Below are 57,671 nucleotides of genomic sequence, written 5' to 3'. Positions count from 1 at the left end.
TTGTCATTTATATTGTCCAAAAATGACTTTTCTATCAACGAAAATGCTAGATTTACGCATCATTTGCCTAAAGTAAAAAAATATGAGGTTGAAAAAAGTTATGCTTGGATAATGAGGGTTCTATAATAAAAATGGTTTAGTACATGCTTTACGGAAGTCATTTGCTCGTTGTACAGCTAGTTTGAACAAGGAGTAAGGCTCTGTGGGGAGTAACAGAGTGATCGAATGAGAAAGGATGACGTGGAAAAAGGAGTTTCTTCAAGCAAACGGAAGCTTTCTGAGAAAAATGGTCGAGTTCGAAAATAGAACTAGCAGCTTCTAAAAAAATAAAAGGCTGTGAAATATTTCAACCAAAAATAAGCGACTGAATGAATTGTCGTTTCATTGAAGAAAACATCGAAATCAGGAGAAGAAGAAAGTCGCAGAATAAGAAATATACATTAATTATCAGAATGTTCGTTCTATTTATTGTTAAGTAATACACAATATGTGGAATTTGTTTGAAAACATATTGTCATTTAATTATTTTACGAAAGAAGATATATAAATTCATAAAAAACAGAATATGAAGAAAAAACTTTCGTTAAATAAAAAATAAAATAATTGGAAAGCCATAAATAAAATGTTTTTATGTTTTTTGGCTGATGGAAACGACTTTGTAATGACTTAAAAAAACAAGCATTATAAAGTTGGGTATTATTTTATTTTAGTTGTAAAAGGGGGGGGAAAGAATAAAGTTGGGTATTATTTTATTTTAGTTGTAAAAGGGGGGGAAAAGAATAAAGTTGGGTATTATTTTATTTTAGTTGTAAAAGGGGGGGAAAAGAATGATGAAGGTACGGAAAAAGCTGTTCACCCTTTCCGGTCTATTCATGGTACTGGCTCAGGTATTCGTCACAGCCTTTTGTGGTATCACTGCAATTGCAATCACGAAAGACGAGACTACCAAAAACTTATTTGATGTGAATGGTAGTTCAGCAACCATGGCCTATGAATTAGTCGATAACGATACGATTAAGTGGACAGTCAGTCTCAAAAAGGGAGCGTATGATTCACCAACTCGTTTTATGGTGGATCTAGTGGCAGGCGAATCGTCAGTAGTACCGGAACAAATTCAATCAACTAATCAGGAAATGGTCTTTGAAAGTAACTATGGGGATGATTACATTCAAGGCGGGTTTAGTGAACAAGTGACGGGTTCGATGAGTGGAGAAACTACTATTTCTTTTGTAACGACCCGTCAAATCAGCAATCTGGTGGTAACACCCAAACTTGTGACCGTTCCAGCTACTAATGAAGCTATGACAATGGCGGCAACAGTAACGACTGATGCAACCGCTGATGCTGAAACTGAGGCACAGCCCACAGTAGTAAGCGAGCCGGTTAACTTATTGGAAAATGTACCTGGTGTTAATTTTGAGATTCCAGCGATAGTGGAGGAAGTAGTCGAAGAAAGTTCGACGATTAATTCCGAAACAGTTGCAATTGAGGGTGAGACGCTCACATCAGAAAGTGAGGTTGCAAAAGAAGTTGTAACAGAAACGCCCGAAATGAAAGAAACGACTGAAGAAGAAAATACGATTACTAAAAGTTCGGATACCCATGATGATACTGTCGATGAGGTTACTAGCGTTGAAGAGCCTGTGGAACGTGCACAATATCAAGGAATCGTTTCCTTGATGGGTCCGCAGTTACTAGCGACCCCTGTCGATCCATTTGACTATACTACCGATACAGCAGGAACTTATCCGACGCATCAGTCCAATAGCTACTCACACTCAGGAGCAGCTATCGCAACTTCGACCAATATCCGTAACTATAATTATGGTACGACGACAGGCAAGAATGACAGCATAGACCTCTACAATACAAGTACTGGGGCATTAAATTTAAGAACTGGTTACCATGAGTATGGAAGTGCCACAGCAGGCCGGCTTAATACGAAGAAAACTGTCAGTCCAACAGCAGATCCCAATATTTTCCAAGTGCAATTAGACACTATTGGGGATGCGATTAGACCGTTTTCAGATGTAGATATTGTTTTGGTATTGGATAAGTCTAGCAGTATGAACTCTGATAATCCTACTCGTTGGAATCAATTAAAGTCTGCGGTGAGTACTTTTACAACTGATATTTTAAAAGAAAATAATGCTAACCCGGGCCGGATTCAGATTGGTATGGTGGGGTTTAGTTCTAATGGAGCTTTAGATATTTGTGCAGATATAGCTTCCTTTTCAAATTTAACGAATACTACGCTTAGGAACGGTTTTACAACTAAAGCAACAGATATTACCGGCCATCCGCTTTATACTACTAACCCGACTCCTCTTGATCATATTTATAGTAGTGGGACACCAACCTTTATCGGGATTGATGCAGGCTTATCACTACTCTATGATACAACAGCTGGAGCTAGAGCATCTGCTAAGAAGGTCATGGTTACTATCACTGATGGGATACCTACTTTTTATCCAAGTTCTAACTACAGTTTAAGTAGTGCAACTAAGTGGCGCGTGAGTAGTAATCGGATTTTGAGGTACAGCACCATTTGGAAAGAAGGGACTGGCGAAACTAGCGGACAAAATGCCATTGCTTCAAAACAACCTAATATTGATTTTGCTGAGGAGCACTACGAGTTATATCCAGGTTCCTACTTTTATTCTGTCGGGTTCCACACCGGAGCAGAAGCAAATGAAGTAGTGCAAGCTTTAGGACCGAACGGGGCTTTTGCCGCAAGTTCTACTGATGCATTAGTAGCAGCTTTAAAGAATTCGGTGTCGAATTTAATTTATACGATTGCAAATGCTACGATTATTGATCCAATGAGTCAGTATGTAACTTTAGATGAAGCTTCACTCACAACTGCTACTCTCTCGTTATCAAGTACAGGAATCTTAACTGCTAGTCCACCGAGTGGTTCGAGTGAAATTGTTGCCACGGCCAAAAATGATCAGGTTACTGTTAATAATGTCAACTTAGGTTTGGATTCATCTGGTAGGCAAGGGTATCGTATTACCTACAAAGTGACACTAAAAGAGGCTTATCAAGATGGTAAATTCTATCCGACAAATAAAACAACTTACCTTGTAAATGGGGATGGTACGAATAAATATTATGCAGTACCGTCAGTGAAGCTAGCACCGAAAGATGTTTCATTCACAAAAATTAATACGTTAGAAGAGACGTTAGAAGGCGCTCAGTTCACATTAACGGGTAATGGAAGGACGTATACCTCAAATATTACTGGAGATGATGGAAAAGTTACTTTTACAGCAGTCGTGCCGGGGGATTATACTTTAACTGAAATTAAAACTCCAGTAGGGCATGAGACAATGTCTCCGATTACAGTTAGAGTTGATGAAGAAGGCGTTATAAAAAAACTTGAAGGTGATAAAGAGAGCACTTTACCAAGTGTAACTAACACTCTCAAACCAATTGAAATTACGCTAAACAAAAAAGGCTCAGGTGAAGCACTAGATGGAGCAACTTTTGTCTTGAAAAAAGGTGACAACATAGTTGAGACATTTAAGAAAAATGGAAATACAACAGGCTTATACCAGTTGACTGAAGTTACTCCAGATGTCTATGACTTATACGAAACAGTTGCACCAGAAGGATATAAAGCGCTTCAGCGTATCGGAAAGCTAACGATTGATAGGTATGGTGTTCCAAAATTTGAGAAAAATAGTGAAATCGATCAGGATGTGACTGTCAGTGTGGATAGTAGGGGCGACACTATCAAAATTGCTTTTTCGGATATCAATAACGTTCTTAAACCAATCGAAGTTAGCTTAAACAAAAAAGGAGCAGATGGAGCATTAGTGGGAGCAACCTTTACCTTACAACAAGGTGAAACGATTATTGAGACATTCTCTGAAAGTACAATTACGGAAGGATTACATCAATTAAAAAACCTTGCTCAAGACACCTATGATTTATACGAAACAAAAGCGCCAGCAGGCTATAAAGCTCTTGGGTATATTGGCAAACTGACGATTGGTAAACACGGTGTCCCAACTTTTGAAAAAAATACCAATCTTGATCAAGATATAAAAATTATCGTAGATAGTAAGGGAGATACTATCAAGATTTCTTTCACAGACATCATGAATACTATCAAAGACTTTGACTTAACCGTGAATAAGGAAGACGATCTTGAAGGTAAACTAAAAGGTGCGGTATTTACACTAACCGGAAATGGTGTCAATCAACAAGTACCGAAAACTGATGATCCAGAAACAGACACGTTCACTTTTAATAATTTGAAACCTGGAACTTACCAATTAACAGAAACCAAATCACCGGATGGTTTTGTTGGGCTAAGCGAATCAATTACTATTATCATCTCAACTCAAGGTGATGTAACAGTAAGTGGCTATGAGGTTACAAATGATCCAACGCAGACAGAAAGTGAATCTGGGTTACCACTTGCTGTAGCAATTAAAACAACAGGTTCTGATAATAACACTATCTCTTTCAGCGTTATCAACAAGAAAAAAACTCCTCTGCCATCAACCGGAGGATCCGGTACGATGTTCTTTGTCACAGTAGGGGTCTTGGGACTCTTGTCAACTGGTTTATACTTCCTTCAACGCAAAGATCAGGAGGTGGCGTAAGATGAAAAAGATGTTTAAATACCTTAGCCTTCTGCTTCTCTTGCTACCAATTTTCTCGATGAATGGAAATCGTGTAAATGGAGCTGAGCTAGAAAGTAATGACGTAAATATCATCTTGCATAAAATTGCTTTTCCAAATGGAGAACTGCCAGAAGAGATTGCTAATACGGGGAATCTAGCAGGGGAACATCAAGACTTATTACAAGAATATCGTGGCTTAAATGGTGTGACATTTGAAGTCTATGATATGACGGAAAAATTTTATGAAATGCGCAGTGGTGGTTCTACTATTGAAGCAGCGCAATTGGCTCTAAGCCAGTTAGCAGACGATGATTTGGGAGTTGCTCTAGCTACTCAAATTACTGCAACAGATGTGAATGGTGACAAGGGTGTTGCGAGCTTTACTCTTCCGGCTACAGATGATTTGGGACGAGATAAAGTGTATCTATTCCACGAATCACAAGCACCAGAAGTTATTGAGACAAAGGCAAAAAATATGATGGTTGTCTTGCCGGTATACACAGAAGGAGAAGAGCTACTTTCCACGATTCATTTGTTCCCTAAGAATGAAGAGAAAGTACATGAAGAGCCACCTTTTGAAAAAATTGTCGTTGATCAAGCAGGAAGTTATCAATTTGGAGATATTTTAACTTATGAAATCTCTACTAAAGTTCCTGTTGATATTGAAAAGTACCAAAAATTTGAGGTAAGTGATGAGGCTGATTCAGGGCTTGCCTACCAAATGGGTACTTTACAAGTGACAATCGCAGGCGAGTCAGCAGCCCCCCTTTATGAGCTAGTAGAAACTGAATCAGGTTTCACTGTGAAGTTCATGGATTTTGAAGCTTTGAACGAGCATATTGGTGAAGATATTGTCTTCCAATACCAAACTCAGTTAGTAGAAACGAAAACAGAAACCAATGCGTTCAAAAATCACGCTTGGTTGGTAACTGATTTTGAGGAAAAAACTCGAGAAGTCGAAGTGAAAACCGGGGGCAAACGCTTTGTCAAAGTGGATTTGACAGACGACGCTATCCTTTTATCCGGAGCAAAATTCCAGATTCGCAATGGAAACAAACAATATTTGAGTAAAACTGCGGTAGGCTATGCTTGGGTTGATGATGCTAAAGCAGAAAACTTGGTTGTTGTGGAATCAGGAGACAAAGGTCAATTTGAAATCAATGGCTTGACCTTTGGTGAGTACACCTTGGAAGAAACGGTAGCACCGACTGGATACGAGTTGAGCACTACACCAGTCAGCTTCACTGTTTCCGATGGTAGTTACACAGCTGGCGACACAGGTGTCTTGAAGGTAGTCAATCTGAAAACACCGGGAAAACCAGTCTTGCCAGATACTTCTGGTCCAGAAACGACGACACCATCAACTACAGAAACACCACGCAAAGCATTACCGAAAACCGGGGAAACAAAAAATAGCAGCTTTATCTGGTTGGGGGCCATTTTGATTGCAGGAGTTGCAATCGCATTATGGCAAAAAAATAAAAAGAATGGGAGTGAACGAGAATGAGGAGAAGAAAATTAGTTACAATCATATTGGGGATTATTATGGTGTTACCTCTATTTTTAGGACTTGGAGGAATGAAGGATGTAATGGGGACCGAAAAACCCAACCAAACAGTAACCCTGCACAAACGGAAATTTGCAACAATGCCAGCAGATAAAAAAAATACTGGGGACTTAATGGATGACTTTGGCGGAGATCCATTAGCTGGGGCAATCTTTACAGCTTATGATGTGACAACCGCATATTGGGAAGCTTATGATGAAGCAACAGGAACTGATGCGGAGAAGTCAAGTGCAGCAACTACTGCTGTCTTAGCTTTGAAGAATACTGTGACTGGTGGAACTGCATTTGCTGCGACAGATACTGATGGTATAGCGACTAAAGCTTTACCTAAGAAGAGTGGCGGACGGAATGCAATCTATCTCTTCATCGAAACCACTTCTCCAGCAGGGGTTGTGCAAGGGGCATCAATGCCGTTTGTTTTGGGCTTGCCAGTTTATAATGAAGGTACTGATATTGAAAAAGAAACTGTACATGTTTATCCAAAAAATGAATATAGTGAGTTAACTCTAGGATTTACTAAATATGGTGTCGATGCAGAAGGTGACCTTGAAGAGGGAGGTTTAGCCGGAGCCAAGTTCATTTTGAAAGGACAGAATGGCAGCTACTATAATACCACTACAAGAGCTTTTGATCTGACGGAAGAACAAGCTCTTGCACAAACTACACAAATCGCTTCGGCAGCCGGCGGGGTCGTTTCAGTGCCTAACTTAGTATTGGATCCAGGAGATTACCAGTTTTATGAAATTGATTCGGCAGTTTCCAAAGCGGGTGCGCAAGCGGAAAATTCAACGCTATACCACTATGCAGCTGCTAAAAATCCACTAGTTACTGCCCATGTAAGTGCTGATATGACGATCACATACGATTACTATGATATCACTACTACAAAGCAAGAAAACAAAAATACGGCTAGTGCTTATAACTATCAAGTGCCAGCACCTACCAAAGATGCAGACGACAAAGATGTAGATACAGATCAAGTAATTAACTTTACGATTACTCAAAAAATCCCTACAGATATTAAAAACTATACGACTTTTAGTTTGATTGATGAATTTGATGAAGAATTAGGGCTTGTGAATGCCACCGATGCAGCTTTGCTTGCTGAAATTAAAGGCAGCATGACTAGTTTGGCTGATCTGGTTACTGGAGTTACTATTTCTGGTAATACCTTTACAGTGAATTTTGATCTAGATAGTCTTAAGGCCCATGCTGGAGAAACCATTTCGTTTAAAGTGAAGATGGCAGTTAAACCAGGCGCTAATTTAGATACTGAGATAGAGAATAAAATCACGTTTGACAATGACTTTGCTCCTAAAACCGATACAGATCAAGTGAAAACATTTGGTAAGAGTTTCTTGAAAATCGATGGAGATACCCAAGCGCCACTAGCTGGTGCGAGATTCTACGTGAAAAAAGGTGATTTGTATCTAGGAACAAAAGACGGCAAACAAGCTTGGAGCGCAGCCACTGGCGTAACTAATGGCGTACCTACATTCCCTGTAGGTTTTGTGGTAACAGTCTTAGAATCCGCTGCAAATGGCCAATTCTCTGTAGCGGGATTAGCGCAAAAAGAAGCAGGTGTGAATATTGATTACTCACTAAAAGAATTCGTTGCACCTGATGGATACGCTTTGTTGGCTAGTGAAGTACACTTTACTGCTGATAATGGCACAATTAGATTAAACGTTGCCAACAAACACAAAGGCTCCCTTCCATCAACCGGTGGTTCTGGGATCGTGGCCTTCGTCTTGATCGGTGTTGTGGCAGTAGGTGGCGCAGTTCTTTACTTCACGAAAGGCCGTCGTCAAATCGAAGGTTAAGTAGTAAAAAAGCACTAGGGTTTCTGAGTAGAATGTGCTAAAGTTATCCTAGGACGAAGACGTATGATGTCGACAGGGCATGGGCTTGAAAGAAGCGCAAAAGTCCTGTCGGCATTTTTGTGTAAAGAGAAGGGATGACCGTAAGATGAAGGAATCAAGGAGGAAGCAGGGCAAGGGAAATGCCAAAGGCGGTTTACATAAGCGCTTAATCGCGGATATTGTGATGATTGCGGTGCTGATCGTGGGGGTAAGCGCGCTTTTGTATCCTTTGGTCAGTGACAAGCTCAATGAAATCGTCGACCAACAGATTATTTCCTACTATCAAAAGAAGGCCAATCATGAAAATGAAGCGGCCATGGCGAAAATCAAGGCGGAGCAAGAGGCTCGGAACAAGCAGATTGCCGAAGAGGGGACTAATCCAGGGACGGATCCTTTTGCGGATGAACGCAAGGAAGAAAATGAGCCAGCGCCTTCAAAGGATTACTATGAGAGTCATACAATCGGAGTGATTCGGATTCCGAAAATCGATGTAAAGTTACCGATTTTCGACCGGACGACGGAAGTCTTTTTGAACAAAGGGGCGACTTTGCTAGAAGGGACTTCTTATCCTACTGGGGGTGAAAATACCCATAGTGTGATTTCGGCCCACCGGGGTTTGCCAGAAGCAAAGTTGTTTACGGACTTGCCGGAGCTTACCAAGGGGGATCATTTTTACATTGAGATCAACAATGAGACTTTGGCTTATGAGGTAGATCAGATTAAGGAAATCGAGCCCACGGTGACCGAGGATTTGCAGATTGAGCAAGGACAAGATTTGGTTACGTTGCTCACTTGTACGCCTTACATGATCAATACCCACCGCTTGCTCGTGCGGGGACATCGAATTCCTTACGTGCCGGAAATGAAGAAGGAAATCGACAAATCCGATAACAAGCGGACATGGGAGCAAGTGTTGATTTTGGCCGGTGCGATTTTGTCGGCGATTCTTCTATTAACCTTGATTGGTCTTTGGATTCGGAGTGTCTTGATTCACCGTAGACGGTATCAGTTGAAATTCCAACTGGTGGATCAAGCAGGACAGGGCATACCTCAGGCGGAATTTGGAATTTTCACGGCGAATGGCAAACGGCCGATTTACCGTGAAGGGCAGCCAATCGTGACGACCACAAATGAAGAGGGGATTTTTGAAATTCCTGATTTATTAGGTGGCAAGTATCGCTTGAAAGGAACCCAGCTGTCGACACTGCAACTGAAGGCAAGGGTCAAGAAAATCAAGGCACCGAACTTCACCTTGACGCCGATGAAGGACAGTCCTTTGGCTAGCGAGCAATCCCAGCAAGCCTATCAAATTTTCAAATCTAAGTAGTAACCCGTCGCTCTCTGGGGCGGTCAATGAGAATCAGCTAAAAGAAGCAAGAGGTTTCTGATGAGTTTATCAGGAAGGTTCCTCTTGTTTTCTTTTTTGCCCTAAAAATATGATAGAATAAACGGGAAAGTAGACGGCTGAGGGATTGGCCATGTTTCTGTAAGAAAGGAGCTCTTCCATGAAAGGACAGATTCGCAAGGCTTTAAGCGGGTTTTATTACATAGAGTCGGAGGGAACGACGTATCAAACGCGGGCCCGAGGGAATTTCCGCAATCGCAAAATCACGCCCTTGGTAGGAGATCAGGTGGTCTTTGAGAGTAGCAATTTGACGGATGGCTACTTGCTGGAAGTCCTCCCTCGAAAAAATGAGTTGGTCCGGCCACCGGTGGCCAATGTAGATACCGGGGTGATCGTGATTAGCCTCGTGGAACCGGCTTTTTCATTTAATTTATTGGATCGTTTCTTGGTGACATTGGAGTATAAGGACATCGAGCCGGTGATTTACTTGAGTAAGCTGGATCTGATGCCGGATGATACTCTGGCGAAGCTGATAACTAAGCGCTATGAAGCAATCGGCTATCAGGTGATTGCCTCTCCTGATGAAGAGACCAATCAGCGAGCGCTGTTTCGAATTTTTGCCAGTGGGCTGACGGTCTTTATGGGGCAGTCTGGGGCAGGAAAGTCCACCCTTTTAAATAAATTGGTGCCGGAATTAGAACTGGCTACCGGGGAAATCTCGGAATCACTTGGCCGAGGAAAGCACACCACCCGTCATGTGGAACTGTTACCGATTGCCGGTGGGCTAGTGGCGGATACCCCAGGGTTTAGTTCCATTGACTTTTTGGATATCGAAAGTCGGGAGCTGCCACGGTTGTTTCCAGAGTTTGTCCAAGCGGCGCCTTTGTGTAAGTTTCGCGAGTGCATGCACATAAAAGAGCCGGGCTGTGAGGTCAAAAGACGAGTGGAAGAGGGTAGTATCGCGGTGAGTCGCTACGAAGACTACCAGCAGTTTTTAGAAGAAATCGAAAAACGCCGCCCGGTATATCGAAAGAAAAAATAAGCCATACACATAAAAGAAGAGCAAGGAGAGAAAATCATGAAGATTGCACCATCAATTTTAAGCGCAGATTTTGCCAATTTACAACGGGATATTGAATTAGTCGAAGAAAACCAAGTGGACGTGCTCCATGTGGATATTATGGACGGTCATTTTGTGCCCAATATTACCTTTGGCCCCAATGTAGTGGCCGCGATTCGGCCTTTTACGAAGTTGCCTTTGGATTGTCATTTGATGATTGAGCAACCAGAGCGCTACGTGGAAGCTTTTGCGAATGCCGGAGCAGATCTGATTAATGTTCACGTGGAAGCGACCCCGCACATTCACCGAGTTTTGCAATTGATTAAATCCTTTGGGGTGAAGGCTGCGGTAACCATTAATCCCGGCACACCGGTGAGCGCCATTGAACCGGTCTTGTCTTTAGTGGATATGGTTTTGGTTATGACCGTGAATCCCGGCTTTGGGGGGCAGAAATTTTTACCGGAGTGCTTGGAAAAAGTGACTGCTTTGGCTGAAATTCGTCGTAGCAAAGGTTATACCTATGAAATCGAAGTAGATGGTGGTGTAACGGATCAAACGATTGGCGCTTGCCGGGATGCCGGAGCGGATGTATTTGTGGCAGGTTCGTATATTTATGATGCGGAAAATCCTGCTGAGCGAATTCAAGCCTTGAAAGATGTGCTAGAGCAATGAAGACCCTAGTGGTAGCCGGGGGCAATCCAGCTGATTGGCCATTGTTGGCTGATTTCGAGTATTATGTGGGCATTGACCGGGGAGCTTGGTATTTGTTGGAGCAAGGACTGCCTTTGGATTTAGCGGTGGGGGATTTTGATTCCTTAAACGAGGCAGAACGAAAGCGAGTCTTTGATACAGCCGGTGAAGTTCAGCGCTCCCACCCGGAAAAAGACGATACGGATACGCAATTGGGCCTTTCTGCGGTTTTTACCGGGGAACCTTTGGCCCAAGTAACGTTAATTGGTGCCACGGGGGGCCGCTTAGATCATTTCTTAGCCAATCTCTGGTTGGGCTTAGAACCCCGCTTTCAGCCGTTTTTACGGCAGATTCGCCTAGCAGACCGACAAAATTCTTTGACTTACTATGGTCCAGGAAGTTATGAAATTCAGCAAGAGCCGGGGATGAAGTATCTGGCCTATTGCTGTTTGACCCCGGTGCGTGATTTGACCTTGACCAAGAGCAAGTATCTGCTGGAGCGTCAGCAAGTGCTTGTACCCACTTCTTATGCTAGTAATGAGTTTGTCACGGATACGGCCGGCTTTTCTTTTAGTGAGGGTGTCATTGCCGTGGTGCAAAGTCGCGACTAGGAATGGAAAAAAAAACTTAAGAGTGCCATGCTCCCTTGGGTTTACCTAGGTTTTCCCCGAGAAGAGTGGTAAAATTGAAGCTACAGTCTAAATGCAGTCGAGGTGTCCTTGTGAAAAAGTTTAATCCCAATAAAAATATTATCATCGCATTGATCTTGGGGATCATCGTGGTGACCATGCTGAGCGTGACCTTGGCCAAGCGGTCCTCTGGAGGCAAGCCAAATGTGGTTCAATCCGTGGTTAATGACAGTGTCGCCATTATGGATCGGGTGGTGTCAGCGCCGGTTAAGTTTGTCGAAAATCGAGTGGCGGATGTTCAAGGCCTCTTGGATACCTACCATGAAAATGAGCGCTTGAAAGAACAGCTGGATACCTACGATAATGCGGTTCAACAAAATAAAAATAAAGATCGTGAAATCAAGGCTCTGAAAGAAGAGCTTGCCTTGAACGAAACCTTATCCGACTATGAAAAAGTCACCGCCAATGTGATCAGTCGCTCGCCGGATTCTTGGCAAGATATCTTGGTTATCGACAAGGGATCAAAAGACGGCTTGGAAGACAATATGGCCGTGATGTCACAAAAAGGTCTGATTGGGCGAGTGATTGAAGTAAGTCTGACCTCGGCAAAAGTCGAATTATTGACGTCTTCCAATCAAACATCGAATCATTTTCCAGTTCGGATTTCCTCAGAAGGTGGCGAATCCTTTGGTCTCTTGAATAACTACGATGAAAAATCCGGCACCTTAATCGTGGATCAGTTAACCGGAAACACGGAGTTTAAAGAAGGAGACGTAGTTCAAACTTCTGGCCTTGGGGGCAATTCCCCGGCAGACTTGCCGATTGGCACCGTGGTGGAAGCAAAAGTCGATTCCTTTGGCCTGGATCGCAATGTTTACGTAAAACCTTACGCACAAATGTACGATATTTCCGTGGTAACCGTGGTGACCCGGATGGCGGGAGGCGAGTAGCGTGAAAAAGCAGTACCTGGCTTATTATGCGGCGCCTACGTTATTTATCTTGATGCTTGTAGATTCCCAACTGACACGGATTTTTACCAACGTCACGGAAAACGTCTATCTCGCAAATGCTCACCTGTTTTTAATTGCCTTGATGGTTTGCTGTCACGTGTTGCCAAAACGCTACATGTTGATTACGGGTTTGGTGTTAGGATTATTGTTTGATACCTATTACATCAGTGTGATTGGCATTTATGCGGTGACAATTCCAGCAATTATTTGGTTGATGTATTTATTGCATAGCATTTTGTATCGCAGTATCTTTACTATGTTTTTTGGCACGGTCATCTTGGTGACGGTCTATGAAGTCTTACCACTTTTGATTCAAGTGTTATTCAATTTGACCACAGTCAAAGTCAGCTTCTTTATCAGTCATTCATTAGGACCAACCCTTTTGATCAACCTATTGTTATTCGTACTATTTATCTTTCCCTTCAAACGATTATTTGGTGCCAAATAATCGTTTGAAGGCTTTTTTTTTGCTTGTAAACCCCCGGTGGGAAAGGGTTTTACGAATTGAAACATAGCTGTAACATTCCCCTTACAAGGCTGTCATATCACTATGGTACAATTTCCTTTGTTAAGAAAGAGATAAGAACCTTAAAATTCTCTCTAGATGAATGAACTCAATTCATACACTAAAGCCAGTCGGAGGAAGATAAAGTGAAGAAACGTGGATTATCAGCATTGTTGGTATGTTCATTGTTACTAACTGCAGTTGCAGCGCCAGTAGCAGCAGCAGCGGACGAAATCGACACGAAGATTGAACAACAAGATCAAAAAATTTCCAGCTTGAAGGGTCAACAAGCGGATGCTCAAGCAAAAATTGATGCGTTACAAAGTGATGTAGATTCCATCGCCAAAAAGGCTGACAAGCTTGTCACTGAGTCGCTTAAATTATCTGAACAACAAGACAAGCTGCAAAGTGAAATCGAAAGCTTGCAAAAACGAATTGAAAAACGGGAAGAAAAGATTCAAAATCAAGCCCGAGATATGCAAGTAAACGGCAAAAACGCTTCTGTTTTGACCGCTGTTTTAGATGCGGACTCCGTATCTGATGCAATCGGCAAAGTCCAAGCTATGACGACCATCGTCAATGCGAACAACGACCTTGTCATTCAACAAAAAGAAGACAAGCAAGCGGTGGAAGACAAAAAAGCCGAAATCGAAGCAAAACAAGAAAAATTACAAGAAAACCAAGTGGAATTGGAAAGCCAAAAAGGCGATCTAATTGCAAAACAAGCTGACTTAAACGTCATGAAAGCAGACTTGGCCTTGGAACAAAATGAAGCGGAAGGCGAAAAAGCTAATTTGGAACAAAAGAAAGCTGAAGCCGAAGCTGAAAAAGCACGAGTGGCAGAAGAACAACGCTTAGCAGCAGTAGCCCAAGAACAAGCAACAGCAGCTACGACAGAAACTGCAACAAGCAGTACAACAGCTGAGTCTTCCACACCGGAATCATCCAGCACACCGGATTCTAGCTCCACAACCGAATCCACTACGCCGGAAGCAACGACTCCAAGTGAGGATAATAACAGCAACAACGGTACTGGCGGTTCTAATACCAATAATGGTGGGACTTCAAATACTGGTAACAGCTCAAACAATGGTGGCTCTACTGGTGGTTCCAACAGTAACAATTCGAATAGTAACTCGAATAATTCAAACAATAGCAATTCGAACGCTGAAACACCAAGTAAGCCATCTACTCCTTCAACTAGCGGGGATTTGATTGGTACTGCTTATAAATATCTAGGCACTCCTTATGTATGGGGCGGTTCTACTCCAAGTGGATTTGATTGCTCAGGCTTTACTTCTTACGTTTATCGGGAAGCATACGGCCGGGAAATCGGTCGGGTAACAACTGCTCAAGAAGGAAATGGTCAAATCATTTCTGCCGATGCCGCTAAAGTTGGCGACTTGGTATTCTGGGGCGCACCTGGTTCTTCTCACCACGTGGGGATTTACCTTGGTGGTGGCCAATACATCCACGCACCAAAACCAGGGGATGTTGTAAAAGTTTCTTCTTACTCTTACTACAAACCAAACTTTGCAGTATCTATGTAAATCAAAAAGACTTTCGAGACCAGCGACTTTGTTCGCTGGTCTTCTTTTGTTGGAAAAAACGCTAGAAAAGTTCTTGTTTAGAAAAGAAACGTGATAAGATGAAACAGAGGTGAAAACTGTGAAAAAAATCTGGAAACAACCAAATTTTTACTTTGCCATTGGCATCGCTGTGATGGTGGTGTTGTTTATTAGCTCGTCACAAACCTATGCGCAGCAGTCCCAAGTGGGCTTAATCGATCGCTTACTTCAAGGAGAGCCTCTTAAGGACACTTTGGGCAAGATTCACTTTGAGTATGCGGGCAGTCCGGTGAGTATGGAGTCTTTAGGTTACAGCAAGTTTGTAGAGTTTTTCATTCGCAAAGGGGCTCACTTTATGACCTACTTTGTCATGGGAGGAAGCTTTTGTCTGGGCTTGTATTTTAAGATGAAAAATTTTTGGTGGAGTGGCTTTTTCGGCTGGTTGGCGGCTACGGGCTATGCCGGAATGGACGAATTTCATCAACAATTGACCGGGGGACGGACGCCTTTGTTTGAAGATGTCATGTTGGACTCTGCTGGGGCGCTGACAGCGGTTTTGATTATTTTGTTGGTCTTATTGGTAAAAAAACAGCGGACTCATTGAAGTTATAGGGCAAAAAGGTTTTTCTTTGGGCTTTTCTCAAAGCTTGTTCTAGAATAAAGGGGAACCTGTGAAAAGAGTAGAGGAGGATGTCGAATGTCAGGACATAGTAAGTGGAACAATATTCAAGGACGGAAAAATGCACAAGATGCAAAACGAGGCAAGATTTTTCAGAAGCTTTCCCGGGAAATCTATATGGCGGCGAAAGCCAGTGGCCCAGATCCCGATACGAATCCGGCGCTGCGCTTAGTTATGGATAAGGCCAAAGCAGCCAATATGCCCAATGATAATGTGGACCGGGCCATTAAAAAGGCCACCAGTGCTACAGAAGGGGAAAACTACGATGAAGTCAGCTACGAAGGGTACGGTCCCGGTGGCGTGGCGATTTTAGTCCATGCGTTGACGGACAACCGTAATCGGACGGCGACCAATGTGCGAGTGGCATTTACCCGCAACGGTGGCAACCTTGGAGAAACTGGCTCGGTTAGTTACATGTTTGACCGCCGGGGCTACATGGCAATCGAGCGTCCAGGACTAGATTTAGATGAAGATGCCATGCTAGAAGCTGTGATAGAAGCCGGTGGAGAGGATTTGTTAACCTCACCAGAAGTTTTTGAAATCTATACGGCACCAGAAGATTTCCCGGCGGTGCGAGATGCGTTGACCGAAGCGGGCTTTACTTTGGCCCAAGCAGAGTTGACCATGGTGCCCAGCACGACTACGGAAGTGACCCCAGAACAAAAGGAACAATTACAACGTTTGGTGGACAAGCTGGAAGACGATGACGATGTCTCGGAAGTCTACACGAGTTTAGAGGAGTAGCCCAGTGAGAATGCCAAAGTTTGTCGATTCACGGGTAGTGGTCCATGAGAGCCTACCGATTGGGATTTTGTTGGCCATGGCGGGGGGCTTTCTAGACGTCTACACCTATTTGTTTCATGGTGAGGTTTTTGCCAGCATGCAGTCCGGTAATGTGATTTTAATGGGGGTCAGTGTGGCTCAAGGGCGCTATCATGAGCTCATCCGTTACTTACTGCCCATTGGGATGTTTATGATTGGGATCTTTATGACCAATTTATTGAAGCATCGTTTTCCGAAAAAAAGTCCGTTTACTTGGCAAAATGCGGCGGTGGCCATTGAGTTATTGGGGATTTTTTTGGTAGGGTTGTTTTCTGATATTACCAGCAATCTGCTGATTAATTCCGCCTTGGCCTTTTTCGCGGCGATTCAATACGCTACTTATCGTCGCTTGGCCGGGCTGCCCTATGCCACTACTATGACTTCAGGAAATCTGCGGTCGATTGCGGACTATGCCTATGGTTTTTTCTTTACGAAGGACCCCACGGCTTCTTTTAAAATCAAGTACACTTCGGCGATTGTGGTGGGCTTTTTCGCCGGGGCTGTCTTGAGTGCTTGCTTGGCACCGGTCATGCGGGGAAAGGCAATTTGGACGGTTTCTTTGCTTTTGTTGGTGGTTTTGACGATTACGCTGAAAAATCAGGAATGAAAAGAAAAGGAGTAAGCAAATGAAAGCAACGGCATTATCCGTGGCAACCTTGCTGCGGGCTCAAGAACGGTTGGAAGACACGTTAGCTCAAATGACGGTAGCGGAAGCCAATACCATGCCTCATCCTTTGATCAAGTCCGTTACGTGGTTAATGTGGCACACCGGCCGGGAGTTGGATTTGCAAGTATCCGATTTAAAAGGGGTACCTTCCTTGTGGCAAAACGCCGGGTGGAGTGAGCGGTTTGCGCTGCCTCTACCAGACGATACAGAGGAGTGGCACCATACACCACAAGAAGCGGCCCAAGTGACGGTGGCTGACAAAGATCTCTTATCGGCGTATTTAGCAGCTAGCATTCAACTAACGGTGGACTACTTGGAATCTTTGGATGAAGCCACTTTACAAGATGTGGTGGATGATTCCTGGGCAGAGCCGGTGACGCGGGAAGTTCGTCTCGTATCAGTGATTGATGATGCCGTGATGCACTCTGGCCAAGCGGTTTACACCAGACGATTGGTAATCAATAAATAAGCAAAACAGGTCTCTCGCCAAACTAAAGCGAAAGACCTGTTTTATTTTAAGCTAGAAAAAAACGGAGCAGCCGGGGCTGTTCCGTTTTTTGTGTTTAAAAGACTAAGACCGGGGTGCCTTCTTCTACGGTTTCATAAAGTGTCTTCATGACATCCGGTGGTGTATTGACACAGCCGTGGGAGCCATAAGTCAAGTAACGGTCGCCACCATAAGCAGCTTGCCAGCTGGAGTCGTGGATGCCCACGCCGGACCAGTCGATTGGCAACCAGTAATCTACTGGTGTGGCATAGTCGCTACCATCTTCATTTTTCCCTTTTAAAGTTTCGTTGGTTTTCTTTTCCCAAATGTAGTTTACACCAGCGGGAGTCGCGGTGGTTGGTTTCCCAGTTACTACGTCGGTTTCCAGTGCAACGGCGCCGTCTTTGTAGTACCACATGTGTTGGTTTTCCATATCGACTTCGATATACGTGTTGCCAATCATCGGTTCAGCAGCGGTGGAGCTCCCTTTGGTTACTGGTGTGCGGGTAAAGGCTTCTCCTGCTAGGATGGCTTCCACCAAAGCATCGGTTTCTGTGTCCACTTGGATCGTCCAGCTTAAGGTTCCGGCTGGTACGCTGACTTCGCCTCGTTTGGTACTTTTGAATTTCGTAGGGTTTGTACTGGTGTTGTATTTATCTCCCAAGGAAGCCACATAAGCCTTAACTTGATCTCGGTCCAAGGTGATTTCGCCATCGGTGTATTGCAACCAACTGGAAATGGACTCCGTTGGGATTTGGAACGTTTCCCCGTTAATGGTGTAGTTGGCTTGGATTTGGGCGATTTGATTGAGTTTGTTCATTTCCGTTTGGAGACTTTCATCCGTGGAAAGGACGGTTGGTTTTTCTGTGTAATCCATTAATTCTAAGCCGGACTTGTCTTTTGACACAAAGTCTTTTAAGTCTTTGATGACATTGTCCACGTTAACGGAATTCCCGTTGACTTCAGGGGTAATCGTGAAGCCAGAGTCACCTTTGGTCAAGGTAGCGTTGGTGGTTTTCGTACGACTTTCATTCAAGGTATTAAGCTCTCCTTGAATCGTTGCCGCTGCCGCATTGAGTTCGTCTTTATCCAAGGTCAAGCCGTTCACATCACTGCTATCATTTGTAAAGACATAGGCCATTCCCCAACCCCATTGGTTTTGGTCTTCTAAGAGATTTTTCAGTTCCCCGGAAAAGTCGGTTTTCATCCCCAAATCGGACAAAGAGATGCTTTTCCATTCCTGACCGTTGTCCGTAATAGTGAACTTCGTATCATCTGTTGCGGCTTTGAGCTTTTTATTGGCTTCGGCCACGGTGAGATCACTAATATCGGTATGATTAATCTTGGTGTTGGGCAAGAAACGCTCAGAGTAGTTGCTGGCGTTGACGCCGTAGCCTGTGGTCAAAGCGGCTAGCACCACGAGGATGGCAATGAGGACGTACTTCTTTTTCCCGGATTTTTTGTGACGAGATGTACGAGACATATTGTTAACTCCTTATGTATAAAATATAAGTTCATAGATATTCTACCAGTTTAGCACAATGATAGCACGATTTACTTAAAATACTAGCGACAGGGTTTAAGAAAAATGATTTTTTAATAATCTGTAATAAAAGTAGGTTTTTATGAAATGAAAGAGCAAAGGTTTACGGCTCTTTTCGATTTTTTGACAAAAAAACGGACCCTAAAAATAGGGCCCGTAGTCTGCAAGTCAGCTTATTTGCCAGCTGCATCTTCTGCTTCTAGTTTTTTAAAGGCTTCCGTAAGAACGGCCTTCAATTCTTTCGCAGAAGCATTCATCCGGTCTTGTTCGGAATCGCTTAGTGGGATTTCAATGACGGTTTTAACCCCTTTGGCATTGACCACGGCTGGAGCGCCGATGTAAATATCGCTTTGACCGTATTGATCATCCAAGTAAGCAGATACTGGGAAGATGGCATTTTCATCGTTTAAGATAGCACGGGTGATCCGGGCTAATGCTACGGCGATTCCGTAGAAAGTAGCGCCTTTCTTGTCGATGATTGTGTAAGCCGCATCCCGCACGCTGAAGAAGAGGTTAACCATAGCTTCTTCATCCACATCTGGATTGCTCTTCACCCATTCATAAATTTGCAAACCGCCGACATTGGCATGGGACCAAACAGGGAATTCGGAATCCCCGTGTTCCCCTAAGATATAGGCATGGACGTTACGTGCATCAACGCCAACCATTTCAGCAATTTTTTGACGGAAACGAGCAGAGTCCAAGGAAGTCCCAGAACCTAATACCCGTTCTTTCGGGAAGCCAGAGAATTTCCAAGTGGAGTAAGTCAAGATGTCCACTGGGTTGGCTGCTACTAAGAAGATGCCGTCAAAGCCGGAAGCAACAACGCTGTTGACTACTTCACGGTTGATTTTCAAGTTTTTATGAACGAGATCCAGGCGAGTTTCACCGGGTTTTTGTGGTGCGCCGGCAGTGATGACAACGAGGTCTGCATCGTGACAGTCATCATAGTTTGCGGCGTAAATCCGTTTTGGAGAAGTCCATGCTAAAGCATCGGTCAAGTCCAAAGCGTCACCTTCTGTTTTTTTCGTATTAATGTCGATGATGCCGACTTCTTGGGCGATATTTTGAGTGACAAGAGCGAAGGCGTAGCTAGATCCGACAGCACCGTCTCCAATAAGAATAACCTTTTGATGATCTTTCAGCGTATCTTTTGTTTTTGTCATTACCATTCCGTCCTTTCAGATCATGATTTATCGTAACAATCGTATCATTTCATTTCCGGTTTGTCATGTAATATGATTGACGCTAAACCTTAATAGAACGGGATTTATCCTTGGTGGGGCTTACATTTTGCTACCTTCATTCCTCACATTTGAAAACCGGAAAGCCCGCTTTCTTAAGAAAAACGAAAAGCCTTTTGCCTTCATTGTCTATTCTTACAGGGACTGTGCTATAATCGTAAAAAAAGTACCCCTAGGACTGGAGAGGCATTCTCCAGCCTTTTGTGCTGTTTTCAAGTTTTTGAAAGCAGTCGATGAAAGGAAAAAGGAAGCAGAAGATGAAGATGATTGTAGGGCTGGGCAATCCCGGCCGCAAATACGAACAAACGAAACACAACGTCGGTTTTATGACGGTAGATCGCCTGGCGCAAAACGCCGGTGTGAATTTTAAGAAAAATCCTTTTGAAGCAGAAGTAGCGGAGTTCTTTGTCAATCAGGAGAAAGTCCTTTTGGTAAAACCCCAAACCTTTATGAATGAATCCGGTCGGGCAGTAGGACCGTTAATGACTTATTTTGGCATCCAGGCAGAGGAGCTCTTGGTGATTTATGATGACTTGGACTTAGCCTTAGGAAAACTTCGCTTGCGTCAAAAAGGCTCGGCGGGAGGCCATAATGGAATCAAGAGTATCATTTCCCATTTAGGCCATCAGGATTTCAAGCGCATTAAGATCGGCATCGGCCGGCCCCAACCAAAAATGACGGTGGTGAACCACGTTTTGAGTCCTTTTGCCAAAGAAGACCTGCCTTTAATAGAAGGAAGTCTCCAAAGGGCCACGGAAGCCTGTGAGTATTTACTTGCTGGTCATGACTTCACCCAAGCTATGAATCAGTTTAATGTGCAGAATTAGAAAGAGTTGGTGAAACAATGGATTTACTCCAGTTAACGGCCCAGATGCCCATAATCGAGCAGTGGCACCGGCAGATAAAAGAAGGCCAATCCCGGCAATTGGTGACTGGTTTGGCCGGCTCGGCGAAAACCTTGGCCATTCTAGCAACCTATGAAAAATTTAAGCGGCCGATTTTGGTGGTGACACCAAATCTTTATTATATGAATCAAGTAGTGGAAGACTTGCGCAATCTGACAGAGGAAGTCTTTGCCTATCCCGTGGACGAGGTCTTGTCTGCGGAGATGGCCTTTGCCTCTCCGGAAGCTCGCGCTGAACGGATTCAAACCTTGAACGCCATTAGTGCTGGGCGTCCAGGGATTTTTGTCTTGCCATTGGCGGCCATTCGCAAGTACTTGCCCCAAGTTAGCACGTGGCAAAAGGCCCAGCTTCATTGGGAAATCGGCAGTGAAATTGATCTGGAAACTCTGCCGCAAAAACTTGTCTTAATGGGCTATGAGCGCCAACAGATGATCATGAAGCCCGGAGAATTCAGTATTCGGGGAAGTATTTTAGATATTTACCCGATTACCGCAGACTATCCATTGCGAATCGAACTCTTCGATATTGAAGTGGACTCCATGCGCTATTTCGACGTGGAAACCCAACGCTCTCTAGGGAATGCCAGTGAAGCTTTGATCACGCCGACGACGGATTTGGTTTTCTCTCCTGAAGATTTGCAACAAGGGGCGGTAAAATTACAAGACCTGTTGACAAAACGTCTGGCAGTGACCAAAGAACCAGTGGATCGCAGCTTTTTAGAAGACTACTTTGGTCAGGTGATCACATCATGGGAGGAAGGGATTCCCGGAGAATACGCCCAGTATTATTTGGATCTCTTGTATCAGGAAAAGACTAGCTTAGTAGACTATTTCCCGACAGATAGCTTGCTGTTTGTGGACGACTACGCCCGCATTATGGAAGCCGACCGGGAGATGCAAAAGGAAGAAGCCGAATGGCAGACCCAAAAAATCAGCGAATTACGGGTCTTCTCTCAACAAACCTTTGGTAGCAATACCCATGATTTCTTCCGGAACGAAACCTTCACCACGACCTTTTTTGCGTTGTTCCAAAAAGGCATGGGCAATCTGCGCTTTTCTTCTATTTTAAATGTCCAGTACCGGCCAATGCAGCAGTTTTTCAGTCAAATGGGACTGCTGAAGACCGAGGTCACCCGCTGGGAAAACCAAGGACAAACCGTGGTCTTCTTAGTAGGAGACAAAGAACGGGCCCAAAAGCTGGAAGAAGATTTTCGAGATCACAATATTTACGGAGTGATCACAGAACCGGATCATTTGCTTACGGGACGGACCCAAATCATTGAAGGCAGTTTGCAAAATGGTTTTGAAATGCCTCAAGACCATCTAGTGGTGGTCACGGAAAAGGAAATTTTCCAACAAGTGAAACGAAAACGGGCTCGTCGGCAAAATGTTACCAATGCGGAGCGCCTGAAGAGTTACAACGAATTAAAACCTGGGGATTTTGTGGTTCATGCCAATCACGGGATTGGGAAATTTGTGGGGATGCAAACCTTAGAGGTGGATGGGGTTCATCAAGACTACTTAACCATCCTCTATCAAAACGACGACAAGCTCTTTATTCCGGTAACGCAGCTGAATTTGATTCAAAAATATGTAGCTTCTGAGTCCAAGTCCCCGCGGATTAACAAACTGGGGGGCAGCGAGTGGAGCAAGACCAAGCGAAAAGTCGCTGGGAAAATCGAGGATATCGCCGACGATTTGATCTTACTCTATGCCAAGCGGGAATCGGAAAAAGGCTATGCTTTTGGCCCAGATGATGCTTATCAAAAGGAATTTGAAGATGCCTTTCCCTATAGTGAGACCGATGACCAATTGCGCAGTACGGCGGAAATCAAGCGTGATATGGAAAAAGACAAACCCATGGATCGCTTGTTAGTCGGTGACGTGGGCTTTGGGAAAACGGAAGTCGCTTTGCGGGCTGCTTTCAAGGCCATTAAAGAAAGTAAGCAAGTGGCCTTTTTAGTGCCTACGACGATTTTGGCGCAACAGCATTACGAAACCATGCTGGATCGCTTTGAGGGCTTTCCGGTGAATGTGGGCGTTTTAAGCCGTTTTCGCACGAAGAAGCAACAAACTGAAACTTTGGAACAATTGCGTACAGGCCAGCTAGATATTTTAGTCGGCACGCACCGCCTTTTATCGAAGGATGTGGAGTTTGCCGATTTAGGCTTACTTGTCATCGATGAAGAACAACGTTTTGGGGTGAAGCACAAGGAGCGCTTAAAACAACTGCGTTCTCAAGTGGACGTATTGACCTTGACGGCGACCCCGATTCCCCGGACGTTACACATGTCCATGTTAGGGGTGCGGGATCTGTCCGTAATCGAAACACCGCCGGAAAATCGCTACCCGATTCAGACGTATGTCATGGAGAAAAATCCTGGTGCGATCCGGGAGGCTATGCAACGGGAATTAGCCCGGGGCGGTCAGATTTTTTATCTGTACAATCGGGTGGAAACCATCGAGCGCAAGGTAGAAGAGATTCAAGAACTTTTGCCGGATGCCCGGATTGCCTACGCCCACGGACAAATGACGGAGATTCAACTGGAAAACACGTTGTTTGATTTTATCGAGGGCATGTACGACATCTTGGTAACTACCACGATTATTGAAACCGGCGTGGACATTCCGAATGTCAATACTCTCTTTGTGGAAAATGCCGATTACATGGGCTTATCCACGTTGTATCAGTTACGCGGGCGGGTAGGGCGAAGCAATCGGGTGGCCTATGCCTACTTTATGTACGAGCCACAAAAAGTCTTGAATGAAGTCAGCGAAAAGCGTCTCCAGGCCATTAAAGACTTCACGGAATTAGGCTCAGGCTTCAAAATCGCCATGCGGGACCTTTCCATTCGTGGGGCGGGAAATCTCTTAGGCGCCCAACAGCATGGCTTTATCGATGCCGTCGGGTTTGATATGTATTCTCAAATGCTCAGTGAAGCCGTGGCCCGTAAACAAGGGAAAAACACACAAAACGAGCGCACCTCTGTGGAAATCGACTTGGGCATCGATGCCTATGTACCGGGGACTTATATTGAAGACGAACGGCAAAAAATCGAAATCTACAAGCGAATTCGTGAGATGGAAACAGAAGAAACCTTGGACGAAATCCAGGATGATTTATTGGATCGCTTCGGGGAATTCCCAGATGAAGTTTCCCATCTGTTGACGATTGGTCAGATTAAAATGGACGGAGACCGGGCTTTACTGGAAACCATCCGCAAGCAAGACGACAAGATTCGTTTTACGTTGAGTAAGGCCGGTACGAAGCTTTATTCTGTAGAACAACTCTTTGAAGCCTTAGGAGCCACGAAGTTGAAGGCGACTATGGGCGTGGACCGAGAAAAGATGAGCATCATCTTAACTATCGAGAAAAAAATGGGACAAGCGGTTTGGCTTCATGAAGTCCAAGAATTTGTCAAAGCATTACGGGCTGAAAAGTACAAAGCGCTAAAAGAAAAAGAGAAAAACCAACCTAAGGACTAGTTTTTTGAATCCTTGGGGAGAAAGGAGGCGGCCTATGCCGGAAACGAAGATGAAGTCCGTGATGCAAGGCGCCTTGGTGCTGACTGCGGCCTCCTTTGTGGCGAAACTGCTAAGTGCCGTCTATCGGGTACCTTTCCAAAACTTAGTAGGAGACGAGGGCTTTTACGTCTATCAGCAGGTTTACCCGCTCTATGGGCTAGCCATGACCTTGGCCTTATCCGGTTTGCCCCAGTTTTTATCCAAGTATGTGGCAGAACAAGCAGGCGTCAAAGAACAGCAAAAGGCGATTCAACGACTATTTCCCATGGTCTTTTTAAGCGGGGTAGCCCTGTTTGCCCTGATTTTTCTTGGAGCAAGCTTCATTGCCAAACTCATGGGGGACCCGGAATTAGCTCCCTTGATTCGTGTAGTAGCAGTGACCTTTCTCTTTGTTCCCATCTTGTCCTTTTACCGGGGCAATTTTCAAGGAAATCTGTTAATGACTCCCACGGCGGTTTCTCAAGTTTGGGAACAATTGGTGCGGGTGGCGGTGATTTTACTTGCTTCCTTTGGCTTTGTTCGTTGGGGCTTAAGCGTGTACCAAACCGGGACTTTGGCCATGTTTGGTGCGGTTTGTGGCGGTTTGGTGGCGCTGATTATCTTATTGGTGTATCAAAAGAAAATCACTGGGCGCCGCTTAGGCCTATATCCGATTAATTGGCGGACAGCTTGGCATTGGCCTTTGTTCCGTCGCTTCTTGGTAGAAGGGGGCTTGGTGTCCATCTACAGCGGTCTGCTGATTTTATTTCAATTAGTGGATTCGTTTTTTGTAGCCAATGCTTTGCAAGCGGGCGGTTTATTGCCACAAGTGGCCCGAGTGACCAAAGGAGTCTATGACCGAGGTCAACCCCTCGTACAATTAGGCTTAGTGGTCGCAGGGGCTTTAAGTTCAACCTTTTTGCCGGCGTTAACCAAATACTTGCTTCAAAAAAACGAAGGCTTGTATCTGGCAACGAGTAAGATGTACCTGCGTTTAACCACTAGCATTTCGCTGGCGGCAGCTGCGGGCTTGGCGCTTTTGTTACCTTTAATCAACTACGCGTTGTTCAAAGATGCTTCCGGTAATTTACCTTTAATCATTTATGTCGGGGCCATTTTTGAAATGGGGATGATTCAAGGCTATCAAAGTATTGCTCAGAGCCAAAATCGTTTCCGGATTCCATTGCGAGCCGCACTTTTAGGGCTAGCGGTGAAATTTGTGGCCACGTGGCCTTTAACGTGGGCTTTAGGCACGGTGGGAGCGAGCTGTTCTACTTTGTTAGGCTTAGCCGTGACTTTGGTGTACATTGCCAAGCAAACCACCCCGGCAATTAACGCCTTTTTAACCGAGCGTCGTTTTTTGGTAAAACTGCTCTTTTGCACCTTGGGCTTGGTCTTTGTAGTAGTGGGGTATGACTTGTTTTTAGTCATTTGGGACCCGGCCATTAGCCGACTCACCGCTCTTTTGTTAGCTTTATCAGGAGTAGTCATCGGGATTGCCACCTTTTTAAAGCTGGCTTTAGTTAGCAAATTATTTACCATTCGCGAGTGGCTCTTATTGCCATTTGGGAAAAAAATACTGACCATGAAAAGAAAGAAGGATTGACATGCGTTTAGACAAATTTTTAAAAATTTCACGAATCATCAAACGACGACAAGTCGCAAAAGAAGTAGCGGACAAAGGTCGTATCCAGATTAATGGCAAAGTGGCTAAGTCCAGCTCCAGCGTCAAAGTAGGCGATGTGTTGACGATTCAATTTGGCAACAAAGTCTTGGAAGTCAAAATTCAAGAGCTGCACGAGTCCACCAAAAAAGACGATGCGGCGAAAATGTATGAAATCATCAGTGAAAAGCGGATCAATGAGGACTAGAATTCCATTAGACATCCCTAAGTATAGTTGGTATAATAAGAACCAAATCAATCAGTGCAAACAAAAAGAAGGAGACCAGCGTTCATGATGCAAGGGCCAGAAGAAAAGGTTACCCCAATTGATACGGACTTTGCCAAGCAGCAAACTGCCAAGATGATCAAAGAACATCGCCAGGCGATTTTTCGCAGACGACGTTTAGGTCTGCTTTTTGTCATTGCCCTGACAATTTTTGGTTTTGTAGGCTTCAATCTGTATCAAGATCAACAAAAGGTTAACGAACTGCAAGCAATCAAAAAAGAAGCCGTCGCCGATCAAAAGGTACTGGCCGATAATGTGGCGGACCTGAAGACGGAAGTCAAGCAGCTTCAAGATGAAGATTACGTGGCGAAGTTGGCCCGCAGTCGCTTCTTCTATTCAGAAGACGGCGAAACGATCTACCCATTACCGGGGGATAAACAAACCGATAAGACGGATGAACAGGTTCAAAAAGCCTTAGAGAATACTCATTCATCAACTACTACTGAAAAGTAGGGTAAATATATTAGAGTCAATACTAGGAGGAACATTTTTTAATGGCAATCGAAGTAGGAGAAAAGCTTCAAGGAAAAGTGTCTGGTATCACAAATTTTGGTGCTTTTGTCGATTTAGGCGACAGAAAAACTGGTTTAGTCCACATCAGTGAAGTTTCTGACGGCTATGTGAAAGATATCAACGAAGTGTTGAAAGTTGGGGATGAAGTAACGGTGGTCGTTACTTCCGTGGGCAATGATGGCAAGATTGGCTTGTCCATTCGCAAGGCCCAAGACAAACCACAGGAAAAACGTGATTTTGCAAAAGGTCCACACAAAGGGTCAACAGGACGTCCTAACGATCGTGGTGGGAAAAAGCCTTATAACCGTGGTTCTGGCCAACATCAAGGTCGCAACAACTTCGGCAATGACACGAAGCAGGATTTTGATTCATTGATGAGTTCCTTCATGAAAGACAGCGACGATCGGCTTTCTTCTCTACGCCGAAACACAGAAGGAAAACGTGGTGGCCGTGGCGGTCGCCGTAATTAAGCGAGTAGATGCGGGATGACTGTCCGAGACAGTTCTTCCCGCTTTTTTCGTATGTAAAACAAGGAGGCAAGAAAGATGGCCCAAGACTTGGAACAGGCTTTTTGGCAACAAGGAGAGAGTCGTGGCGTTTGGCAGCCCAACAGCCGAATTTTGCTAGCGGTTTCCGGCGGGGTGGACTCCATGGTGCTCCTTTCTTTAATGGAAAAGGTCACTTCAAGACTGCCTTTGACCATCGGGGTGGCCCATGTGAATCATCAACTACGCCCGGAATCCGAAGCAGAAGAAGCCTTTTTAAAAGCCTATTGTGCAAGAAGGGAAATTGCTTTTTATGGGCGCCGCTGGGAAGAAGCACCGGCTAAGGGCATTGAAGAGGCGGCCCGGAATTTTCGCTATCAGTTTTTCCGAGAGATTATGGTAGAAGAAAAGTACGACACCTTAATGACGGCGCACCACAGTGGTGATCAACTGGAAACCATGCTGATGAAGATGCTACGAGAAGGCAACTTGCAAACTGCCGGCGGAATTAAGCCAGAGCAACCTTTTGCTCCAGGGCGTCTGCTGCGGCCCTTGTTGTCCTTTGCTAAGGAAGAACTGCGGGAGTATGCCCATAAAAATCACTTAGTCTATTACGAAGATGCCACCAATACCAAGCTGGATGTTCAAAGAAATCGTCTGCGACAACAAGTGGTGCCTTTATTAAAAGCGGAAAATCCACAAGTTTTGGCCCATTTTACCCAGTTGGCCCAGCAAATTCAGTGGACGGTGCAGTGGCAGCAAGAAAGTTTAGAAGCCTGGTTTGAAGAATATGTCTCGCCTTTAGAAAACGGCTGGAAGCTGCCAGTTCAGGCTCTATCTGTGCTACCACCAGGGCAACGCTATTTTTGTGTGCAGTATTGTCTGTTGAAACTGCGCAATCAACAAGGGCTAATGTTTCACGAGGAACAATTGCAACTGATTTTACGGTGTCTAGCCAGTGAACGCTCCCAGTGGTCTGTGGACTTAGGAGACGGTTGGCAAGCACGACGGGAATACCAGCAATTTTTACTACAAAAAAAAGAAGCCGAAATTCTGACAATAGACAGCCAGACGCTTTCTTTAGGCAGTGGGATTTTCTTAAGCGAGGGGGAGTGGCTAGGGTTCTTGCCGGCCGATGCGACGGGAATTCTTCCAGAAGAGCGAGGAAAAATTCCGGAAAAAGTCAAACTTTGGTCAGAATTCAGTCACGCTTTGCCAGTAGACTTTCCTACTGAGGTGATGTTGCGCAAACGAGTCGCTGGGGACCGCATTCAATTAACCCCCGCTTTGAGGAAAAAGATTTCCCGGATTTTGATCGATAAAAAGATCCCCAATGTAATGCGAGAGCGCACTTGGGTAATGACGGATCGTAAAGGACGGATTTTGGGGGTTCTACCAGTCGCCCTGTCCTATTTGAGTATTGGGAAAGAAACTGATAAAATACACTACAGACTTCTTTATAAATACAAAAAATAACAATGAATAAGAAGTGGGATTGGAAGGAGCAGACTATGCTGGAGAAGGATATCGAAAAGGTACTCATTACAAAAGAGCAAATCGCCGAACGCTGTAAAGAGTTGGGCAAAGAATTGACCGCAGAATATCAAGGGAAAAACCCATTAGTGATTGGCGTATTGAAAGGTTCGATTCATTTCATGGCGGATCTTTGCCGGGAGATGGATTGCTATTTGGAGTTAGACTTCATGGATGTCTCCAGTTATGGCAATGCCACCGTCTCTTCCGGTGAAGTGAAAATCTTGAAAGACTTGGACACCAACGTGGAAGGCCGGGACTTGTTGATCATCGAAGACATCATCGACAGTGGGCGCACTTTGTCTTACTTAGTGGATCTTTTCAAATACCGCAAAGCCAACTCGGTTAAAATCGCGACTTTATTGGACAAACCAGAAGGCCGCGTGGTAAAAATCGATGCCGATTACATTGGTTTCGATGTACCAAATGAATTTGTCGTCGGCTATGGATTGGATTACGCGGAACAATACCGTAACCTTCCTTATGTAGGCGTCTTAAAACCTCGTGTTTATCAATCAAATTAGTGACAGAATCAAATCTAGATATGATACAATGAAATGGTCAGGATTGATAAAATAATTAGCCAAGGAGGGCGAGCATGAACAAGAAAAATAATGGTATGTTAAAAAATACCTTGTACTATGTACTCGTGCTGCTGGCGATGATCACAGTCGTCTATTTCTTGTTTGGAAATGGTGGGCAACAGTCGCCGGATATCGAGTACTCCACCTTCAAAGAGCAGCTTGCGGACGGGAAAATCAAGAGTTTCTCCGTACAACCTGCGAACGGGACCTACAAGATCACCGGGGAGTACAAAGAAAAACAAGAAGTATCAAATAGTAATGGCCTAAGCATCTTAGGCGATACGGCTGCTGAAACCAGTAGCTTCACAACGATCATTTTGCCAAATGACAGTACTTTGAGCGAAATCACGAATTTGGCATCTGAGAGTAATGTGAAGACCGTTATCAAAGAAGAGTCCAACAGCGGACTGTGGTTGAGCTTAATCATGAGCTTCTTGCCACTGGTCTTGATCTTCTTCCTCTTCTACATGATGATGGGACAACAAGGCGGCGGTGGCGGCGGTGGCGGCCGAGTGATGAACTTCGGTAAGTCCAAAGCCAAAGAAGCCGACAAAAAAGCCAATCGGGTGCGTTTCTCTGACGTAGCCGGGGCCGAAGAAGAAAAACAAGAACTAGTCGAAGTCGTGGAATTCTTGAAAGACCCACGTCGCTTCGTAGAACTAGGGGCTCGGATCCCTGCTGGGGTCTTACTAGAAGGACCTCCCGGAACTGGTAAAACATTGCTTGCAAAAGCCGTGGCCGGTGAAGCAGGCGTGCCATTTTACTCCATCTCTGGTTCAGACTTCGTGGAAATGTTCGTCGGGGTCGGGGCTAGTCGTGTGCGAGATCTCTTTGAAACAGCGAAGAAAAATGCGCCAGCCATTATCTTTATCGATGAAATCGATGCGGTTGGGCGTCAACGGGGCGCCGGCATGGGCGGTGGCCACGATGAACGGGAACAAACCTTGAACCAATTGCTCGTGGAAATGGACGGGTTTGATGGTAACGAAGGCGTCATCGTCATTGCTGCTACGAACCGTTCCGATGTTTTGGATCCAGCCTTGTTGCGTCCAGGACGTTTTGACCGTCAAATCTTAGTCGGTCGTCCAGATGTGAAAGGTCGGGAAGCTATCTTACGGGTTCACGCGCGGAACAAACCGTTGGCAGACGATGTGGACTTGAAAGTCGTTGCTCAACAAACACCTGGTTTTGCCGGGGCTGATTTGGAAAACGTCTTGAACGAAGCGGCTTTAGTAGCGGCTCGTCGTAACAAGAAGAAAATCGATGCTTCCGATATTGATGAAGCAGAAGATCGCGTAATTGCAGGACCTGCGAAGAAAGATCGGGTCATCTCCAAACGAGAACGGGAAATGGTGGCCTACCACGAAGCCGGCCATACTATCGTGGGCTTAGTCTTAAGCCGCGCCCGGGTCGTACACAAAGTTACCATCATTCCTCGGGGACGTGCTGGGGGGTACATGATTGCTTTGCCGAAAGAAGATCAAATGTTGATGACCAAAGACGATATGTTCGAACAAATCGTTGGTCTCTTAGGTGGTCGGACAGCGGAAGAAATCATTTTCAACGTTCAATCTACTGGTGCTTCCAATGACTTCGAACAAGCAACTGGCTTGGCTCGGAGCATGGTCACTGAATATGGAATGAGCGACAAGCTTGGCCCAGTTCAATACGAAGGCAACCATCAAGTCTTTGTTGGTCGTGACTATGGTCAAACTAAAGCTTACTCTGAACAAGTTGCTTTTGAAATCGACCAAGAAGTTCGCAGTATTTTAATGAGCGCCCATGCAAAAGCACGGGAAATCATTGAAACACACCGGGAACAACACAAATTGATTGCTGAAAAACTACTAGAGTTTGAAACACTAGATGCCAAAGCAATCAAATCCTTGTTCGAAACCGGTCAAATGCCGGCGGGAGCAGAGGATGCTTACCCTAGCGAAAAAGCGCAAACGTTCGAAGAAGCCAAACGTGCTTTGGAAGAAAAGGATGCGGAAAAACAAGCGGAAGAAAAGAAAGACTTCGATGAAGCGAAAGATTATTTCGACGCAGAAGCGAAGGAAGCGCGCCTTGGCTCCGATGAGGAAACCAAGGAAGTCCAATCCGCTATCGATGAAGAACACAAAGACATCGAGGACGAGGATAAATAAACTAGCGTTGGTTTTATTAGCGAATAAAAGAGTTCTTTCAGGCAGTGATGCTTGGAAGAACTCTTTTTTTGTATGCCTATTGAGAAAAAATACATAAATTCCGCTTGTTTTTCGAAATAAGTTGCAAAACAATCGCTATAAATGTATATTAATACAAAAAGGAGCGAGTTTATGACGTATTTATTTCCAAATTATGCACGGAAGCCTTTTGAAATCGTCACGGGATTAGGGCTTACAGTAACAGACAATCAGGGCAAGGAGTATCTGGACTTTACCAGTGGGATTGGAGTAGTGAACTTGGGACATCACCATCCAGCGGTGGAGCAGGCTTTGGCAGAACAAGCTCGTCAGTTGTGGCATATGCCAAATCTTTATGAAAATCACTTGCAAGAAGAAGTGGCCCAAGCCCTAGTAGGCGAGTTGGGTTATGTTGGTTTCTTTTGTAACAGTGGCGCAGAGGCCAATGAAGCTGCCATTAAACTGGTACGTAAGGCTCGGGGGAAAAGTAAGATTGTGACCTTTCAACATTCCTTTCATGGACGTACTTATGGCGCTATGAGTGCCACGGGCCAAGCCTCGATTCATGCAGGTTTTGCGCCTTTAGTGCCGGATTTTCACTATGGTGTTTACAATGATTTTGACAGTTTGGCCTTAGTGGATGAAGAAGTGGCCGGCGTTATGGTGGAAGTGATTCAAGGAGAAGGGGGCGTGATTGTTGCAGAGGAAGCTTGGTTGCAAGCTCTCGCTCGGCGCTGTCAAGAAGTGGGGGCGCTACTGGTGATTGATGAGGTGCAAACCGGTATGGGGCGCACGGGGAGTTTATTTGCCTTTCAGCAGTTTGGCATTGAACCGGATATCTTTACGCTGGCAAAGGGTTTGGGCAATGGCTTTCCGGTCGGAGCAATGTTTGGCAAGGGTGAGTTAGCTGCTTCTTTTGGTCCGGGAAGTCACGGAAGTACTTTTGGGGGGAATAAACTGGCCATGGCGGTAGCACTTGCTGTGGTTAAGACCATGCAAGCGCCAGATTTTTTCCCACAAGTCGCTCAAGTGAGCCAGCAATTAGCCAAAGGACTCCAGGAATTAAGAGCGCCTAAGCTGTGCGAGGTTCGAGGGCGTGGGCTCATGTGGGGCTTGGAATTTAGCGACCAAGAGGAACTGCTGCGGGTCATGGCAGCGGCAGAAGCTAAGGGACTGTTAACGTTGCGGGCAGGAGAAAAGGTCTTACGTTTATTGCCGGCTTTGACCATTACCCCAGCGGAAGTGACTCAGGGACTGTCAATATTAGCTGATGTTTTGTAAAGTGATTTGATTTTTATACAGCAACTTCGCGTTTGGATGCATAAATTAAACAAAAAGTTTCAAAAAAATTATAATTAAACATTGACAGATAAAAGGACAGTGTTTATAATTTGAAGTAATTTCACGAAAGAAGGGAACGCAAATGAAGGCGGCAATCGTTGGTGTGACAGGATATACCGGTATCGAGTTGTTGCGGATCATCCAGGGACACCCCCAATTGACCGTGGGCACCATTCACAGTTATTCGATGCATAAACATTCAATCGAAGAAGATTATCCCCATCTCCAAGGGGTCTTGCAACTGCCAGTTCAGCCTTTTGAGCCGGAGCAGATTATGGCTAAAAATGATTTGGTGTTTTTCGCTACCCCGGCCGGTGTGGCAAAAGAGCTGGCGCCTGTCTTTCTAGAGGCAGACTTTCCCGTGATTGATTTGTCCGGAGATTTTCGTCTGCAAGATCCGGCGGTTTATGAGAAATGGTACCAAAAACCGGCAGCAACAAAAGAGTTACTAGCCCAAGCCACGTATGCTTTACCGGAGTTTACTTCGGAGTATTCCGGAAACTTGATTTCTAACCCCGGCTGTTATGCTACGGCGGCACTGCTAACGATAGCTCCCTTAATCAAGGGGAATTTGGTTGATTCAACGACGCTGATTTTGGATGGCAAGTCAGGCTTGTCCGGGGCCGGCAAGACTTTGGGCGAGAGCAGTCATTACGTCAATGTGGATGAGAACATGACCTTGTACAAATTAAATCAGCATCAGCACATTCCGGAAATTGTCCAACAGCTACAGGTCTGGAATCAGGAAATTACGAGCGTTCACTTTACCACTAGCTTAATTCCCGTGAAGCGGGGGATCTTTTTGACCGTTTATGGGAAAGTCAAAGCCGGAGTCACAGAAGGGGCAATCTATCAAGCCTATGAAGAATGCTACCAAGAAGCCCCTTTTGTTCGATTACAAGCAAAGGGACAATTACCGCAACTACGGCAAGTCACCGGGACGAATTTTTGTGATATCGGCTTAGGGGTCAACGAAACGACGGGAATCGTTACGCTAGTGGGTGTCATCGACAATTTGATGAAGGGCGCCGCTGGTCAAGCGATTCAAAACTACAATCGCTGGGCGCAAATTGAAGAGACAGCTGGTTTGTGGCAAGTACCACTGTTTCCATAAATAAATAAGGAGGATGGCCATTGGAAAAAGTAACGGGGACGATTGTCAGTCCAAAAGGATTTCACGGGGCTGGGATGCACTGTGGCTTGAAAAAACGAAAAAAAGATCTCGGCTGGCTCTATTCCGATGTGCCTTGCCAAGTTGCGGGAGTCTTCACGACGAATCTCGTCCAAGCAGCCCCGGTGACTTACACCAAAGCTCTAGTGAAAAAGGGCCAGGCCCAAGTGATTATCGTGAACTCCGGGAATGCTAATGCCTGTACCGGTGAACAAGGCATCCAAGATACGGCTACCATGGCTCAGTTGGCTGGGGCGGCCTTGGCAATTGATCCCTCCTTGGTGGCGGTGGCCTCCACAGGGGTCATCGGGCAGCTTTTGCCCATGGACACGATGGCACAAGGCATTGCCAAGCTAGCAAAGGAAGGCTCCGGCCGTGATTTTCAGCAAGCGATTTTAACGACGGATACTTGTGAAAAATCCGTAGTCTATCAAGGGAAGATTGCAGGTCGAAAAATCACAGTGGCCGGGTGTGGCAAAGGATCGGGGATGATTCATCCGAATATGGCGACTATGCTAGGTTTTGTGACCACGGATGCGGCGATTGAGCAAACTCTTTTGCAAGAGCTTTTGGCCGAATTGACGGAGACTACCTTCAACCAAATCACGGTAGATGGGGACACGTCCACCAATGATATGGTGCTAGTCTTAGCCAATGGGCAGGCCGGCAATCCTTGCATTCAACCAAATACAGTGGAATACCAAGCTTTTAAAGAAATCTTAGCCGCAGTTTTAACCACATTAGCCAAAGCAATTGCCAAGGACGGCGAAGGGGCTACTAAGCTAATCGAAGTGGTGACTCGTGGGGCTTTGGATGATTTACAGGCCCGCATGATCAGCAAAACCATCGTTGGCTCCCCATTAGTGAAGACGGCACTTTTTGGCAAAGATCCCAATTGGGGACGGATCTTGTGTGCTATCGGTTATAGCGGAGCGGAGTTAGACGTCAATCAATTAACGATTCGCCTGGGGGAAATCCCGGTATTCACTCAGGGAATGCCGATGATTTTTTCTCAAGAAGACATGGCTTGTTATTTGGAAAATCCAGAATTAGTGATTCAAGTGGATTTGGGAGACGGAACGGGGCAAGGACGAGCGTGGGGCTGTGATCTGACCTATGATTACGTGAAAATCAACGCCTTGTATCACACATAGCTGCAAAGGAAATGAGGGAGAAAAATGGGAGTAATCGTGGTGAAAATGGGGGGCGTTGCCTCTGATAATTTGGACGCAGCGTTTTTTGACCAAATCAAGACTTGGCAATCACAAGGCAAACAAGTCGTCATCGTCCATGGGGGCGGTTATTACATTTCGGAAATGATGCAGCGCCTAGGCCAGGAAGTCCATATTCAAAATGGGTTACGGGTCACCGATGCTGGGACTTTGGAAATTACCCGCATGGTGCTCTTGGGCCAAGTGCAACCACTGATTACCACGAAGTTTCTCGCAGAAGGCTTTCACGCCCTTGGATTAAGCGCTGGCAGTGATCAGCTCATCCAAGGGGATTTCTTAAATCAAAGGGAGTTGGGGTTTGTGGGTCAGGTAAGTCAGGTGAACCAAGCGCTCTTGACCGTTTTATTGGAAAAAGAGCATATTCCGATTATTGCGCCTCTAGGAATCACCACAGAAGGGCAATGGTTGAATATCAATGCCGATGAGGTGGCTTGTAAAGTCGCTAGTGCCTTACAAGCAGAGGCTTTGTATTTGCTGACGGATGTTCCCGGGATTCGCAAACAGGACGAGTGGCTCACTCGGGTTTCCGCGGAACAAGTCAGTCAGCTAGTGGCAGAAAAAGTGGTAACCGGGGGGATGCTGCCGAAGCTGGCCAGTGCGCAAACCGCTCTGGAATCCGGGGTTACAGCAGTCTATATTACCAATTCAATCGTCAGTCAAGGAACAGAGCTTTATTATCAGGAGTGCCTTCAGCTAGAGGCCTAATCAAATGTATTCGAGACAGTCGAGAGGTCCCCGGGGGAGGTGGCCTCTTTTTTTTGCCAAATATTACGAAAATGATGAGGTGCCTGAAAAATAATAATAAGGTACTTGATAAAATCTTCAGGTGCCTGTATACTTCTAATCGCAAGGTACCTTACTAATTGATCGACAAAAGGAGTCGTTTACTATGGATCATATGTTTGAAGATTTTATGCGTTTTGAAAATATCTTACGTCGTTACTTATTTTGGCAAAAGAAAGGCAATGTAGCCAATCCCCATCAAGGGCAAGGGCGAGTGCTAATGCTCTTGAATATGCAACCAGAAATTACGCAAAAACAGCTGACCTTCCTCTTAGACATGCGTCCCCAGTCCCTAGGGGAATTGCTTACGAAGTTGGAAAAAAATGAATACATCACACGGACGCCTTCCCCAGAAGATCGTCGGGTTATGGTGGTTAGACTGACCGAAGCAGGCAAAGCCGCTGCAGAGAAAATGACCGGAGAACCGGAAAAGACGATTTTCGATCAGCTAGATGCAGAGGAACAAGAACAATTGGCCGGTCTACTGAACAAACTAAGCGATTATATGGAAGGGGAATTACCGGAAGAGGCCTTGCAAGGGGGCATGGACGAAAAACATCGCCAACGGATTTTAAATGAAATGCGTCGGGGCGGTTTCGGAGGCTTCAAAGGTCGCCCAGGATTTCCAGACTTCCATGAAGGACGGGGACCGCGACATCACGGCGATTGCCACGGATTTCACAACGAATACTTTACAGACTAAAAAATGAGCGAGGTGTTGCCTATGTTGGCATTGTTTTTATGGATTTTAGATCGAATCAAAGAGCACAGTGAGCGCAATGAGTTTAATGCAATCGAAGACTAATCGCTACCCCGGAGGCTAAAGAGCTTTCGGGGTAGTTTTGGATTTTCCTAAAAATCGAGCCATCAAGTTGAAAAATCTGTTGCCAGACTGTATGATTCACTAATGAAACCAAAGGAGACGGAGCAGATGGAAGATTATTTAGTAAAAGCATTGGCTTACCAAGGGTTGGTGCGGGCTTATGCAGTAGCGGCAACGGATACGGTAGCAGAAGCACAACGGCGACATGATACCTGGAACACCGCCTCAGCAGCTCTAGGTCGCTCGTTAGTCGGAGGCTTATTGTTAGGGGCGACTGTAAAAGGCGACGATCGCCTGACGATTAAAATTCAAGGGGATGGACCAGCGGGAGCAATCGTTGTGGATGCCAATGGTCACGGAGAAGTCAAAGGGTATTTGCAAAATCCTCATGTGAGCCTGCCTTTAAATGAAAAAGGGAAGCTAGACGTGCGGGGAGCCGTGGGGACCCAAGGGATGTTTACTGTGATTAAAGATTTAGGCCTGAAAGAACCTTTTTCCGGTCAAACTCCGATCGTTTCCGGGGAACTAGGGGAAGACTTTACGTATTATTTGGCGATTTCCGAGCAGATTCCTTCTGCGGTGGGCTTAAGCGTCTTGGTAGATACCGACGACAGCATCAAAGTTGCTGGGGGCTTTATGCTACAAATCATGCCAGGAGCCGACGAAAGCATCATCAGTGCAATTGAAACCAACTTGGCAAATACGCCGCAAATCTCCACCTTGCTAGACGAAGGTAAAACCCCGGAAGAAATCTTAGACAGCTTGCTACCGGATACGGAATTAGTGGTCTTGGAAACAATGCCGGTGAGCTTTACTTGTGATTGTTCCAAGGATAAATTCGCCCGGGCGATTATTTCCCTTGGAAAAGATGAAATCCAAGCCATGATCGACGAAGATCACGGAGCCAAAGCGGTTTGTTCCTTCTGTGGGGAAAAATACAGCTACACGGAAGCTGAACTCGTAGCGCTAAAAGAGGAGGCCACAGCCGAAAATGAGTGATCAAAGTTGGCAAATCGGGAATGTGACGATTCCCAATCGGGTCGTGGTAGCACCCATGGCGGGCATCAGTAATGCGGCCTTTCGCGTGACGGTAAAAGAATTCGGCGCCGGCCTTGTGGTCTGTGAGATGATCAGCGACCAAGGCATTCATTTTCGCAATAAGAAAACTTTGGAGATGCTTTATATCGATGAACGGGAACACCCCCTAAGCGTGCAAATCTTTGGGGCCAATCGGGATACGCTGGTAGAGGCGGCACAGTTCGTCCAAGAAAACACCAAAGCGGATATCATCGACATTAATATGGGCTGTCCGGTTCCCAAAGTCACCAAAGCCGATGCCGGTGCCAAATGGCTTTTGGACCCAGAGAAGATTTACGAGATGGTGCAAGCCGTAGCCAGTAGCGTGGATATTCCTGTAACGGTGAAGATGCGTATTGGATGGGATTCGGAGCATATCTTTGCGGTGGAAAATGCGCTGGCAGCAGAGTCGGCCGGAGCAGCGGCGATTGCCATGCACGGCCGCACGCGAGTACAGATGTACACTGGCTCAGCCGATTGGACGGTTTTAAAAGAAGTCAAAAAGCATTTAACCGTGCCGTTTATTGGTAACGGGGACGTGCGCACACCAGAAGATGCCAAACGGATGTTGGAAGAAGTCGGCGCCGATGGAGTGATGATTGGCCGGGCAGCACTAGGCAATCCGTGGATGATTCACCGCACGGAGCGCTACTTGGCTACGGGTAAGTTGATTCCTGAACCAACGCCGTTGGAAAAGATTGCTACTGCCAAAGTTCATTTAAATCGTTTGGTGGACTTAAAAGGCGACGTGATCGCTTCCCGTGAGTTTCGCCAGCATGCGGCTTACTATCTAAAGGGCATTCCTAAAGCAAGTAAGGTCAAAAAGGCGATTAATGAAGCGGAAGGACAAGCGGCAGTAGTCCAAATTTTGGATGAGTTTGCCGAAGCTGTTGCAGAGCGCCAACTAGTGGAAGCCGGTCAATAAATGAGGATTCAAGCCGAAAGTGAATTTCGGCTTGCTTTTTTGTGCCAATCTTGGCATTATAAGGAAGAATGGGCACATTTGTACATTTCATGAAGCGTGCCTGCAATGGGGCCAAGGGACAATGTCTACAGGGCCAAAGGAAAAACAAGAGGAGGAAAACGCGTGTCTGAGGAACATAATCAGCCAAAAACAGAAGAATTAAACGATCAAATGTTGGTTCGTCGCGAGAAGATGGATAGCCTGCGTGAAGAAGGGATTGATCCGTTCGGCAAGCGTTTTGACCGTACCTATAATTCACAAGAACTCCATGAAAAATTTGACGATTTAACCAAGGAAGAAATCAAAGAACTCGGTTTAACCGCGAGCATCGCTGGTCGAATGATGACCAAACGGGGAAAAGGGAAAGTCGGGTTTGCCCACTTACAAGACCGGGAAGGCCAAGTTCAGATTTATGTCCGCAAAGATGAAGTCGGTGAAGAAAACTACCAAATTTTCAAAAAAGCCGATTTAGGGGACTTCCTAGGGGTTACCGGGGAAATTATGAAGACGGATATGGGAGAAGTCAGCATTAAAGCCACGGAAGTTACCATGCTGTCAAAAGCTTTACGTCCCTTACCGGATAAATACCACGGCTTGACCAATATCGAACAACGCTATCGTCAACGTTACTTAGATTTAATCAGTAATAAAGAAAGCTTTGACCGGTTTGTTAAACGCAGTCGGATTATTTCCAGCATTCGGAACTACTTAGACGGCAATGGCTATTTAGAAGTGGAAACACCGGTCTTGCACAACCAACCGGGTGGGGCTTCCGCGCGACCATTTATTACCCATCACAATGCGTTGGATATGGAATTGTATCTCCGGATTGCGTTGGAACTACATTTGAAACGTCTGATTGTCGGAGGTATGGAGAAAGTCTACGAAATCAGTCGCGTTTTCCGTAACGAAGGAATCGATACGACTCACAATCCTGAGTTCACCATGTTGGAAGTCTACACTGCTTACACAGACTACTTGGATGTCATGGACCTAACAGAAGGCATTATTCGCAATGCTGCCATTGCGGCAAACGGCACTGGCAAGATTGAATACGATGGACAAGCCATCGACTTAGATGCTGATTTTGGTCGTCTGCACATGGTAGACGGGATCAAACAAGTTACCGGCGTCGATTTCTGGGAAGAAAAAACCTTAGAAGAAGCTCGGGCTTTGGCAAAAGAGCACCACGTGGAAATCAATGACTCCATGCAAGTGGGTCAAATCATCAATGAATTTTTCGAAATCTTTGTGGAAGAAACCTTAGTGGCACCGACATTTGTGTACGGTCATCCAGTGGAAGTTTCCCCATTAGCGAAGAAAAATCCTGAAGACCCACGTTTCACCGATCGTTTTGAACTGTTTATCATTGGTAAAGAATTTGCCAATGCCTTTACGGAATTAAACGATCCAATCGATCAAAGAGAACGTTTTGAAGAACAAGAACGTCAAAGAGAAGCCGGGGATGATGAAGCCCATGGTGTCGATGAAGACTTCTTGGAAGCTTTGGAATACGGTATGCCGCCAACCGGTGGTTTAGGAATCGGCATTGACCGTTTGGTGATGTTGTTAACGGACGCTCAGTCTATTCGGGATGTCCTATTATTCCCAACTATGCGTTAAATTGCCTTTAAGGCTTGGAAAAAGACCTAGCAGCGTCTGTTGCCAGGTCTTTTTTTACTTCTAAAAGTAGCATCTGTCCAAGAAATACTCTTAGTGAGGGAGTATTGTAAGTAAGTAGGCTTTTAATAGAATAAGAAAAAGGCTAGAATTGGTTAGTTGATTTTGTTGAAAAAGTCTTTGAAAAGGGTTTGAAACCGAAGGAAAACGAAGTGACGGAGGATTCTGTTCGTCTTTGAAAAAAAGCTTGAAAAAATCACAAAAAATCGTTGACCGAAGGCGTTGTTGTTGGTATATTATTACTTGTCCGTTAGGGGACAGGCGATTGTGAGAACGAGTTGAAAAAAACATTTAAAAAAATGTTGACAACTTATTCAACACCTGATAAACTAACAGAGTTGCTGAAAAGCTTACAACATCGCAGTTTAACCGCTGGTGTTCGAAAAAAACTTTTATAAAAAAAGTTGACATTCAAAACGTCATCTGATATGATATAAAGGTTGCTGGAGCAACACAGTAGACCTTTGAAAACTGAACAAAAAGCAAAACAACCAATGTGTAGGGCGCTTTGATTTATCAAAGCAAACAACATTTGCAAGCAATTGCTAGCAAAGTCAATTTTTAACAAATGAGCTTAAACGAGTTTATCTCGTTCAAACACTTTTTATGAGAGTTTGATCCTGGCTCAGGACGAACGCTGGCGGCGTGCCTAATACATGCAAGTCGAACGCTTTTGTTTTCACCGGAGCTTGCTCCACCGAAAACAAAAGAGTGGCGGACGGGTGAGTAACACGTGGGTAACCTGCCCTCAAGCGGGGGATAACACTTGGAAACAGGTGCTAATACCGCATAACAATCAGAATCGCATGATTTTGATTTGAAAGGCGCTTTTGCGTCACTTGAGGATGGACCCGCGGTGCATTAGCTAGTTGGTGAGGTAACGGCTCACCAAGGCCACGATGCATAGCCGACCTGAGAGGGTGATCGGCCACACTGGGACTGAGACACGGCCCAGACTCCTACGGGAGGCAGCAGTAGGGAATCTTCGGCAATGGACGAAAGTCTGACCGAGCAACGCCGCGTGAGTGAAGAAGGTTTTCGGATCGTAAAACTCTGTTGTTAGAGAAGAACAAGGGTGAGAGTAGAATGTTCACCCCTTGACGGTATCTAACCAGAAAGCCACGGCTAACTACGTGCCAGCAGCCGCGGTAATACGTAGGTGGCAAGCGTTGTCCGGATTTATTGGGCGTAAAGCGAGCGCAGGCGGTCTCTTAAGTCTGATGTGAAAGCCCTCGGCTCAACCGGGGAGGGTCATTGGAAACTGGGAGACTTGAGTGCAGAAGAGGAGAGTGGAATTCCATGTGTAGCGGTGAAATGCGTAGATATATGGAGGAACACCAGTGGCGAAGGCGGCTCTCTGGTCTGTAACTGACGCTGAGGCTCGAAAGCGTGGGGAGCAAACAGGATTAGATACCCTGGTAGTCCACGCCGTAAACGATGAGTGCTAAGTGTTGGAGGGTTTCCGCCCTTCAGTGCTGCAGCTAACGCATTAAGCACTCCGCCTGGGGAGTACGGCCGCAAGGCTGAAACTCAAAGGAATTGACGGGGGCCCGCACAAGCGGTGGAGCATGTGGTTTAATTCGAAGCAACGCGAAGAACCTTACCAGGTCTTGACATCCTTTGACCACTCTAGAGATAGAGCTTTCCCTTCGGGGACAAAGTGACAGGTGGTGCATGGTTGTCGTCAGCTCGTGTCGTGAGATGTTGGGTTAAGTCCCGCAACGAGCGCAACCCTTATTGTTAGTTGCCATCATTCAGTTGGGCACTCTAGCGAGACTGCCGGTGACAAACCGGAGGAAGGTGGGGATGACGTCAAATCATCATGCCCCTTATGACCTGGGCTACACACGTGCTACAATGGGAAGTACAACGAGTTGCAAAGTCGCGAGGCTAAGCTAATCTCTTAAAGCTTCTCTCAGTTCGGATTGCAGGCTGCAACTCGCCTGCATGAAGCCGGAATCGCTAGTAATCGCGGATCAGCACGCCGCGGTGAATACGTTCCCGGGCCTTGTACACACCGCCCGTCACACCACGAGAGTTTGTAACACCCGAAGTCGGTGAGGTAACCTTTTGGAGCCAGCCGCCTAAGGTGGGATAGATGATTGGGGTGAAGTCGTAACAAGGTAGCCGTATCGGAAGGTGCGGCTGGATCACCTCCTTTCTAAGGAATATTACGGAAGACTACACAGTGTTTTGCTTTTGTTCAGTTTTGAGAGGCCTACGGGTATCTCAAAAAGACTTGTTCATTGAAAACTGGATATTGAAATACAAGAAAAACAAACCGAGAACACACACCGCGGTTGGATGAAGAAATTCGCTCAATTGCTTATTCTTGAGTAACCTTCTATCGCTAGAAGAAGTACTCAAAACCCGACCGTAAGGTCGTTAAGGTTAAGTGAATAAGGGCGCACGGTGGATGCCTTGGCACTAGGAGCCGATGAAGGACGGGACTAACGCCGATATGCTTTGGGGAGCTGTAAGTAAGCTATGATCCAGAGATTTCCGAATGGGGGAACCCAACATCTTTGATAGGATGTTACGAATAGGTGAATTCATAGCCTACTCGAGGTAGACGCAGAGAACTGAAACATCTAAGTACCTGCAGGAAGAGAAAGAAAATTCGATTCCCTGAGTAGCGGCGAGCGAAACGGGAAAAGCCCAAACCAAGAGGCTTGCCTCTTGGGGTTGTAGGACTCCAATCTGGTAGTTTTTTCAGATAGCCGAAATACCTGGAAAGGTATGTCAAAGAGGGTAAAAACCCCGTAGGCGAAATTTGGAAGACACCTAGGAGGATCCTGAGTACGGCGGAACACGAGGAATTCCGTCGGAATCCGGGAGGACCATCTCCCAAGGCTAAATACTCCCTAGTGACCGATAGTGAACCAGTACCGTGAGGGAAAGGTGAAAAGCACCCCGGAAGGGGAGTGAAATAGATCCTGAAACCGTGTGCCTACAACAAGTTAGAGCCCGTTAATGGGTGATAGCGTGCCTTTTGTAGAATGAACCGGCGAGTTACGATTGCATGCGAGGTTAAGTTGAAGAGACGGAGCCGCAGCGAAAGCGAGTCTGAATAGGGCGAATGAGTATGTAGTCGTAGACCCGAAACCATGTGATCTACCCATGTCCAGGTTGAAGGTGCGGTAAAACGCACTGGAGGACCGAACCCACGTACGTTGAAAAGTGCGGGGATGAGGTGTGGGTAGCGGAGAAATTCCAATCGAACTTGGAGATAGCTGGTTCTCTCCGAAATAGCTTTAGGGCTAGCGTCGAAGTTGAGAATGATGGAGGTAGAGCACTGTTTGGACTAGGGGCCCATCTCGGGTTACCGAATTCAGATAAACTCCGAATGCCATTCATTCATATTCGGCAGTCAGACTATGAGTGATAAGATCCATAGTCGAAAGGGAAACAGCCCAGACCACCAGCTAAGGTCCCCAAATATATGTTAAGTGGAAAAGGATGTGGGGTTGCACAGACAACTAGGATGTTGGCTCAGAAGCAGCCATCATTTAAAGAGTGCGTAATAGCTCACTAGTCGAGTGACCCTGCGCCGAAAATGTACCGGGGCTAAACATATTACCGAAGCTGTGGATTGTACCTTTGGTACAATGGTAGGAGAGCGTTCTAAGGGCGTTGAAGGTAGATCGTGAGGACTGCTGGAGCGCTTAGAAGTGAGAATGCCGGTATGAGTAGCGAAAGACAGGTGAGAATCCTGTCCACCGAATGACTAAGGTTTCCTGGGGAAGGCTCGTCCGCCCAGGGTTAGTCGGGACCTAAGCCGAGGCCGATAGGCGTAGGCGATGGACAACAGGTTGATATTCCTGTACCCGTTCGCTTTGTTTGAGCAATGGAGGGACGCAGGAGGCTAAGAAGTGCAGACTGATGGATATGTCTGTTCAAGCAGTAAGTCTTGTGATGAGTCAAATGCTTATCACTATACGGACAAGCTGTGATGAGGAGGGAACTAATAGTACCGAAGCTTCTGATGTCACACTGCCAAGAAAAGCTTCTAGTGAGAAACGAACGGCCCGTACCGCAAACCGACACAGGTAGTCGAGGAGAGAATCCTAAGGTGTGCGAGAGAACTCTCGTTAAGGAACTCGGCAAAATGACCCCGTAACTTCGGGAGAAGGGGTGCTGCTCGTAAGAGCAGCCGCAGTGAATAGGCCCAAGCGACTGTTTATCAAAAACACAGGTCTCTGCAAAATCGAAAGATGACGTATAGGGGCTGACGCCTGCCCGGTGCTGGAAGGTTAAGAGGAGTGCTTAGCGCAAGCGAAGGTACGAATTGAAGCCCCAGTAAACGGCGGCCGTAACTATAACGGTCCTAAGGTAGCGAAATTCCTTGTCGGGTAAGTTCCGACCCGCACGAAAGGCGTAACGATTTGGGCACTGTCTCAACGAGAGACTCGGTGAAATTTTAGTACCTGTGAAGATGCAGGTTACCCGCGACAGGACGGAAAGACCCCATGGAGCTTTACTGTAGTTTGATATTGAGTGTCTGTACCGCATGTACAGGATAGGTAGGAGCCGTAGAAGTCGGGACGCTAGTTTCGACGGAGGCGCTGGTGGGATACTACCCTTGCGTTATGGCCACTCTAACCCGCAGCCCTGATCGGGCTGGGAGACAGTGTCAGATGGGCAGTTTGACTGGGGCGGTCGCCTCCTAAAAGGTAACGGAGGCGCCCAAAGGTTCCCTCAGAATGGTTGGAAATCATTCGCAGAGTGTAAAGGCAGAAGGGAGCTTGACTGCGAGACTTACAAGTCGAGCAGGGACGAAAGTCGGGCTTAGTGATCCGGTGGTTCCGCATGGAAGGGCCATCGCTCAACGGATAAAAGCTACCCTGGGGATAACAGGCTTATCTCCCCCAAGAGTCCACATCGACGGGGAGGTTTGGCACCTCGATGTCGGCTCGTCGCATCCTGGGGCTGTAGTCGGTCCCAAGGGTTGGGCTGTTCGCCCATTAAAGCGGCACGCGAGCTGGGTTCAGAACGTCGTGAGACAGTTCGGTCCCTATCCGTCGCGGGCGTTGGAAATTTGAGAGGAGCTGTCCTTAGTACGAGAGGACCGGGATGGACTTACCGCTGGTGTACCAGTTGTCTCGCCAGAGGCATCGCTGGGTAGCTATGTAGGGAAGGGATAAACGCTGAAAGCATCTAAGTGTGAAGCCCACCTCAAGATGAGATTTCCCATTCTTTTAAAGAAGTAAGATCCCTGAGAGATGATCAGGTAGATAGGTCAGAAGTGGAAGGCCAGTGATGGTTGGAGCGGACTGATACTAATCGATCGAGGACTTAACCAAAAGAAACGTGGACTTGGTTGTAAGACGTATTTCAAATCCAGTTTTGAGTGAGCAAAGACTTACTCAACTAAATAGTGTGGTGACGATAGCGAGAAGGATACACCTGTAACCTTGCCGAACACAGAAGTTAAGCTTCTTAGCGCCGATTGTAGTGAAGGGTTTCCCTTTGTGAGAGTAGGACGTCGCCACGCATCATTCCGGCATAGCTCAGTTGGTAGTAGCGCATGACTGTTAATCATGATGTCGTAGGTTCGAGTCCTACTGCCGGAGTTCTTAAGACAGTTTCGACTGTCTTTTTTTTGTATTTTTTAAAGAAGAATCTTTGTAACGTTGATAAGACTTTTACTTAAGAAGGGACTTCATTTTCGAGTAATTATTTTTAGTGTCATTTTTCAAAGTCACTGATTAATTGTATTGATTTAATAGGTTGTTTAATCTAGAATTAGTTTCTAGGAGCTTGCTATATGGCTTACTAGCTGTCATGTTAGCGAAACATGTGGATTGAAAAATTAAGGTAATTTATAGGAGAGCCAGTTTTATTTTCTGGTTCTTTTTTTGTGTGATTACATAATTTCTCTAGGATAACCAATCAATAAAAAAAGGTGTTTCTGCTCAGTTAGAGTAGAAACACCTTTTTTAGTTCTAATAAGGCCGGCGAATATCAAATGTGTCCCCTAAGTTTGCGTAGGTATTGCCAGCCAAGCGAGCGATTGGGTCCAGTTTTTCTGGGAGAATGTATTGACGCTCTGCTGAAAAGATGGCTGGGTCAAAAGCGTAGTGTAGGACTTCTAAAATAAATAAGTCACTGACGATACGCTGGTTTTGATCCGTGACAGGAACGTACTGGTGGACTCGAACTTCCAGGCGAATCGCCGCTTCTTGAATGCTGGGCACCTCCACTTGTTGACTGGGAATCAAGGTAACCGGTTGTTGTTCCAGCTCGCTAATTTCAGGTGGAAGACTGGCGGCGGTTTGATTCATAATCGCTAGTACATCCTCATTGACAATATGAATTACGCCTTCTTTTTGCGCCAATAAGTTACGGGCAGTGTCTTTTGCGAGGCCTTGTGCGCGATTAATGGAGAGGCTCACAAGGGGTGGCTGGCTGCTTACTACATTGAAGTAGCTAAATGGTGCCGCGTTGACCACTTGGGTAGTCGGATCCTTCGTGGTGATCCAAGCAATCGGCCGGGGAATAACACTCCCCGTAAGAAACTTGTAATTTTGCAGACCGCTGAGTTCTTGGGCGGAAAATTCAATCATAGACGGACCTACTTTCGTTGCGTATTGGCATCCGAGGTGTCGAATGGTCGGACGTATTCTTCGATTTCTTGGCGCTTTTCTTCAAAGTCGGGAGGCAAGGAGAGGATTTCCCCGGCCTTTTCATAAGTCTCATCTTGCAAGAAGCCCGGTCCGTCTGTTGCTAGTTCAAAAAGAATATGGGGACCGGCTAGGAAATATTCCGATTGGAAATAAAAACGATCTACGAAACCAGAATTCCGGAAGTTGCCTTCATTCAAGCGGTCGATCCAGTGACGGAGGGCAGCTTGGTCGGCCACTCGCAGTGCTAAGTGATGAACGTTGCCGTAGCCTTCTAACGCTGGTGGCAAGTCTGGTTGATGATCTACTAAGAGTGTAGCCCCGTTGCCCCCTTCACCGACTTCAAAGTGATGCAAACTGTCTTCTGCCGGGAGGGTTTCTTTAAAGCCGAGGACTTGTGTTAAGGTTTCGGTAAATGGCTCCAACTCACTTACGGTAACCACCACAGGACCTAATCCGAGAATGGCGTGTTTTGGGGCCACATTGCTCTTTTTCCATGGTGTACCGCCAGCCATGCCGTGATTGGTTTCGTCTGAGACCAATTGCATCAGTTGGTTGTCAAAGTCATGAAATTCTAAATAGCGCTTGCCGAAGCGACTACGGATTTCCCCATGGGCTACATCGTATTCCTCAAAGCGTTTGCGCCAATACTCTAAAGAGGCATCACTGGGTACCCGGAATCCGGTGCGAGAAATCGTATTGGTTCCTTTGCTGCCTTTCCCGACGCCGGGAAAATCAAAGAATGTCATATCCGTTCCGGGACTACCTAGATCATCGGTAAAGTAGAGATGATAGGTTTCAATATCGTCTTGGTTGACGGTTTTTTTTATCAGGCGTAGGCCTAAAATATCTGTGAAAAAGCGGTAGGTCTTTTTCGCACTAGAGGTCATAGCAGTCACATGATGGAGACCTTTAATTGTTGTATCTAGCATAAAATGTCAGCTCCTTTACTTACTTAATGTAAGTATAACAACCGAAGACAGAATACGCAATGAACTTGTCTCGTGAGGATTCAAGTAAAAAAACCGGTGAAACCGAACAGCGGATGAAATGTGGCGTTTCAAAGAAGGACTCTGGCTAGACGTCACGCCTTTTTTGAGGCAAACTAGAGTACAAATAGGAGTGAAGAAGGGATGAGTACTGTGAGAAAAATTGGTTTTTATGGAATGGGCAATATGGGACAAGCGATGTTAAAAGGATTGGTGAAAGCTGGCTATCCGGTAGATGATCTTTTGATTTATAACCGTCATGGGGCCGTGGCAGAAGAATTGGCCGCAGAATATGGGGTAACCGCAATTCAGACACCAGAAGACTTGGCCAAAGCGAGCCAGGTGATTCTTTTTGCAGTGAAGCCGGCGATTTTACCAGGAGTCTTGCAAGCTTTAGCCCCGGTCTTGACCAAAGAGCAGAGTTTGATTTCTGTAGCTGCGGGGATTTCCTTGGGGCAAATGGCGGACCTCTTGTCTCAAGAACACAAGCTGTTTCGGGTGATGCCGAATACCCCGGCATTGGTCGGGGAAGGGATGTCTGCTGTGGCCCACAATGAGCCTGTCACCTTAGAAGAAGTCCAAGAAGTCTTGGGGATTTTCAATAGCTTCGGGAAAGCGGAATTGGTGGAAGAAAAACTCATCGATGCCGTGGTGGGAGTCGCGGGCTCTGCGCCGGCTTATGTGTACTTGTTTATCGAAGCTTTAGCCGATGGGGCCGTATCAGAAGGCATGAGTCGCGAGATGGCCTATGAATTTGCCGCGCAAACCGTCTTAGGCTCGGCACAAATGGTACTGAAAACAAAAGCGCATCCCGGTGCTTTGAAGGATCAGGTGACTTCCCCTGGGGGCACCACGATTGCGGCGGTGAAGGAATTAGAAGACCGAGGCTTGCGTAGCGCGGTGATCAACGCGGTGAAAGTAGCGGCTCAAAAAAACCGGGAAATGAGCCAACAATAAAAGTAACGAAATCTATCTGTGTGTATTTGCTAGATCGTGATTCTTTGGAAGAATACGGTCTAGCTTTTTAATTATTCTAAACTAGCTATCGTTTGTTAGCTATACCAGATTAAAGAAGCGCAAAGAGGCGGAGAGATTTCCTGGGAGAATTCCTTGGAAAATCCCGAATAGACTCGGAAAAAAGCATTTCAAAAAAAGATTGTGAATAAAAGAATAAGCTCGGTAAAAAAATAGGCAAGGTCGTTGCTTATCATTCTCAATTAGCGTAAAATGAATGAGAATTGAAAAGATTTGGAGGGAAAAGCATGTCTACATTAGAAATCAAGAACCTACACGTGTCCATTGAAGATAAAGAAATCCTGAAAGGGGTTAATTTAACCCTGAAAACCGGAGAAATCCATGCCATCATGGGGCCAAACGGTACCGGGAAATCCACCTTGTCTGCAGCCATCATGGGCAATCCAAACTATGAAGTAACCCAAGGGGAAATCCTCTTGGATGGGGAAAATGTCTTAGAGATGGAAGTCGACGAACGGGCGCGCAAAGGATTGTTTTTGGCGATGCAATATCCTTCCGAAATTCCGGGAGTTACCAATGCAGAATTCATGCGGGCGGCCATCAATGCGAAACGTCCGGAAGAAGACAAACTAAATGTCATGCAATTCCTGAAAAAACTCGATCAAAAAATGGCGCTTTTGAACATGCCGGAAGAAATGGCAGAACGTTACTTGAACGAAGGCTTTTCCGGTGGGGAGAAAAAACGCAACGAAATCTTGCAGTTGATGATGCTAGAACCAAGCTTTGCGATTTTGGATGAAATCGACTCCGGTTTGGATATCGATGCTTTGAAAGTCGTGGCAAAAGGGGTCAATGAAATGCGAGGGGACAACTTCGGTTCTTTGATCATCACTCACTATCAACGCCTGTTGAACTATATCACCCCTGATGTGGTGCATATCATGATGGATGGCCGGGTGGTCTTAACCGGGGATGCGGACTTGGCAAAACGCCTGGAAGCAGAAGGCTATGCCGGTATTAGTGAAGAGCTCGGTATCGAATACAAAGAAGAAGTCTAAGGGGGCCAAAGATAATGACACAATTGAAAGATTATCTAGAGGCCGTGGAATTATTTTCTGCCACTCAGGAAGAACCAGCTTGGTTATTGGAACGCCGGAAAGCGGCTTTGGCCCAAGTGGATGAACTACACTTGCCTCATATTGACCAAGTGCGTTACCGGGATTGGCCACTTTTTGATGTGACTGCTGATTCCATGGAGCACAGCGAATTGCCGGACTCCATTGGGGTGATGGCTTTTGATGCCATGGAAGATCATCCATTATTGGTCCAAGCCGGGGGCATCACGGTGGCAGAACAACTGCCCCAGCACTTAATCGATGCCGGGGTAATCTTTACGGATCTCTTTACCGCGGCTAAAGAGCACAGCGATTTAGTAGAAGCCTACTTTATGAAACAAGCCGTGACCTTTGATGAAGATAAGTTAACCGCGGCGCATTTGGCCTTTTTAAACAGCGGGGCTTTTCTCTACATTCCGAAAAATCTCGTTATCGATGAACCAGTGGAAGCTGTCTTCCAACAAATGGGCGATAGCCATTTCTTCCATCACGTGTTAATCGTGGCCGAAGAAAACAGTCAGTTTAACTATTTGGAACGCTTTTTAAGCGCAGACGGGCAAAGTGTAGAACGGCCAGGAAATATCGTGGTGGAAGTCATTGCCAAAGCCGGCGCGCGCATCAAGTATTCCGCCGTGGATCGCTTAGGCAAGAACTTGACTACTTATTTGAATCGCCGTGGGTATATTTTGCAAGATGCGACAATCGACTGGGCCATTGGCGTAATGAACGACGGGGATATCGTGGCGGACTTCGATACGGACTTGGTGGGCGCTGGGGCGCACTCTGAGTGTAAAGTCGTAGCGATTTCTTCCGGTACCCAAATGCAAGCTATCGATACCCGAGTGACGAATATTGGCCAACACACCATTGGTCACATTCTCCAACACGGGGTGATTCGCGACCATGCTGCTTTGGTCTTTAACGGTATCGGTCATATTATCAAAGGGGCAAAAGGCGCCGATGCCCAACAAGAAAGCCGAGTATTGATGCTGTCTGATGGGGCCCGCGGCGATGCTAACCCAATTTTATTAATCGATGAAAATGAAGTTACAGCCGGTCACGCAGCTTCTGTGGGCCGGGTAGACCCGGATGAGATGTATTACCTTATGAGCCGGGGCTTGCATAAAGAAGAAGCAGAACGTTTGGTAATCCGAGGATTTTTAGGTTCTGTGATTACGGCCATTCCGATGAAAGAAGCCCAAAATGAATTTATCGGGGTCATTGAAGGGAAGCTGGACGCATGATTGATGGCAAAACAATTCGCCAAGATTTTCCGATTCTCGACCAAATCGTAAACGATGAACCCCTAGTCTATTTGGACAATGCGGCGACTACCCAAAAGCCTCAAGCAGTCCTGACTGCTTTGAATGACTACTATCATCATGACAATGCCAATGTCCATCGGGGCGTTCACACCTTAGCAGAACGGGCGACCGCAGCCTATGAAGCAGCCCGGGAAAAAGTCCGGAACTTTGTGAATGCCAAGGAAACCGCGGAAATCCTCTTTACTCGAGGGACGACCACGAGTTTGAACTGGGTGGCCCAAAGCTTCGGTGAGGCCTTTATCGAAGCGGGGGACGAAATCGTGATTTCTTATATGGAACACCACGCCAATATCATCCCTTGGCAACAATTGGCCCAGCGGAAAAATGCCAAGTTGGTCTATTTGGACATTACCCCAGAGGGTCACTTGGACATGAACGATGCCAAAGCAAAAATCGGTGCCAAGACCAAAATCGTCTCCATCGCGCAAGTCTCTAACGTCTTAGGTGGGGTTAATCCCATTGCCGAATTGACTGCCTTGGCCCATGCTGCAAATGCGGTGATGGTGGTGGATGGGGCCCAAGCGGTACCTCACATGCCCGTGGACGTGCAAGCTTTAGACTGTGACTTTTATGCCTTTAGTGGGCACAAGATGTGTGGTCCTACCGGCATCGGCGTGTTATATGGCAAGCGCCAGTGGCTAGAGCAAATGGAGCCGGTGGAATTTGGTGGGGAGATGATTGATTTCGTCAACCTTTACGACAGCACGTGGAAAGAGTTGCCTTGGAAGTTTGAAGCCGGTACGCCGAATATCGCTGGAGCAATCGGTTTAGGTGCGGCCATTGACTACTTATCCGCACTAGGGATGGACAACATTCACCAATATGAACAGGACTTGGTGAACTATGTCTTGCCTAAACTTACGGCAATCGAAGGCTTAACGGTTTACGGCCCGCAAAATCCAGCGGAACACACCGGGGTCGTGGCCTTTAACTTGGACGGAATTCATCCTCATGATGTGGCGACGGCCTTGGATATGGAAGGCGTCGCAGTACGGGCTGGTCATCACTGTGCCCAACCGTTACTACAACATTTACAAGTACCGGCGACGGCCCGGGCTAGCTTTTATTTTTACAATACGAAGGAGGATGCGGATCGCTTAGTGGCGGCCATCCTCGCGACAAAGGAGTTTTTCCAACATGGCACTATCTAAATTAGACAATTTGTATCGCCAAGTAATTTTGGACCACTCCAGTCATCCGCATCATCACGGGACACTGGGTAAGTCCGATTTAACAGTGGAAATGAACAACCCTACTTGTGGGGATGTGATTCACCTTGAATTGGAAGTCAAAGACGGCATTATCGAAAACATCGCCTTTGACGGTAGTGGCTGTTCGATTTCCACCGCCAGTGCTTCCATGATGACCGATGTGGTCTTAGGCAAACCTGTGTCCGAGATTGAAGACTTGACCTTGTTGTTTTCCGACTTGGTGCAAGGCAAAGACGTCCCGGAAGCCGAGCACTTAGGGGAAGCCGAAGTTTTAGCCGGCGTCGCTAAATTCCCAGCCCGGATCAAGTGTGCCACCCTGGCCTGGAAAGCATTAAGCAAAGCGGTCAATGACAACGAGTACGTGGGTGAAAGCGGCAATATCCAAAAACACGACGAGGAGTGATGGAAATGACGGTACCTGAAACAGAAGAATACAAATACGGCTTTCATGACGATGTCAAACCTGTCTATACTACCGGGGATGGCTTGTCAGAAGAGGTCATCCGCAAGATTTCCGCAGCGAAAAACGAACCGGAATGGATGCTGGACTTTCGTCTGAAATCTCTAGAAGCCTTCAATGAAATGGCTATGCCCCCTTATGGCCCAGATTTGTCTGAATTGGACTTCGATAAAATCAATTACTTTATCCGCTCCAGCGACAAAAAAGCTCGTAGCTGGGATGAAGTACCAGAAGAAATCAAAAATACCTTTGAACGCTTAGGGATTCCTGAAGCAGAACGAGCTTATCTTGCCGGTGCTTCCGCTCAATACGAATCCGAAGTGGTGTACCACAATATGAAAGAAGAGTTTGAAGAACTAGGCATCATCTTCACGGATACGGATACTGCACTACAAGAGTATCCAGAACTCTTTAAAGAATACTTTGGGACATTGGTACCACCAAGAGACAACAAGCTAGCGGCCTTAAACTCTGCAGCTTGGTCCGGGGGAACCTTCATTTACGTACCAAAAGGCGTCCGCACCGAGATTCCTATCCAGTCCTACTTCCGGATTAACTCCGAGAACACCGGGCAATTCGAACGGACACTGATTATCGTGGACGAAGGCGCCAGCATTAACTATGTAGAAGGCTGTACCGCACCGACTTACTCCAGTGACTCCCTCCATGCGGCAGTCGTCGAAGTATTCGTGAAAAAAGACGGCTATATGCGTTATACCACCATCCAAAACTGGTCGAATAATGTTTATTCCTTGGAAACCAAACGGGGTGTGGCCTACGAAAATGCCACCATGGAATGGGTCGATGGCAACTTAGGCTCTAAAGCTACGATGAAATACCCAAGTGTTTACATGAACGGCAAAGGCGCCCGGGGCACGATGCTTTCCATCGCCGTTGCCGGAAAAGGCATCGTCTTGGATAACGGCGCCCGCATGATCCACAATGCGGAGAATACTTCATCGACTATTATCTCCAAGTCCATCTCCAAAGACGGTGGGGAAGTGGATTACCGGGGTGAAGTACGCTTTGCGGAAAACTCCGCCGGTTCCAAATCCCATATTGAATGTGACACGATTATTATGGATGACCTATCGAAATCCGATACGATTCCCTACAATAAGATTTTAAACCACGACGTCACTTTGGAACACGAAGCCAAAGTCTCCAAGATTTCCGAAGAGCAGCTCTTCTACTTGATGAGCCGTGGTCTTTCTGAACAAGAAGCCACGGAAATGATCGTCATGGGCTTTGTAGAACCATTTACCAAAGAATTGCCGATGGAATACGCGGTAGAAATGAACCGCTTGATCAGCATGGAAATGGAAGGGTCCGTGGGGTAAGACCTATAAGAAGGCTAGGAAAGACTGTATGAAGCCTTTCCTAGCCTTTTTTTGTTTGAGAAATCATAACAAGAAGAAAGTTTCGTTATTTCTCAAGTAATCTTTACGGAGTCGTCTTTTTGTGATCATAATTTCTTTAAATTATCTAGGTATAGTGGATTCATACCAATAAACAACCCTAACACTTTTTCATTTTCTCCTCCCTCGCCATCTGACCAATGGCGAGCTTTTTTATCTAAAATTGAGTCTGAGTTGGATCTTTCAGCATAAAAAGAGGGCAATTGATGAAAAAAATTAGTCAATCGATTAGGAGGGGAGACGATGGGAGAGTTCGCTTTTTGTAGGGGAAATCAGATGGATGGATGATTGAGTATTCATTTGTTGTTCAAAAGGCGAATAATAGCGAAATAAAGGTGATTTTTGCTTTTGTTGTTCCAAAAAGAATTTGACGAAATCCCTTGACGAACTTCTTAAGAAATGATAAATTAGACAACGTTGCAAGTGAGAAAACAACTTTGGAAAACAGCTTGAAAAACATTTTAAATTTGCTGTTGACAGAGTCGTCTAAGCCTGTTAAACTAACGAAGTCGCTGTTCGACGGAAACGTCATTCGAGTGAAAGCACTACTGGAACTTCGAAAAAAAGTTTTAAAAAGTGTTTGACTTTTGAAAAGCAACCTGATATGATTAATGAGTTGCTGATAGCAACACAGTAGACCTTTGAAAACTGAACAAAAAGCAAAACAACCAATGTGTAGGGCGCTTTGATTTAATCAAAGCAAACAACATTTGCAAGCAATTGCTAGCAAAGTCAATTTTTAACAAATGAGCTTAAACGAGTTTATCTCGTTCAAACACTTTTTATGAGAGTTTGATCCTGGCTCAGGACGAACGCTGGCGGCGTGCCTAATACATGCAAGTCGAACGCTTTTGTTTTCACCGGAGCTTGCTCCACCGAAAACAAAAGAGTGGCGGACGGGTGAGTAACACGTGGGTAACCTGCCCTCAAGCGGGGGATAACACTTGGAAACAGGTGCTAATACCGCATAACAATCAAAGTCACATGATTTTGATTTGAAAGGCGCTTTTGCGTCACTTGAGGATGGACCCGCGGTGCATTAGCTAGTTGGTGAGGTAACGGCTCACCAAGGCCACGATGCATAGCCGACCTGAGAGGGTGATCGGCCACACTGGGACTGAGACACGGCCCAGACTCCTACGGGAGGCAGCAGTAGGGAATCTTCGGCAATGGACGAAAGTCTGACCGAGCAACGCCGCGTGAGTGAAGAAGGTTTTCGGATCGTAAAACTCTGTTGTTAGAGAAGAACAAGGGTGAGAGTAGAATGTTCACCCCTTGACGGTATCTAACCAGAAAGCCACGGCTAACTACGTGCCAGCAGCCGCGGTAATACGTAGGTGGCAAGCGTTGTCCGGATTTATTGGGCGTAAAGCGAGCGCAGGCGGTCTCTTAAGTCTGATGTGAAAGCCCCCGGCTCAACCGGGGAGGGTCATTGGAAACTGGGAGACTTGAGTGCAGAAGAGGAGAGTGGAATTCCATGTGTAGCGGTGAAATGCGTAGATATATGGAGGAACACCAGTGGCGAAGGCGGCTCTCTGGTCTGTAACTGACGCTGAGGCTCGAAAGCGTGGGGAGCAAACAGGATTAGATACCCTGGTAGTCCACGCCGTAAACGATGAGTGCTAAGTGTTGGAGGGTTTCCGCCCTTCAGTGCTGCAGCTAACGCATTAAGCACTCCGCCTGGGGAGTACGGCCGCAAGGCTGAAACTCAAAGGAATTGACGGGGGCCCGCACAAGCGGTGGAGCATGTGGTTTAATTCGAAGCAACGCGAAGAACCTTACCAGGTCTTGACATCCTTTGACCACTCTAGAGATAGAGCTTTCCCTTCGGGGACAAAGTGACAGGTGGTGCATGGTTGTCGTCAGCTCGTGTCGTGAGATGTTGGGTTAAGTCCCGCAACGAGCGCAACCCTTATTGTTAGTTGCCATCATTCAGTTGGGCACTCTAGCGAGACTGCCGGTGACAAACCGGAGGAAGGTGGGGATGACGTCAAATCATCATGCCCCTTATGACCTGGGCTACACACGTGCTACAATGGGAAGTACAACGAGTTGCAAAGTCGCGAGGCTAAGCTAATCTCTTAAAGCTTCTCTCAGTTCGGATTGCAGGCTGCAACTCGCCTGCATGAAGCCGGAATCGCTAGTAATCGCGGATCAGCACGCCGCGGTGAATACGTTCCCGGGCCTTGTACACACCGCCCGTCACACCACGAGAGTTTGTAACACCCGAAGTCGGTGAGGTAACCTTTTGGAGCCAGCCGCCTAAGGTGGGATAGATGATTGGGGTGAAGTCGTAACAAGGTAGCCGTATCGGAAGGTGCGGCTGGATCACCTCCTTTCTAAGGAATATTACGGAAGACTACACAGTGTTTTGCTTTTGTTCAGTTTTGAGAGGCCTACGGGTATCTCAAAAAGACTTGTTCATTGAAAACTGGATATTGAAATACAAGAAAAACAAACCGAGAACACACACCGCACTTGGATGAAGAAATTCGTTCAATTGCTTATTCTTGAGTAACCTTCTATCGCTAG

General features: G+C 46.0%; 41 protein-coding genes, 1 tRNA gene and 4 rRNA genes. 42 read left to right on the top strand and 4 right to left on the bottom strand.

Annotated elements, in window-relative coordinates:
• Positions 1–827: 827 nt before the first annotated feature.
• The 14 genes from I579_RS03045 to I579_RS02980 all read left to right on the top strand — a co-directional run bounded on the left by I579_RS03045 (position 828) and on the right by I579_RS02980 (position 17,510).
• Positions 828–4,616: a vWA domain-containing protein gene (locus I579_RS03045; protein ID WP_010754907.1), complete on the top strand. Its 3,789-nt coding sequence runs from the start codon at positions 828–830 to the stop codon at positions 4,614–4,616.
• Between the two features lies 1 nt (position 4,617).
• The gene (locus I579_RS03040) at positions 4,618–6,144 is read left to right on the top strand and encodes a SpaH/EbpB family LPXTG-anchored major pilin (protein ID WP_010754906.1); all 1,527 of its coding nucleotides are present in this window, start codon (positions 4,618–4,620) and stop codon (positions 6,142–6,144) included.
• Positions 6,141–8,027, top strand: a complete 1,887-nt coding sequence (locus I579_RS03035) for a pilin N-terminal domain-containing protein (RefSeq protein WP_010754905.1) — start codon at positions 6,141–6,143, stop codon at positions 8,025–8,027. Before I579_RS03040 ends, I579_RS03035 begins: the two co-directional genes overlap by 4 nt.
• A gap of 145 nt (positions 8,028–8,172) precedes the next feature.
• Positions 8,173–9,393: a class C sortase gene (locus I579_RS13060; RefSeq protein WP_010754904.1), complete on the top strand. Its 1,221-nt coding sequence runs from the start codon at positions 8,173–8,175 to the stop codon at positions 9,391–9,393.
• Positions 9,394–9,571: 178 nt separating this feature from the next.
• Positions 9,572–10,453, top strand: coding sequence for a ribosome small subunit-dependent GTPase A (rsgA, locus tag I579_RS03025; protein ID WP_010754903.1), 882 nt, complete (start codon positions 9,572–9,574; stop codon positions 10,451–10,453).
• Between the two features lie 36 nt (positions 10,454–10,489).
• A complete protein-coding gene (gene rpe, locus I579_RS03020; RefSeq protein ID WP_010754902.1) occupies positions 10,490–11,143 on the top strand; it encodes a ribulose-phosphate 3-epimerase in 654 nt (217 codons plus the stop codon).
• Positions 11,140–11,772: a thiamine diphosphokinase gene (locus I579_RS03015; protein WP_010754901.1), complete on the top strand. Its 633-nt coding sequence runs from the start codon at positions 11,140–11,142 to the stop codon at positions 11,770–11,772. Before rpe ends, I579_RS03015 begins: the two co-directional genes overlap by 4 nt.
• 110 nt (positions 11,773–11,882) lie before the next feature.
• Complete coding sequence (mreC, locus tag I579_RS03010) at positions 11,883–12,740, top strand: rod shape-determining protein MreC (RefSeq protein ID WP_010754900.1); 858 nt, start codon at positions 11,883–11,885, stop codon at positions 12,738–12,740.
• A 1-nt stretch (position 12,741) separates the two neighbouring features.
• A complete protein-coding gene (mreD, locus tag I579_RS03005) occupies positions 12,742–13,248 on the top strand; it encodes a rod shape-determining protein MreD (protein WP_010754899.1) in 507 nt (168 codons plus the stop codon).
• A 203-nt stretch (positions 13,249–13,451) separates the two neighbouring features.
• Positions 13,452–14,855: a C40 family peptidase gene (locus tag I579_RS03000; RefSeq protein ID WP_010754898.1), complete on the top strand. Its 1,404-nt coding sequence runs from the start codon at positions 13,452–13,454 to the stop codon at positions 14,853–14,855.
• Between the two features lie 118 nt (positions 14,856–14,973).
• Complete coding sequence (locus tag I579_RS02995) at positions 14,974–15,477, top strand: VanZ family protein (protein ID WP_010754897.1); 504 nt, start codon at positions 14,974–14,976, stop codon at positions 15,475–15,477.
• A 93-nt stretch (positions 15,478–15,570) separates the two neighbouring features.
• On the top strand, positions 15,571–16,296 hold the full coding sequence (locus I579_RS02990) for a YebC/PmpR family DNA-binding transcriptional regulator (protein WP_010754896.1): 726 nt from the start codon (positions 15,571–15,573) through the stop codon (positions 16,294–16,296).
• Between the two features lie 10 nt (positions 16,297–16,306).
• Positions 16,307–16,981 carry a YoaK family protein gene (locus tag I579_RS02985; RefSeq protein WP_016249769.1) on the top strand — a complete coding sequence of 225 codons (675 nt, stop codon included), beginning with the start codon at positions 16,307–16,309 and terminating at the stop codon, positions 16,979–16,981.
• Between the two features lie 19 nt (positions 16,982–17,000).
• Positions 17,001–17,510, top strand: coding sequence for a DinB family protein (locus tag I579_RS02980; RefSeq protein ID WP_010754894.1), 510 nt, complete (start codon positions 17,001–17,003; stop codon positions 17,508–17,510).
• A gap of 94 nt (positions 17,511–17,604) precedes the next feature.
• On the opposite strand, the gene I579_RS02975 is transcribed toward I579_RS02980, so the two are convergent.
• Entirely contained in the window at positions 17,605–19,011 is a 1,407-nt protein-coding gene (locus I579_RS02975) for a L,D-transpeptidase family protein (protein ID WP_010754893.1), read from the bottom strand.
• 233 nt (positions 19,012–19,244) lie between these two features.
• Positions 19,245–20,237 (bottom strand): L-lactate dehydrogenase, encoded by a 993-nt coding sequence (locus tag I579_RS02970; RefSeq protein ID WP_010754892.1) that lies wholly within the window; start codon positions 20,235–20,237, stop codon positions 19,245–19,247.
• Positions 20,238–20,572: 335 nt separating this feature from the next.
• On the opposite strand from I579_RS02970, the gene pth reads away from it, so the two are divergent.
• The 21 genes from pth to I579_RS02865 all read left to right on the top strand — a co-directional run bounded on the left by pth (position 20,573) and on the right by I579_RS02865 (position 46,596).
• Positions 20,573–21,142, top strand: coding sequence for an aminoacyl-tRNA hydrolase (gene pth, locus I579_RS02965; RefSeq protein ID WP_010754891.1), 570 nt, complete (start codon positions 20,573–20,575; stop codon positions 21,140–21,142).
• A gap of 17 nt (positions 21,143–21,159) precedes the next feature.
• Complete coding sequence (mfd, locus tag I579_RS02960) at positions 21,160–24,705, top strand: transcription-repair coupling factor (protein ID WP_010754890.1); 3,546 nt, start codon at positions 21,160–21,162, stop codon at positions 24,703–24,705.
• A 34-nt stretch (positions 24,706–24,739) separates the two neighbouring features.
• On the top strand, positions 24,740–26,329 hold the full coding sequence (locus tag I579_RS02955) for a putative polysaccharide biosynthesis protein (protein ID WP_010754889.1): 1,590 nt from the start codon (positions 24,740–24,742) through the stop codon (positions 26,327–26,329).
• 1 nt (position 26,330) lies between these two features.
• A complete protein-coding gene (locus I579_RS02950; protein ID WP_010754888.1) occupies positions 26,331–26,594 on the top strand; it encodes an RNA-binding S4 domain-containing protein in 264 nt (87 codons plus the stop codon).
• 84 nt (positions 26,595–26,678) lie between these two features.
• Positions 26,679–27,125 (top strand): FtsB family cell division protein, encoded by a 447-nt coding sequence (locus I579_RS02945; RefSeq protein ID WP_010754887.1) that lies wholly within the window; start codon positions 26,679–26,681, stop codon positions 27,123–27,125.
• A 41-nt stretch (positions 27,126–27,166) separates the two neighbouring features.
• On the top strand, positions 27,167–27,655 hold the full coding sequence (locus I579_RS02940; RefSeq protein WP_010754886.1) for a S1 domain-containing RNA-binding protein: 489 nt from the start codon (positions 27,167–27,169) through the stop codon (positions 27,653–27,655).
• 75 nt (positions 27,656–27,730) lie between these two features.
• Positions 27,731–29,146 (top strand): tRNA lysidine(34) synthetase TilS, encoded by a 1,416-nt coding sequence (gene tilS, locus I579_RS02935; RefSeq protein WP_010754885.1) that lies wholly within the window; start codon positions 27,731–27,733, stop codon positions 29,144–29,146.
• Between the two features lie 35 nt (positions 29,147–29,181).
• A complete protein-coding gene (hpt, locus tag I579_RS02930; protein ID WP_010754884.1) occupies positions 29,182–29,727 on the top strand; it encodes a hypoxanthine phosphoribosyltransferase in 546 nt (181 codons plus the stop codon).
• 74 nt (positions 29,728–29,801) lie between these two features.
• A complete protein-coding gene (gene ftsH, locus I579_RS02925; protein ID WP_010754883.1) occupies positions 29,802–31,934 on the top strand; it encodes an ATP-dependent zinc metalloprotease FtsH in 2,133 nt (710 codons plus the stop codon).
• Between the two features lie 171 nt (positions 31,935–32,105).
• Positions 32,106–33,233, top strand: coding sequence for an acetylornithine transaminase (locus tag I579_RS02920; protein ID WP_010754882.1), 1,128 nt, complete (start codon positions 32,106–32,108; stop codon positions 33,231–33,233).
• A gap of 142 nt (positions 33,234–33,375) precedes the next feature.
• Positions 33,376–34,407 (top strand): N-acetyl-gamma-glutamyl-phosphate reductase, encoded by a 1,032-nt coding sequence (argC, locus tag I579_RS02915; protein ID WP_010754881.1) that lies wholly within the window; start codon positions 33,376–33,378, stop codon positions 34,405–34,407.
• 20 nt (positions 34,408–34,427) lie between these two features.
• A complete protein-coding gene (gene argJ, locus I579_RS02910) occupies positions 34,428–35,618 on the top strand; it encodes a bifunctional glutamate N-acetyltransferase/amino-acid acetyltransferase ArgJ (RefSeq protein WP_010754880.1) in 1,191 nt (396 codons plus the stop codon).
• A 24-nt stretch (positions 35,619–35,642) separates the two neighbouring features.
• On the top strand, positions 35,643–36,401 hold the full coding sequence (gene argB, locus I579_RS02905; RefSeq protein WP_010754879.1) for an acetylglutamate kinase: 759 nt from the start codon (positions 35,643–35,645) through the stop codon (positions 36,399–36,401).
• Positions 36,402–36,585: 184 nt separating this feature from the next.
• A complete protein-coding gene (locus tag I579_RS02900; protein WP_010754878.1) occupies positions 36,586–37,182 on the top strand; it encodes a MarR family winged helix-turn-helix transcriptional regulator in 597 nt (198 codons plus the stop codon).
• Between the two features lie 228 nt (positions 37,183–37,410).
• Positions 37,411–38,301: an Hsp33 family molecular chaperone HslO gene (gene hslO / locus I579_RS02895; protein ID WP_010754877.1), complete on the top strand. Its 891-nt coding sequence runs from the start codon at positions 37,411–37,413 to the stop codon at positions 38,299–38,301.
• A complete protein-coding gene (gene dusB / locus I579_RS02890; protein WP_010754876.1) occupies positions 38,294–39,304 on the top strand; it encodes a tRNA dihydrouridine synthase DusB in 1,011 nt (336 codons plus the stop codon). Before hslO ends, dusB begins: the two co-directional genes overlap by 8 nt.
• 162 nt (positions 39,305–39,466) lie before the next feature.
• A complete protein-coding gene (gene lysS, locus I579_RS02885; RefSeq protein WP_010754875.1) occupies positions 39,467–40,966 on the top strand; it encodes a lysine--tRNA ligase in 1,500 nt (499 codons plus the stop codon).
• Between the two features lie 659 nt (positions 40,967–41,625).
• Positions 41,626–43,184: ribosomal RNA gene (locus tag I579_RS02880) — 16S ribosomal RNA — on the top strand.
• A gap of 228 nt (positions 43,185–43,412) precedes the next feature.
• Positions 43,413–46,326, top strand: a 23S ribosomal RNA gene (locus I579_RS02875).
• A 75-nt stretch (positions 46,327–46,401) separates the two neighbouring features.
• Positions 46,402–46,517, top strand: a 5S ribosomal RNA gene (gene rrf, locus I579_RS02870).
• The 16S, 23S and 5S rRNA genes sit together here with 1 tRNA gene alongside, the layout of an rRNA operon.
• Positions 46,518–46,522: 5 nt before the next feature.
• Positions 46,523–46,596 (top strand) — tRNA-Asn (locus I579_RS02865).
• A 372-nt stretch (positions 46,597–46,968) separates the two neighbouring features.
• Here the strand turns inward: I579_RS02865 and I579_RS02860 are convergent.
• A complete protein-coding gene (locus I579_RS02860; RefSeq protein ID WP_010754426.1) occupies positions 46,969–47,589 on the bottom strand; it encodes a flavin reductase family protein in 621 nt (206 codons plus the stop codon).
• A gap of 8 nt (positions 47,590–47,597) precedes the next feature.
• A complete protein-coding gene (locus I579_RS02855) occupies positions 47,598–48,578 on the bottom strand; it encodes a ring-cleaving dioxygenase (protein WP_010754425.1) in 981 nt (326 codons plus the stop codon).
• A 210-nt stretch (positions 48,579–48,788) separates the two neighbouring features.
• On the opposite strand from I579_RS02855, the gene proC reads away from it, so the two are divergent.
• The 7 genes from proC (at position 48,789) to I579_RS02820 (ending at position 57,478) form a co-directional block, all read left to right on the top strand.
• Positions 48,789–49,592 (top strand): pyrroline-5-carboxylate reductase, encoded by an 804-nt coding sequence (gene proC / locus I579_RS02850; protein ID WP_143139902.1) that lies wholly within the window; start codon positions 48,789–48,791, stop codon positions 49,590–49,592.
• A 305-nt stretch (positions 49,593–49,897) separates the two neighbouring features.
• A complete protein-coding gene (gene sufC / locus I579_RS02845) occupies positions 49,898–50,668 on the top strand; it encodes a Fe-S cluster assembly ATPase SufC (protein ID WP_010754423.1) in 771 nt (256 codons plus the stop codon).
• A 14-nt stretch (positions 50,669–50,682) separates the two neighbouring features.
• Complete coding sequence (gene sufD / locus I579_RS02840) at positions 50,683–51,969, top strand: Fe-S cluster assembly protein SufD (protein ID WP_010754422.1); 1,287 nt, start codon at positions 50,683–50,685, stop codon at positions 51,967–51,969.
• Positions 51,966–53,201, top strand: a complete 1,236-nt coding sequence (locus I579_RS02835; RefSeq protein ID WP_010754421.1) for a cysteine desulfurase — start codon at positions 51,966–51,968, stop codon at positions 53,199–53,201. The genes sufD and I579_RS02835 overlap by 4 nt, the downstream gene beginning before the upstream one ends.
• Positions 53,188–53,664: a Fe-S cluster assembly sulfur transfer protein SufU gene (gene sufU / locus I579_RS02830; RefSeq protein WP_010754420.1), complete on the top strand. Its 477-nt coding sequence runs from the start codon at positions 53,188–53,190 to the stop codon at positions 53,662–53,664. The genes I579_RS02835 and sufU overlap by 14 nt, the downstream gene beginning before the upstream one ends.
• Before the next feature lie 5 nt (positions 53,665–53,669).
• Positions 53,670–55,061 (top strand): Fe-S cluster assembly protein SufB, encoded by a 1,392-nt coding sequence (gene sufB / locus I579_RS02825; protein ID WP_010754419.1) that lies wholly within the window; start codon positions 53,670–53,672, stop codon positions 55,059–55,061.
• An 858-nt stretch (positions 55,062–55,919) separates the two neighbouring features.
• Positions 55,920–57,478: ribosomal RNA gene (locus I579_RS02820) — 16S ribosomal RNA — on the top strand.
• Positions 57,479–57,671: the final 193 nt, after the last annotated feature.

The organism is Enterococcus asini ATCC 700915 (assembly GCF_000407365.1).
Lineage (GTDB): Bacteria > Bacillota > Bacilli > Lactobacillales > Enterococcaceae > Enterococcus_C > Enterococcus_C asini.
This window is presented reverse-complemented; position numbering and strand designations above follow the sequence as displayed.

Coding starts and splice junctions, on each gene's coding strand:
- sufC (WP_010754423.1), top strand. CDS start 49,898: ATGTCTACATTAGAAATCAAGAACCTACACGTGTCCATTGAAGATAAA.
- dusB (WP_010754876.1), top strand. CDS start 38,294: ATGAGTGATCAAAGTTGGCAAATCGGGAATGTGACGATTCCCAATCGG.
- I579_RS02835 (WP_010754421.1), top strand. CDS start 51,966: ATGATTGATGGCAAAACAATTCGCCAAGATTTTCCGATTCTCGACCAA.
- I579_RS02985 (WP_016249769.1), top strand. CDS start 16,307: ATGCCAAAGTTTGTCGATTCACGGGTAGTGGTCCATGAGAGCCTACCG.
- hpt (WP_010754884.1), top strand. CDS start 29,182: ATGCTGGAGAAGGATATCGAAAAGGTACTCATTACAAAAGAGCAAATC.
- I579_RS02990 (WP_010754896.1), top strand. CDS start 15,571: ATGTCAGGACATAGTAAGTGGAACAATATTCAAGGACGGAAAAATGCA.
- I579_RS02860 (WP_010754426.1), bottom strand. CDS start 47,589: ATGATTGAATTTTCCGCCCAAGAACTCAGCGGTCTGCAAAATTACAAG.
- I579_RS02900 (WP_010754878.1), top strand. CDS start 36,586: ATGGATCATATGTTTGAAGATTTTATGCGTTTTGAAAATATCTTACGT.
- sufD (WP_010754422.1), top strand. CDS start 50,683: ATGACACAATTGAAAGATTATCTAGAGGCCGTGGAATTATTTTCTGCC.
- I579_RS03040 (WP_010754906.1), top strand. CDS start 4,618: ATGAAAAAGATGTTTAAATACCTTAGCCTTCTGCTTCTCTTGCTACCA.
- sufU (WP_010754420.1), top strand. CDS start 53,188: ATGGCACTATCTAAATTAGACAATTTGTATCGCCAAGTAATTTTGGAC.
- rsgA (WP_010754903.1), top strand. CDS start 9,572: ATGAAAGGACAGATTCGCAAGGCTTTAAGCGGGTTTTATTACATAGAG.
- I579_RS13060 (WP_010754904.1), top strand. CDS start 8,173: ATGAAGGAATCAAGGAGGAAGCAGGGCAAGGGAAATGCCAAAGGCGGT.
- I579_RS02945 (WP_010754887.1), top strand. CDS start 26,679: ATGATGCAAGGGCCAGAAGAAAAGGTTACCCCAATTGATACGGACTTT.
- I579_RS02980 (WP_010754894.1), top strand. CDS start 17,001: ATGAAAGCAACGGCATTATCCGTGGCAACCTTGCTGCGGGCTCAAGAA.
- I579_RS02940 (WP_010754886.1), top strand. CDS start 27,167: ATGGCAATCGAAGTAGGAGAAAAGCTTCAAGGAAAAGTGTCTGGTATC.
- I579_RS02950 (WP_010754888.1), top strand. CDS start 26,331: ATGCGTTTAGACAAATTTTTAAAAATTTCACGAATCATCAAACGACGA.
- I579_RS03015 (WP_010754901.1), top strand. CDS start 11,140: ATGAAGACCCTAGTGGTAGCCGGGGGCAATCCAGCTGATTGGCCATTG.
- argC (WP_010754881.1), top strand. CDS start 33,376: ATGAAGGCGGCAATCGTTGGTGTGACAGGATATACCGGTATCGAGTTG.
- argB (WP_010754879.1), top strand. CDS start 35,643: ATGGGAGTAATCGTGGTGAAAATGGGGGGCGTTGCCTCTGATAATTTG.
- I579_RS03045 (WP_010754907.1), top strand. CDS start 828: ATGATGAAGGTACGGAAAAAGCTGTTCACCCTTTCCGGTCTATTCATG.
- sufB (WP_010754419.1), top strand. CDS start 53,670: ATGACGGTACCTGAAACAGAAGAATACAAATACGGCTTTCATGACGAT.
- ftsH (WP_010754883.1), top strand. CDS start 29,802: ATGAACAAGAAAAATAATGGTATGTTAAAAAATACCTTGTACTATGTA.
- I579_RS02970 (WP_010754892.1), bottom strand. CDS start 20,237: ATGACAAAAACAAAAGATACGCTGAAAGATCATCAAAAGGTTATTCTT.
- hslO (WP_010754877.1), top strand. CDS start 37,411: ATGGAAGATTATTTAGTAAAAGCATTGGCTTACCAAGGGTTGGTGCGG.
- I579_RS02920 (WP_010754882.1), top strand. CDS start 32,106: ATGACGTATTTATTTCCAAATTATGCACGGAAGCCTTTTGAAATCGTC.
- I579_RS02855 (WP_010754425.1), bottom strand. CDS start 48,578: ATGCTAGATACAACAATTAAAGGTCTCCATCATGTGACTGCTATGACC.
- mfd (WP_010754890.1), top strand. CDS start 21,160: ATGGATTTACTCCAGTTAACGGCCCAGATGCCCATAATCGAGCAGTGG.
- I579_RS02955 (WP_010754889.1), top strand. CDS start 24,740: ATGCCGGAAACGAAGATGAAGTCCGTGATGCAAGGCGCCTTGGTGCTG.
- I579_RS02975 (WP_010754893.1), bottom strand. CDS start 19,011: ATGTCTCGTACATCTCGTCACAAAAAATCCGGGAAAAAGAAGTACGTC.
- rpe (WP_010754902.1), top strand. CDS start 10,490: ATGAAGATTGCACCATCAATTTTAAGCGCAGATTTTGCCAATTTACAA.
- I579_RS03035 (WP_010754905.1), top strand. CDS start 6,141: ATGAGGAGAAGAAAATTAGTTACAATCATATTGGGGATTATTATGGTG.
- tilS (WP_010754885.1), top strand. CDS start 27,731: ATGGCCCAAGACTTGGAACAGGCTTTTTGGCAACAAGGAGAGAGTCGT.
- pth (WP_010754891.1), top strand. CDS start 20,573: ATGAAGATGATTGTAGGGCTGGGCAATCCCGGCCGCAAATACGAACAA.